The following is a 57,671-nucleotide window of genomic DNA, read 5'->3' on the forward strand; positions in this document are numbered from 1 at the left end:
GCGAAGCTTTGAAACACGATTGAAACATTGACCTCGGCGGTTGCAATTGGCTTTTCATGCCAGTACACTTCGCCGGCAGAGGGGGCGGACAAACCGGTCAACATCCGCAGCAGGGTAGACTTTCCCGAGCCGGATGGCCCAAGTAGCGCAACAATCTCTCCGGCCGTAATCGACAGGTCGGTGGGCGAAATTACCTGGATGCGGTTTTCGCTTGGTTGCGCGTAGTATTTTTCAACACGTTCGGCACGAATGATGGCTGGCTGCATAGGAAAATTGAGTGGTACTGGATGCGGCGATTGAATTTGTGGCGGTTTGTTGGTCAACCACCTCTGCGCTCAGCGTATCATTACTAGGTGGGCGAAATATAAATCCGCCGCCTGCGTACGTCACATTTAAAACTGAAATTTGAACCTTCTACTTTTGGGGAAACTTAGCATGGCAGATTTAACCTCTACCGCAACACCCAAGCCCAAGGTGCTGGTCGCTGACGACGAGCAGGTGATTGCGAATACTCTGGCGATAATTCTCAACCAGGCAGGCTTTGAGGCGCGTGCCGTGTTCAGCGGCGAGAAGGCCGTCGAGTTGCTCGATAGCTTTCAGCCCGATATGCTCATCAGCGACGTCATCATGACCGGAATGACCGGCATCGAAGCGGCCATCATCACGCGCAGCAAGCTGCCGAAGTGCAAGATCCTTCTCTTTTCAGGCCAGGCCGCTACTGCGGATCTGCTCGAAAAGTCTCGTGCGCAAGGTCACGAGTTCGAGATCCTCGCCAAACCCGTTCATCCGACCGATCTTCTCGCAAAACTACGCGGATAGCTCTCAGGCCGCCTCAGCACGAACGATGAAAACAGCGGGACTTCGGTCCTGCTTTTCTCTGCCTCCTGCTTTTCTTTGCTACCTGCTTTTCTCAGCTACAAGGAGCAGCAACTGCATCAGGCATGGTTGGAAGAGGGGATGGGGAACTGACGCCGCTCCTTTACTTTGACCGCAGGCACTCCAGCGTACACTGTCCAGGCCTCGAGGCTTCGCGTGGCAACCGACCCCAGCCCAAGCACCGCTCCCTCTCCAATGTTGACTCCCGGCGCGACCGAGGCCCGGGCGCAGACCCAGGCGTACGCTCCAATATTCATCGCATAAGCGATCAACGGAAAAGCCGGATCGTCGTAGTCGTGGGTCGCCCCGCAGACGTACGCTTCCTGAGAAAGAATGGCGTGCGACCCCAGAGTGACCGGAGCCGGGTTGTAGATCTCAACGCCATCTCCCGCGGTCACTTGATCGGCACAGATCAAATTCCACGGAGCCCACACCTTGGAGCGCGGATAAAAGTGGCAGTTCGGCCCCATCTTCGCTCCAAAAAGACGAAGCAAAAACACTCTCCAGGAATGTAACGGTCTTGGTGACGTTCTATAAAAAATAGCCCAGCAGAGGTTCCAATTCAACCGCCTCAGACGATCTCGCAGTGAAAATGCCGGACGCAGGTAGGGGTCCGCGGCCGTCTCCGCCGGGATATGGTCTGCCGCGTTGTAATGAATCTGCTTGGGCATCGGCGCCTTCCTACTCCGAATCCACGGCAGTGGGAGTAAGAACCGTAGCTGTTCCAAATAGTCGGATGATCGCCTTTGCGTTCTCACGCATATCGTAGCGGCGATGGAAACATTGATACGCCAACTCCGCCATACGCTGCCGCTCTGCGACGGTCATACCGATCCACCCCCTCAGCAACTTCAAGGTGCCGTCGGGAGTGTCCAGCTCCATCAACCCCGCGCCGTCCTCCGCAATCTCTTCCGCGATGTTCACCTTGTCGGCCAGCAGAACGGGCTTTCCGCAAGCCAGCGCCTCGGCCACTGCAATGCCGAAGTTCTCCTGGTGCGAGGGCAGAATGAAGGCCTCCGAACCGTAGAACGCGCCCCACTTCGCATCGCCAGTCACCATCCCCGGCCAAAAGACGCGGTCCTTAATTCCCAAATTCGCCGCCGTCGCCTTCAACTTGGCGCTCCACTGCTGCTGGTCGGGTCCCGCCATCACCAGATACAGATCCGGATCGTCAGCCGCAACCTTCGCGAATGCGTCGATCAGCATATCGCAGCCCTTCTTGCGATGAATTCGCCCGAGAAAAACAAGATATCGCTTCCCCTTCGCTTCGGGGCACTTCGCAAAAAAGGCACGCTTCTGGACCTCGGGATCACCGTTCGGGCCGCTTGCACCATAGGGCACCACATAGGCATTCCAACGGTGCAGCCAGAAGCTCTGCTCAGCCAACCGCTTCTCAGCCTTCGAGGTAAAGAGCACGCGGTATGCTCCACGCAGTATCCAGTACTCGGCGGGAATCCAGTACAGCCACTTCTTGATGTGCTTCAACGGAAAGGCGTGCTTGAAGTAAGGGTCCAGCATGCCGTGCGTGAAGACGACATAAGGGGTATTGCCTGCCAGTGTTCGCCACGCCGCGTAGCCGCAGTACTGCCAAAGGCCATTCACCACCACACCGTCGAAGCGATGACGATTATCTCTCAACCAGGGCAGCAGCTTGGAGTTGAACCCATAGGTAGTATTGGTAGGACCTAACGCATGGACTGGAAATCCGACATCGTTGAGGTATGGCGCTGACGGATCGTCGAGCGTGACTACCTCGCCGGTATAGCCGATGGGTCCGTAACTGAGCAGTACCCGCACCGACTCTGTAGGGCCGCCAGCCTCAGGGTTCAGTGTTCCAATGATGTGCAGAATCCGCATAATTCTTCGACTATCAACTGTTAAGCATAGCAGCAGAGGTTGTCCTCAATAAACGCTCGCACTTAAGTTGTAGTCACGTTGACAACCTCCTGGTCACGGCCGCGATCGCTCGTCGAAGACCGATCATATCCTTCTCATAACTCCACGCAGAGATCCTGTTCAGACCACGCTGTCCCATGATCCTCGCTGTCTCGGGGCTTTCGAGAACTCGGTGCAGCGCCTCCGTCAGAGCGTTCACATCGCCCACAGGAAACACACAACCTTCGACGCCATCGGTCACCAGATCGGGTTGGCAACCCACGTCATCGGAGAGGATCACGGCGCGTCCCGAGTTCATGACTTCGTTCACAATCAGTCCCCAGGGTTCGTCCTGCGAGGGCAAGACAAAGACCGTGGCGAGACTAAAAAAACCTGGCAGCTCCGATTGATTGCGAAAGCCGCAAAACCGAACTCCACCAGCGCCGCTCTCGGAGACTCGCCTCTCCAGCGCCGCCCGTTCCTCGCCATCCCCCACGATCACGAGGTAGGGAACCGGAGCGCTTCCAGCTTCAGAGCAAAGACTCAGATATGCCTCAAGCAGATCTTCGCACCGCTTCCGTCTCTGCAGCTTTGAGGCAAACAGAATGACAGGGCGGGAGGCGTCAAGGCCAAGCTCCCGCAGCAGATCGCCTCGTCGCAGATCGGCCTCTCGGCTGCGACTCTGAAAGTAGTCGTTGTCCACCGCATACGGCATCGAGAACTGCGGAAGCTCCTCGCCCAGAGCGTGACGCCAGTACGCCGCATTCAAACTCCCAATCGGCAGCACTCCGTCGACGAGTAGCTTCAATCCGCTGAAGAAAAGGCGCTTCGCCATCTGCTTGAGAGCACCGGCCTGTCTTCTTCCAAGGCGCGACTCCGCACGAAGCAACACCGGGATACCCAGTGCCTTGGCCATCAGCATTGCCTGCAGCGTGTTCAGCGTCGAGTAGCCATGAACCCAAAGCACGTCGAATCCACGCCTCTCTTTGCCTCCTCGAAGCCGGCTAAAGATGCCGTAGTTCAACTGGGCCGTCGGCCCGGTTCTCCTCTTGTCCCATATCGCCGGGAGAAACTCGTAACGATAGCCGTCAAGCAGAGGCACATCCCACTTCACGTCCACGCCAAATCCCTTGTCGACATACTCCTGCACCGAGAAGTTCGAGGCAAAGAAAACAGTCAGTTCAATATCGGGCTCCTGTGCGATTCGCCGCAGCAACGGGGCCTGGTACTGGATGGGATGGCTCACCAGGTAGGCGACCTTTACCTTCTTTGTGTTGCCCTCTCGGCTTTGGTCAGGAGATCTCATGGAGTCGGCCTGTGTTAGGCGATGATCTTTCGTGTCAGTTGCGCGATAGCCCGGCGCAGCGCCTGAATGTCCTCTTCAAAGCTCCAGGCGTTGATTCGGTCGAGGGCGCGCTGACCCATCTGCGCCGCGGCCTCCGGCGTCGCCAGCACGCGTCGCAGCGCCTCGGCGAGCGCGGTCACATCCCGCACGGGGAACACATATCCCTCCACCCCATCCGTCACCAGATCGGGTTGACACCCGATATCGTCGGACAGAATCACCGCGCGCCCAGCGTTCATCACCTCATTCACCACCAACCCCCAGGGCTCATGGCGGGCGGGCAGGACAAATACGCTTGCGAGATCAAAGAACCTCGGCAGCTCCGACTGATTGCGAAACCCGCAGAAGCGAACGTCCGTCAACCCGTGTGAGCTGGCCTGTTCTTCGAGCGCAACTCGCTCCTCTCCGTCGCCAACGATGAGCAGATAGGGGCGTGGCTTGTCGCTCTCGTCGTTGATCAAGCTCCCATACGCGTCGATCAGATCGGAGCAGTGTTTGCGCTGCTGTAGTTTGGAGGCGAACAGGATGACTGGTCTTCCGGCATCAAGGCCAAGCTCTCTGCGGAAGGCGTCGCGCGTCGCAGCCGCCTCCAGGCTTCGTCGCTGGAAGTAATCATTGTCCACCGCATAGGGCATCACAAATAACGGCACATCGTCGCCCAGATAGTGCCGCCAGTACTCGGTATTCAACGTGCCGACAGGCAGTACTCCATCCACTATGTTCTTCAGAAACTGAAAGAAGAGCGTCTTCAGAAGAAGCTTCGGGCCACTCCGTGCGCGGTCTCGCAGCCACATGTCGGCGCGCACCAGCACGGGGATTCCCAGCGCCTTCGCGGCCACCATTCCGTGCAGCGCATTCACCATGTTGTAGCCATGGGTCCATAGCAAATCGAAGCCGGGCTCTCCATCGCGGCCGCGAAGCTCGCTGAAGATGCCGTAGTTCAGTGGGGTGGTCACTGTCTGCGTGCCGTCGTCACGGATCACCGGCAGAAATTTATGGCGGTATCCCTCGAGCAGCGGCACGTCCCACTTCACATCCACGCCGAAGCCTTCATCCTGGTAGCTGCGAACCGAAAAATCCGAGCCGAAGAAGACGGTCAGGTCGATGTCCGGCTCCTGCGCGATGCGGCGCAACAGCGGAGCCTGATACTGGATAGGATGGCTCACCAGATAGGCCAGTCTTACTCTCTTCTTCAAGCCTTTGCCAACGTCCGACGAGGGTAAAACCATATCTTGTAGGTTCTCAGGCGAAGCCCGGTCGATGCGTCCGCCACTACTGTTGAACGGCAACAATCAGAATCGAGATAATACCTAACAGTGTAGCGATTCCGCCGTTCTTAATAACTGCTTTCATCGGACTGGTCGGCATGAATACGATGTCTTCGGCCTGCAGGACAGGATCCGGAACCTTACCGTTGATCACCTTCATGATGTCGACGCGAACCACCTGCCGGGTGGTGCCGGTCGTACGGATAATTCTGAGGTCGCTATATTTGCCTTCAAAGCCCGGGCCGCCCGCAAGAGCTGCCACCTTCATCAGAGTGATAGGAGAGTTTTGTTGTAGCGGGATCGCTCCCTGAACCTTGAAGGCGCCCAGCAAATAGACCACGCCAACCCGGGGAACGATAATCGTATCGCGCGGAAAGATCGGGATGTTGATCAGCGCACTCTTCGCGGGATCGGTGCCAAGGTCGATGACGATCGGCTCCGCTGCGCCATAACGATTGATCGTGAGGACGTGGCTTGCGGTCGACGGCAGTCCTCCACCTCCACCCACAACGGTTGTTGCTCCTCCACCAGTCCCGCCTCCGCCGCCCGCAGCCGCCAGTACATCAAACAGGCGGCGCTGACCAACTACCGGCACGATCCCTTTCACTTCGCCCATAAGTGTAACGACCTGATTCGGAGATTCCGAAATCTGAATCGACACCTGAGGATCACGATACATGCCGGCCGATATGAGCTTCTGCGCGATCAGATTCTGGGCCTGATGAACGGTAAGGTCGTTCACCATCACACTCCCAATCAGAGGCAGTTGAACGGTGCCGTCAACGCCGATCCGCGCGACCGGGGTGTAATCCTGGTTTCCGTATATCCGTATGGAGAGCACGTCCCCAATTCCAAGATAGGCGTCGCGGCCCGCTGGGAACAGAATTGCAGGATCGGTTGTGATCGTGATCGGGGGATTCACCTCGGCCGTGATCCCGAGCGCCGGTCCGCTGAACTGCGCCTCCGCGAAGCGGCCGCAGAGCGCCATCAGAAGAAAAACAGCGGAAGCAAGCCAGACCTTGCGACAGTCAATTTGATTCACGTGCTTCTCGGCTCCTGTCCGGAGACCTTCCCGTCTCTGTCTCATCGCTTTGTCTCTCCGGCGTTGGTGTGCTCCCCTTCTGCAGTCTGCGACTCCCAACTATCGGAGTCCACACTGGAGTAGGAGTAACCCGAGTAGCCGTAGTAGCCGTAGTACTCCGGCGAGTTCAGGTCTACTGCATTCAGCACAATTCCGGTGATCGCGGCGCCCGCGCGCAACAGCAGATCCCTCGCCCGTCGCACCACATGCTTGCTCGATTTGCCATGACGCACTACCAGCACCACAGCGTCAGCCTGTCGCGCCAGAATCACGCCATCGGTCACCGACAGGATCGGCGGCGAATCGATCACTATGTAGTCGTACAGCTCTCCGCAGCGCTTGAGGATCGTCTCCATCGCCGCCGAACTCAGCATCTCCGTAGGGAAGGGCGGAACCGGGCCACTCGGCAAAATGTCCAGATTTGGAATCTCGGGCACGCTCTGTACCGTCTCCTCCAGCTTGGTGGCTCCGGTCAAGACCGAAGTTAGACCGATCTTTCCGTTCAACCCGAACCGGTGATGAATATTGGGCCGTCGAAGGTCTCCGTCGATCAGCAGAACCCGCGTATCCCGTTGCGCCAGGATCGCAGCCAAATTGCTCGCGGCCGTGGTCTTTCCTTCCGACGGCGTTGCGCTGGTCAACACAATGAACTTCGGCGGTTGCCCGGTATTGGAAAGCAGCAGCGACGTACGCAAGGAACGGAACGCCTCCGCAAACTGCGACTTCGGCTGTGTCAGGATTCCGACGTTGCGTTGTGCAGTGCTCAGGGTCGCGGCCTGATCGACCGACGATCTGCGTGCTCGCGGAATGATTGCCAGCGACGGCAACTCCGTAATGCTTTCGATCTCCGCAATGCTGCGCAACCCGGTATCCAGGCTCTCCATCAGGAAGGCCACCACGATACCCGCCAGAAGGGCAAAGATCAAAGCCGTTAGGATCACCGTCGATTGAGGCCGCAGCACAGGCTGCGCCGGAGGCAATGCCTGATCTACAACATCGACATCCAGAGACTCAAGTCCCGACTGAACGCTGGCCGTTCGCAAGCGGGATTTCAGGCTGTCATACAGAGTTCGGTTGGCTTCGTACTCCCGTTGGCGCAGGGTGTACTCTACCAGCTGGTCCCGCAGCTTGTAGGCGTCTGTCTTCTGAGCCTCAAGCGCTGCGGTCGTCTGATCTTCATTCGCCTTTGCGACCACGAAATTCTGCTTCGCCTGCACAATCAGGCGGTTCTGCTCTTCATCGATCTCTTTAGCGAGCTCGTCGATCTGAGCCTTCGATGCCTTGGATTGCGGATGATTCGGGCCGAGCGAAGACTCCAGCGTGGCGTAGCTCGCTTTAGCCCCAGCCAACTGGGCGCGTAGTTGCGTCAGCTCTCCAGGTGCCGTTCCCGGAGTCAGCTCGATGGTGCCTTCGATCGTGTTCGGATCCATTCCGCTTACGACGCGGTAGCGTGCTTCGGCGATGATGCGGGCCAGCTTCGCCGCACCGGCCGCTCTGGAGAGGTCATCGAGCGATTCGTTGATCTGATTGTGGTTCGGATCAAATCCAAGGATGCCAAGGCGACGCTGCATGTCCAACATCTGTTCCTGCGACGCCTCTACCTCCTGCCTCAGACCGTCGAGCGTGCCCGAGAGCCAGACCGAGGCACGCTGCGAAGATTCGTATCGGGTCTGATAGCTTCGCTGAACGTAGTCCGAGATGACCTTGTTGACGATATCGGACGACAGTTTCGCGTTCAGGCTGCTATAGCTGATGCGGATAATATCGGTCTTCGCAACGATCGTGACGTGCAGGTTGCTCTGCAGGCGATGGACCGTATCCTGCCTGGTCTCGCCATCCGATAGGTTCGCCCGCGGCTGCGGAGCCGTCGGTTTTTCCAGAAAATCCGCGTTGTTGGCCAGGTCCATCTCGCGGCACACGGTCAACATCAGCGAATCGCTCTTGATAATCTCAATCTCGCTCAGCAGCTTTGTGCTGGCATCGCCCCCGTAGGCCTGCACCGCGCTAACCCGATATTCGTTCGACGAGCCCGAACGCACCTGAATCCGTCCATAAGCCTCATACAGCTTCGGCTGCGACTCGGCTTTGTAGATTCCGTATGCCAGGCCCAGCAGAACAGCAATAATCAGGACCAGCTTGCGTTTCCGCAGCACAATCAGAGCTTCAGAGAGCGTAGTATCTGTAACCGTTGTACTGAACCCTGCCTGGTTCGTCTCCGGAACACCCACATGCGGCGGCTGCGTATTTTTAGAACCCATTCCCCCTAGTCTACCCGAGCAGCCCTGCCGGAAGCAGGATTAGATGAGCGGCAGGCTCCTAATGGTCCAAAAGTGTTACTTCATCCTGCAACGCCCTGTAACTAGGCAAACTCGGATATCCTCGACCAGGAGCCATAACACCAGCAACGGATAGGCGATCCGTCGAAAATTGAGCCGCTGAGACATCCTCGACCCTGCAAATCTTATGCAGGCAGGTCTTCCATCCCATGAAAGGGACTACCTCATGTCTCGAAAGATTCTCGTCACAGGAGCCGCCGGCTTTCTTGGGTCTCATCTCTGTGACGCTTTGCTCTCCAACGGAGACACCGTCGTCGGGGTCGACAACCTCAGCACCGGCAACCTGGCCAACCTCAGCCATCTCTCGCACGAAAGCTGCTTCCGCCTCATCGAGCTCGACATCTGCAAGCCCTTCGACACCGGCAAAGTAGATTACATCTTCAACTTCGCCTCCCCCGCCAGTCCAATCGACTACTCCCGCCTCGGTGTCGAAACCCTGCTGGTCGGCTCTGCCGGCACCATCAACACCCTCGATCTCGCCCGCAAGTATGGCGCCGGCTATCTCCACGCCTCCACCTCCGAGTGCTACGGCGACCCCGAGGTCCATCCCCAGGTCGAGACCTACTGGGGCAACGTCAACCCCGTCGGTCCGCGCTCGGTCTACGACGAGGCCAAGCGCTTCTCCGAGGCCGCCGTCACCGCTTACCATCGCTACTATGGCGTCGACACGCACCTGGTCCGCATCTTCAACACCTACGGCCCGCGCCTTCAGGCCAGCGACGGCCGCGTCATCTCAAACCTCATGGTGCAGGCCCTGCGCGGCGAACCTCTCACCATCTACGGCGACGGCTCCCAGACCCGCAGCTTCTGCTACGTCTCCGATCTCATCGAAGGAATCCTTCTGCTCTCACGCTCCGGGGAGCATCTTCCCGTCAACATCGGCAATCCGGTGGAGTGGACCATCCTCGAATGCGCCCAGGAGATCCTCGCCGTCACAGGTTCCAGGGCCGAGATCCTCTTTCGCGACCTGCCGCAGGACGATCCCACCCGCCGCCGCCCGGACATCACCCGCGCCAGAACGCTCCTCAACTGGGAGCCGAAGGTCACCCTCCGGCAGGGCCTCGAACGCTCTCTCGAATACTTCAAAGCCTGTGTCGCTTAGCGAGAGCCCAGACCAAAATGACCTATACGGGAGGTACGCCCTGCGCGGGCGGCGGTCACTTCGTGACGCGTACACCGGTCTTGGTGGAACGAACGCCGTGGTCCTCCCGTTGGTCGGAGAGAAAGATGGCTCGCGACCAACGGGAGCGCCAACCGAAGGGGTATACAGGTCACGAAGTGACCGCCGCCCGCGCAGGGCGCCCGTCCGGCAGGACACAGCTTCGATCTAATGAAAGGACGGGCCAGTCCGTAACTTCGGATACCAGGTCAGCTGTACCGCAGTCGAAGTATCCTGCTGCAGTCCCGGCTTGTAGACCGGCGCCTTCCAGCCCTCATACTGCACCCATGCGTTCAGCTCCACATCTTTTCCCAGCCGCTTCACAATGCTCGCCTTGAACTGGTTCTGCGTCGTCCCGCCGGGGATAAAGTTCGCGGGCGTCTTCTTGTTCAGATACTCCAGCTGAATCCACTCATTGCCCGAGAAGTGATAGGTCAACCACGCCTGCCCGCCCTTGGCCTCGCGCCCGATCCAGTCCCCCATGATGAACCCGTTATTCGTATAGCCCTGCTTCTGGATCGTCTCCCAATAAGCAAGCTGTCCTGAGTGGGCCACCGAGACGCCCGGGTCCGTGGATACCGCCTCCACCCTGAAATCCAGACCTTTGACTCCCGGAATCTGCGAGAGATACAGCCCCGTCCTATACGACGCACGGCGAGGCGCGCTGATCGGTGTCACATCGTCATGCGAGATCGAGTCCACAACGAAGGTGACATATTTGCGAAGCAAAGGAAGACGGTATGAGGCTTCAAAGTCGCTGAACCTTGCCCCGGGATCGTCTCGTCCTGCCTTCTCTGCCGCGGTCGTATCGTTCGGGTCGAAGAAGCCTTTCAGAAACGTGTGCAGCGTCACCGGCGAATGCCCCTTTCCTCCAAAGATGATCGTTCGCTCAAATCCGAACTCAAAGTTCTCCGTAGGCCGGAATGCGAACTTCTCCGCATGGACCCAGGGGTCTCGCGGAACGTTGTGACCCTTCAGGTCGCCGTAGAAAAAGTCATAACGCAGCGGACCTAATAGCTTTGACACGAAGGGAATATACAGCGGTTCCACCCGGTTGATGCGAAACGAGTAGATATTCTCTGCGTTGTTGGACCATGCCAGCGAGCCGCCTGCCCCCGGTCCCAGCCATGCATCGCTCTTGCCGCCGGAGACCTCGTGGCCCAGCACGTGCACCGAGGCGTATGCCTCAACCAGCCGAAACGGATTCTGGTCCGGGATCGGCCCCAGCGGAATCGTGGCCTGAGGCCCCGGATACGGAATGATCAGGTCGACCGTAGACAAAAGCTGCGCCAGATCGAGAGAGTACCCATCAGCCGAGGGGGCATGCTGATACTCACCGCGGATATACAGCGAAAACGGCCCCCACTCTCCCAGCCCCGAAGCCCCCACAATGCTGTTGAAGCCGCTCTGGTAGGGACGTCCATAGTCGTTACTGATCGTCTGGCCAAGATGGTAGCTGTCCCGCAGAATCGGTCCGCTGATCCCCAGCAGGCGCGTATAGGAGGAGTCCAACCCATAGACAACGCCGCGCTCAATCAGCCCGCCGTCAGGATCCTCCTCGCTGATCTCGTTCTCCAGCTTTGCGAGAATGGACTGCGCCTCTTCGTTGCCGCTGTTGACGATGTCCCCCTGGGAGTCCTGCAGCATATGCAGGATGCTGCGGCGCGTATAAGGCCGCATCCCGAGAAACATCGTGTTGACGAAGCCCATCGAGTAGAGCCGCGTGATCGCCGGATAGACCCAGCTATCGTCCGGAATGTAGGTCGATCCCAGCCGGTCCGGCGGTGGCTTCAGATCGTCAGGAGCATAGCCGGGATAACCGATAAACGGTCTCTCCTTGCTCGTCTGCTCTGGCGGGACGACCGGCTGGGCGGTCTGCGTAGGAGGAGGCAGCGAGGGGTTTGCCACAGGAGGAGTTGCAGAGGGTGTCGGCTGCGAAGGAACTGGCGCAGGCGCTGGCGATTGTTGCGGCGCCGCATAAGGCGCAATGCCATTCGTGGTTCCGTCTGGAGCTGGAACTGGAGCTGGAGCCGGAGCAGAGCCCGAGGCTGGTGGGGGAGCGGGAGGGGGCGTTGGCGTCTGCGCGATCGCTGTCGATGCGGCACATAAACTCAGTGCCGCAAAACAAAGAGAAACTTTGGTCCGCACTTACACCTCAATCTGGAGCTTTGAAACGCCGATACCAGTGTAACTGCCGACAGCGTCCAGTCCGAAGTTACCAACTGATAACGGGGGGAAGTCCCTGTTCAGTAGATGAAATACAGTTCAGCAGAGGAAATACAGTGGCAACAATATATCTGGCTCACCCTTGTTTACTTGGAATTTGCGATAACCCAGCCGTAGATCGTCTCGAGATCTGTTGTTCGTTGGCGTGTTAGTTCTTCAAGGCAAGCTGAATAGGCCGGGCCTGACGCAGTTCCACCGTTGTAGAGATTACTCTCTGCCGTACAGGTCGCGTCTCGAAACTGTATCCAAAGACGTTGCGCCACTTTTAGCCGTTGCAGGTCATCCGCTTGCAGCACCTTCGATATCTGACTGTATCTCTGATTCAGTCCGACATCAGCGGCTTTGTACGCTTTATCGAAGCAGTTTTCCATGGCTACGGTCACCACAACGTTCCGGCAGGGTGCGCTTGCGGAGTTCATGTGCTGGGCTCTGGCGATGGTGCCGGAACAAATGAAGGTTGCGAGCAAGAGCAGCCAACAACGGACAGGAGGGATCATGGCCCACAATAACAGAACCCTCAGTGTGCCTCTTCGGTACTGAGCGTGAAAATAACGTGGTGAGTGAAGTATGTTGCTGCCGATTCAGTTCAGTAGAGGAAGTGCCGTTCAGTGCATGAAATACGCCTTGCGAAGCCGCTCTCCGGCCCTCTTCAGCCACGCCCAAGTGCAGACCTTGCGCCCCAGCAGAAACCCCTGCATCTGCATCAGCGGGTCCTGCGCAGCTTCTCCCCGCACGCCCTCCACCCGATATCCTTTGCATTCAATCAGAACCGGACCCCCGCCGCCCCGGATCCTGCCCAGCGACTCCTGGGTCACGCGATACAAAGCCACCGCATCGTTCACGTCCACCGGCATCCCCGGCATCCCCCACCTGCGAACCTTCGCGCTCAGTTGGGGCACACCAGGTTTATCTTTGCCCTTGCATGGTAAGACCACAAAGATCATCGGCAGATCCAACTTCGCAGCGGACTCGATAATCTCCCGCCACACCTTCTTGTCCAGCTCCGAGTGGCCAACATAGGCGGCCACCACGCTCCCCCGCTTCAGCGTCTTGAACGAAAGCGCCGCACCCATCGCCATTCGCAGCCGGTCGCCCACATCGTCCACCCAAGGCAAAACCCGCGCCAGAGCACCCTCCCGGGCCAGCTTCGCTCCGTCGATCTTTCCTTCGTGAAACCCCGCCACTCGCCCCAACAGGGAGTCGATCTGCGTCTTCGACTGTGCGCCCGTGATCAGATCCATCACCACGCCAGGCTGCGAGTCGCTCACCAGATCGCCCGGCAGCAGCTCCAGCGCCGTGCTCACCCGGCAAGCCTCCTCCCCGCGCGTAGAACCCAGCCGTCGCCGCGCCTTCATGCCCCTCTGCAACCCGGAAATGTGCTCGTCCAAAGCTCTCGCGTCGGCCATCACGCTATACATCTGCAGCAACTTCTTATTCGGCACCAGTGGATTTTCGTACAGCCCCGCGTCGCTCAACCAACCCTCCGTAACACTTCAAGTTACAAAACGAGAGGGTTCCCACAAGGAACCCTCATCGCCATCAAAGCCCGTCAAAAATTACTAGGCACGCGCCGGATCAACCGCTTCCACATCCAGCCCAAGCTCAACCAACGCCTTCTGCGCCGCCTTCGGTTTAAACTTGCCATCGCGAGCCAGCTTGGACAGCGTAGCGCCAACGATCGCCTCGGCGCTCACTTCAAAGTGCCTCCGCAGATGCTCGCGGTTGTCGCTCCGTCCGAAGCCGTCGGTTCCCAGCGTCACCAGACGCGAAGGCAGCCACGGTGAAAGCAGATCCGGCACCGACTTCATATAGTCGCTTGTAGCAATAATCGGCCCAGCCGAGCTGCCAAGCGCCTCGAGCACATACGGAACCCTCTCCTTCTCCGCCGGATGCAGCCTGTTCCACCGCTCCACCGCCAACGCATCCCGCCGAAGCTCCGTATAGCTGGTCACGCTCCAGACATCGGCATGCACGTTGTACTTCGAAGCCAGAATCTCCTGCGCCCGCAGCACCTCGTTCAAAATCGGCCCGCTGCCAAACAACTGCACCGTCGCCTCGCCGCTCGCAGGCTTCAGCTTGTACATCCCGCGCAGAATGCCCTCGGCCGAACCCTCCGGCATCGCAGGCATCGCATAGTCCTCGTTGTACATCGTGATGTAGTAGAAGCAGTCCTCGCCCTTCTCATACATCCGCCGAATCCCATCCTGAATCACCACTGCCAGCTCATACACAAATGCCGGATCATAGGTAACGCAAGTCGGCACAGTGCTCGCCAGCACGATGCTGTGGCCATCCTGATGCTGCAATCCTTCACCCAGCATCGTCGTGCGCCCAGCCGTGCCGCCCATCAAAAAGCCCTTGCCGCGCGAGTCCGCAAACGCCCACACCATATCCCCGATGCGCTGGAATCCAAACATCGAGTAGTACATATAGAAGGGAATCGCCGGCACCTTGTAGTTCACATAAGCCGTGCCCGCCGCGGTAAACGAGGCCATCGACCCCGCCTCCGTAATCCCTTCCTCGAGAATCTGTCCATCCTTATCCTCGCGGTAGTACAGCAGCATATCCGCATCATGCGGGCTGTACTTCTGGCCCTCCGGCGCATAGATCCCTACCTGTCGAATCGCCGATTCCAGCCCAAACGTCCTGCCTTCATCCGGCACAATAGGCACAATCAACTTCCCAATCGCCGGGTCCTTCATCAGGTGCCGCAGTATGCTCACAAACCCCATCGTCGTCGACACAGCGCGTTTATTCGACCCCGCCGTCCACTCGCCGAAGTACTCCAGCCCCGGAGCCTTGAACTCAGTCTTCGGCACCTCACGCGTCGGCAGATATCCGCCCAGCTCCCTGCGCCGCTCCTGCATGTAAACAATCTCGGGAGAGTCCTGCGCCGGCCGATACGGTGTACCCGACTTCGCCGCCTCCTCCGGAATCGGAATCTCAAACCGCTTCACAAACGCCGCCAGCCCCTCATCGGCCAGCTTCTTCTCGGAGTGTGTCGCATTCCGGGCCTGCGCCGAACCCAGCCCATAACCCTTCACCGTCTTCGCCAGAATTACCGTCGGGCCGCCCTTGTGCTCCACCGCCCGCTTATACGCGTTATAGATCTTGGTCCGGTCATGCCCCCCGCGATGCAGCATCGCAAGCTGGTGATCGGTCATATCCTTCACCAGCTCCAGCAGCTCCGGATACTTCCCAAAGAAGTGCTCCCGCAGATAAGCCCCATCCTTCGCCTTGAACCTCTGGAAGTCCCCATCCACGCACTCTTCCATCCGTCGCAGAAGCAGCCCGGTATGGTCGCGCTCAAACAGCGCATCCCAGTCCGAACCCCAGATCACCTTGATCACATTCCATCCAGCCCCGCGGAAGACACCCTCCAGCTCGTCGATGATCCGCTTGTTCCCGCGCACCGGGCCGTCAAGCCTTTGTAAGTTGCAGTTGACGACGAAGATCAAATTATCCAGCTTCTCCCGCGCCGCCACCGAGATCGCCCCCAGGCTATCGACCTCATCCGTCTCGCCATCGCCCACAAACGCCCACACCTTGCGCTCAGTCGGCTCAATCAGCTTGCGGTTCTCCAGATACCGCATAAACCGCGCCTGGTAGATCGCATTCAGCGGCCCAATCCCCATCGACACCGTCGGGAAATTCCAGAAGTTCGGCATCAGCCACGGATGCGGATACGAGCTCAGCCCCGGTGTCTCTCTCAGCTCATGCCGAAAGTTCTTCAGCCGATCGTCGTCCAGGCGCCCTTCGAGATAAGCCCGCGCATACACCCCCGGCGAAGCATGCCCCTGGAAGTAGACAAAGTCTCCCGGCTGCTCCTGCCCACTGGCCGTGTACTTCGCATGGAAGAAGTGATTGAAGCCAACCTCAAGCAGCGTAGCCAGCGACGAGTAGGTCGAGATATGCCCACCGATCCCTGCGTCTTTCTTGTTCTGGCCATGCACCATCGCCATCGCGTTCCAGCGAATCAGGCTCTCGACCCGGCGCTCCAGCGCTCTGTCGCCCGGATACGCAATCTCGTCATGCTTCGGAATAGTGTTGCGATAGGGAGTTGTCAGCTCGCTCGGCGTTGGAACTCCGGCCTCGTGGGCGCGCTTTCGGAGAGCCTCAAGCAGCTCGGATCCCTGCTCCCAGTCTGCGGCGACGACGTCGTCAAACGCCTCGATCCACTCGGAGACTTCTGCGGTAAAGTCCTGCTTGGCGGCTTCTTGCAGTTTCGTTGTCATAGGTCTTCCATGCTCCCACGCTTATAACGATATAAGGCTTGGGCTAAAACGTAAAACCTGTGTTCTGCCGGGCGGGCCTCCTGCGCGGAGGGCGGGCGTTCGCACGCCTTTTTAAAGCTTCGCGCGGTCCTCCCGTTGGTCGGAATCATCTTCCCTCGCGACCAACGGGAGCGCCAACCGAAGGGGTATACAAATCACGAAGTGACCGCCCTCGCGCAGGAGGCCCGTCCGGCAGGACAGCATCTCTAAGTCGAGTAATCCGCATTAATCCGCACATACTCTTCCGTCAGATCACAAGTCAGAAACCGGCACTCCGCCTCACCCAATCCCAGATCCATCGTGATCGTGTAATCCCGAGCCTGCATCTCCGCATGCGCCGCCGACTCCTGGAACGCAGCCGACCGCACTCCAAGCTCAAACACCGGCTGGCTCCCAATCGTGATATTCACCAGAGCCGGATCAAACACCACTCCACTGTATCCAGCCGCAGCCAGCAGCCGCCCCCAGTTCGGGTCCGCACTCGACCACGCCGTCTTGCACAACGGCGAATGAGCAATCGCCTTCGCCACCTGCTTCGCCTCAGCCTCAGTCCGCGCACCGGTAATGTGCAGCGTGACGACATGACCTACGCCCTCGCCGTCATCCACAATCTGGTACGCCAGCGACCCACACACCAGCTTCAGCGCATTCGCAAACGGCTCCTGCGTCCGTGCATCCAGCTTTACTCCACTCGCTCCGCTGGCCAGCAGCAACACCGTATCGTTAGTCGAAGTATCGCCATCGATCGAGATCGAATTGAAGCTCCGCTCAACCGCCGGCTCCAGCACCCCGCGCAGTTGTTCACTCTCCGCCGCAATATCGGTAAACAGATAAACCAGCATCGTCGCATGTGCCGGCCCCACCGGTGCACCCAGCTGCGGATGAATCATCCCCGCACCCTTCGCCACGCCAAAGATCCGTACCTCGACGCCATCGACATCGACCAAAGCTCGCGCCACCTTCATCTTCGTATCGGTCGTCATAATGGCACGCGCAAATGAGTCCGCATGCTCCGGCGTCGCACCCATCTCCTGCTCCAACTCAGGCAGCGCGGCCACTACCTTCTCGGAAGGGAACGGCACGCCAATAATCCCAGTTGAAGAAGGGAAGACCTCGTCGAAGATGCAGTGAAACCTCTCCGCCGCCGCGACACAGGTCTGCACGCAGGCGTCGACTCCAGGCTGCCCGGTCGCGCAGTTCGCATTCCCAGCATTCACCAGCACCACGCCCACGCGCCCGCCGGTCGAGGCCATATGCCGCCGCCCCACCGTCACCGGCGCCGCCACCACCTGGTTCTTCGTAAACATCGCCGCGCCGTTCGCACCTTTAGCCGCGACCGCAATCGCAACATCCGCGTTGCCGCTCGCCTTGATTCCCGCCTTCACCGCGCCCCAAACAAATCCCTGCGGCAACCCCTGCGACTTCACGATCTCGTCACTCTGCATACCCTTTACTCTACAATCTCCCTGCACCTGAACCTGTCATAACAACTACAGGGGGACCTTCAGAAGGAGATAGGCAGCGTGCGACCCTCCAGAGAACTCTGCCGCGCCATCTCGAGCAGCTTGATCGTCCGATAGCCGTCCTCCGGCTTCACGGCCAGCTCAGCCGTACCGTTGATCGCATCGCGAACATTGGCGTAGTAGAAGCGGTAGTCTCCCAGCTCGGTCCTCACCTTAGTCCGGGTCAGGGTGCCAGGATCATTCGGGTCGGGAGCGACCGTCAGCGTGCCCCAGTGCTCCTCGGCGTCGGCCAGCCACTCCCCCTCGCCCATGCGTGGCAGCTTCGCTCCACCCAGCAGCGCCGGCTCCTGCGGATCAAGACCAAACTTCTTGAAGCTCCCCCTAGTTCCATGCAGCAGGAACCTCGGCGCAGCGTCGCAGGCCAACATGCTCGACCGGCAGTGCGCCCGCATCTTCGGATACTCCAGCGTAATGTCGAACGCATCTTCGATATCGGTCGAGTCCCGATCCATCCGAACGCTCGCCGTGATCCCCTCCGGCGCGCCAAACAGCGTCAGCACCTGGTCCACAAGGTGAGGAGCAAGGTCGAACAGCAGACCATTACAGCCGCTCGCTCCCTCCTTCCACGTATTCTCGCGAGGCACCGGCCGGAACCGGTCGAAGTGCGACTCGTACGTCACCAGCCGCCCCACCGACTCGTTCTGCAAGATCTTCTTCACCGTCAAAAAGTCGCCATCCCAGCGCCGATTATGAAACGGAGCCAGCACTCGCCGCTGCTTCTGCCCAAGCTCCTTCAGCTCCAGCGTCTCTTCGCTGGTCGCAGCAAAGGGCTTGTCGACGACCACATGCTTGCCCGCCAGCAAAGCCTGCTTCGCCAGGTCGAAGTGAGTCTCGTTCGGTGTTCCCACCACCACAAGCTGCACCGCGGGATCGCTCAACGCCTCCTCAAACGACCGCAGAATCCGCGCCGAAGGGTAGGCCTTCGCAGCCTCGTCGCCCCTGCGCTGGACAATCGCCTCCAGCTTCAGCCCAGGAACAGCACTCACAAAAGGTGCGTGAAACACCTGCCCTGCCAACCCAAACCCGATTACCGCAACGCCAATCTCAGCAGCCATTCCCAACTCCTCGCAATCTCGCGCAACGCCGGATTGATCCGGGCGTTACGGTTCATAAACCTCATCCACTACAGCTCTGTTCTTTGTCACCAACTAAAGCAAAAAAGCAACAAAAATCTCTTCGCGCAAGCTGAAATCCCGAAACAAAGTTGATGAGAGTGTACCGAATGCATCTTTTGAAGATTTTCCGCAATCGAGTGCATCATTAACTCATACAAGTAGTTTGTGACAAAGCCAATAAGCTCCTGCCGTTATGGCGGCCTTGCCATAAACTAGTCCGTGAATCTAACAAGATGCAGGTTACGATTAACCGTATGAGCAAAAGCAAAACAGTGGGCGCTGCTCAGGCGTCAGTTCGTTATCTCGGGTTCTGCCTCTTTCTAGCCTGCAGTCTGCCGCATGCACAAGGGCAGGGCAGTCAGGCGGCGCAGACCCCAGCCAGCGGCCCCGGCACAGCCACCAATAGCTCTGCCGTAGCGAACGCACAGCAAAATCTGTACACCGCCTCCGGCCAGAACGGCGCCCAGCCAACACAGGACTCCTTCAAGGGCAGCGTGGTCACCGGCAAGGCGACCGAGGGGGTTCTCGACCTCTCGCTCGATGACGCCATCCAGCGCGGTCTGCGCCAGAACCTCGGCCTCATCCTGCAAACCTCATCCGTCAAGAACGCCGCCGGCCAGCGCCTCGAGGAGCTGCAGCCGCTCCTGCCCACCGTCACCGCATCGGCAAGCGTCGAGGTCGAGCAGGTCAACCTCGCCGCCTTCGGCCTGAAGTTTCCTGGCCTCCAGCCCATCATCGGCCCTTTTCAGGTGGTCGACTTCCGCGCCTACCTCACCCAGAACCTGGTCAACGTCTCAGCGCTCAAGAACTACCTCGCCGCGAAGCATAACTTCCAGGGCGCACGCCTCACCGCGGAGGATGCACGCGACCTCGTAGCCCTGACCGTAGGCAACGCCTATCTGCTGTGCATTGCAGACACCGCCCGCATCGAAGCGGTCACCGCGGAGTTGGCCACATCAAAGGTCTCGCTCGATCAGGCCGTAGCCGCACACGATGCCGGCACCAGCCCCAAGCTCGACGTCCTCCGCGCCCAGGTGGACTACCAGAACGAGGAGCAGACCCTGATCTCGGCGAAGAACAGCCTCGAAAAGGACAAGCTGGCCCTGGCGCGAACCATCGGGCTGCCCCTCGACCAGGTCTTCCGCCTCACCGACCTCGTCCCCTTTCAGGCGCTCGACAACGTCGATCCGCAGGCCGCATTTGTGCAGGCTCTCAAGACGCGGAAAGACCTGAAGGCCTACGCCGAACAGGTGAAGTCTGCCAGCGATGAAAAGACCTCGGCCTGGGCCTACCAGCTTCCCGTCGCCAGCTTCTCGGGAGACTACGGCGACATCGGCACCACGCCCGGCCACTCCCATGGAACCTTCACCGCAACCGGCTTGGTCAGCGCCCCCGTCCTTCAGATCGCCAAGACCAGGGGACAGGAGCAGGTCGCCGACGCCCAGTATGAACAGGCGCGTGCGAAGCTCTCCGACCAGGTCCAGCAGGTCAATCAGGATGTGCGCGACAGTCTGCTCGATATTCAGTCCGCGGCAAAGCTGGTCGAATCCACGCACTCGAATGTGGATCTCGCCAACGAGGCCCTCAGCGAGGCGCAGCAGCGCTTCCACGCCGGGGTTTCGGACAACCTGCCCGTCTCGCAGGCGCAGTCCCAGACCGAGCAGGCGAACGACCAATACATCAGTGCGCTCTACCAGCACAACGTCGCCAAGCTTGCCCTGGCCCGTGCCCTCGGCATAGCGCAGACCAACTACAAAGATTATCTCGGAGGAAAGTAAACTTGCCAGACCAAATAGATCAGCAGCAAGAAGGCCAGACCGCGCAGATCAGCGGCGCCAAGCAGAACCCAGGCGCGGATTCCCAGAAGCAGGAAGACGATGACGCTCCGGAGAAGAAATCCGGCCGTAAGTTCATCGTCATCGCGGTCATCATTCTTCTTGTCATTGGAGCCGGAATCTTCTATTGGCGCTCCACCTTCAGCGAGGACACTGACGACGCCCAGGTAGACGGCGATCTCTACCAGGTAAGCTCCCGCGTCACCGGTCAGGTCATCAAGGTCTACGTGGAAGACAATCAGCAGATCAAAGTAGGCGATCCTATCGCCGAGATCGACCCACGTGACTATCAGGTAGCCCTCGAGCAGGCACAGGCGAACCTCGCCAGCTCGCAGGCCGCTGCCATCCAGGCTACGGTTAACGTGCCCATCATAGGCGTCAATGTAAACACCAGCGTAAGCACCACCGGCTCCGATGTCACTGGCAGTACCGCGGCGGTCGAGCAGGCCCGTAAGCAGGCTCAGGCCGCAGAGGCCCGTGTCGTCGCAGCCAAGGCTACCGCGGTCAAATCGCACCTCGACGTAGAGCGCTACACGCCGCTGGTAGAAAAAGACGTCATCTCCAAGCAGCAGTATGATGCTGCCGTAGCTACCGATGCCGCCAACCAGGCCTCTGTCCTCGAGGCCGAAGCGACCGTCATTGGCCAGCAGGCTGCGGTCAATCAGGCGATCCAGAAGCTGGCCCAGTCGCGTTTTTCGGCCGCGCAATCGGTAAAAACGGGCCCCGATCAGGTGCGGGTCCAGCAAGCCAAGGCTAACTCCGCCCTCGCTGACGTCAAGCAGGCCCAGGCCAGGGTCGATCAGGCCCTGCTGAACCTCGGCTACACCCACATCACCGCTCCCACCACCGGTATCGTCAATAAAAAGAACGTTCAGGTGGGCGCAAATCTCAGCATCGGGCAAGACGTCCTGACCATCATCCCCCTGACCAACCTCTGGGTCACGGCGAACTTCAAAGAGACACAGCTCTCCAAGATGAAGCCCGGGCAGTCGGTCACCCTCAAGGTGGACGCTCTCGGAGGACGCAAGTTCCACGGCAAGGTGACGCAGATCGGCGGCGCTACCGGTTCCAGGCTCTCCCTCTTTCCCCCTGAAAACGCGACTGGAAACTACGTCAAGGTCGTCCAGCGAATTCCCGTCCGTGTCGATTTCACCAATCTGCAACAGGAAAACGGCGACTACGCCCTGCGTCCGGGCATGTCGGTTACGCCGGATGTAGAGGTCAAATAATCGAGGGGAAACCGACGCCGTCGCCACGGCATCTGAGAACTGACAGCAGGTTCTTGCGAGGTGGAAGATGGCAGTTGTAATCAAGAAGGCAAGTTCGAGCGCCGCGAAGGTAGCGCCGCACTGGCATGCACAGGCGAAGGAGATCCAGAAGTACGGCTCGGTGGTCGAGGACATGCCTCACCCATTGAGCGCGAAGGTCCGGGCCGACATGGTCGCCCAGCTTAACCAGCTCCTGGCTGACTCCATCACACTGCGCGATATGTACAAGAAGCACCACTGGCAGGTAGCAGGACCGACCTTCTACCAGCTTCATCTTCTCTTCGACAAGCACTTCGACGAACAGATCGAGATGGTCGACACCATTGGGGAGCGCATTCAGCTTCTGGGCGGCGTCACCATTGCCATGGGCAGCGACGTGGCGGAGATCACCCGTATCCAGCCGCCGCCTCGCGGCAGGGAAGAGGTGCCCGTCCAGATCTCCCGCCTCCTCGACGCCCACAAGATCATCATCCAAAGCTGCCTCGACATCTCCGAGGCAGCCGATAAGGCGGGCGACCAGGGCACCAACGATCTGGTCGTCAGCGATATTCTTCGTCCCAATGAACTGCAATCCTGGTTCATCGGCCAGCATCTGGTAGAGATGCCTTTGGTCCTGGAAAAGTAGAACTTCGAATAGTAGGCCTCCTCGAATAAATAGGACGAGGAAAAAATAGACGAGGAGCGCCGGGAAGTCATGGAATCCTGGCTTTACGCTTCACGAAACAGCCCGGTCGCGCGAAGCGTCCGGGCTGTGTATGTTAAAGGGCAAGGGCTCGCATCCAACTGTCGGGTCCAATCATCTGTAATAAGTACACTCCTATGCCGATCGCACTCGCATTCTTCGTCCACTACGCCTACCTGATCGTATTCCTTTGGGTACTGGTGGAGCAGGTCGGCATCCCGATCCCAAGCATCCCGATCCTGCTCACCGCAGGAACCCTCAGCGCGACCCACACCATCAGCCATCTCTATGTCGTGATTGCGGTTCTGTTCGCCTGCCTCATAGCGGACACCATCTGGTTCGCTCTTGGCCGGCGCTTCGGAAACAGTGTCCTAAAGCTGCTCTGCCGCCTGTCGTTTGAAGCCTCCACCTGCGTCAGCAAGACCGAGGGCTACTTCACCCGCCGCGGCCCAGTCACTCTGCTCTTCGCGAAGTTCGTTCCCGGCCTCAGCACCGTCGCAGCCCCCATCGCCGGCCAGACCGGGATGCCCTACGCCAAGTTCCTCATGTGGGATCTCGCCGGCTCTCTCCTCTGGGGAGAGACCTTCATCCTCGCCGGCCGATTCTTCGGCGATGTCGCCAAAAAGAGCGCGCCCTTCCTGCACTGGCTCGGCCACTTTGCCTTCTTCATCTTCGCTCTGATGGTCCTGGGCTTCCTTGCTCACCGTATCTGGAAGCAGCGCAAGTTCCTCCAGCAGGTTCGCGAGCTGCGTCTGGAGCCAACTGAGTTGAAGGCGATGCTTGATGCAGCCGAAGCCAGTGGCAATACGCCTCCCTTCATCGTCGACCTGCGCCATCCCCTCGATTACCTCCCCGACCCGCGCGTGCTTCCCGGAGCGCTCCGCATCGGCCCGAACGAACTCAAGGCTCACAGCGAGATCATCCCCCGCGATCGCGATGTCATCCTCTACTGCACCTGCCCCAGCGAAGAGACCAGCGCCAAGCTTGCCCTGCAGCTGCACAAGATGGGCGTCTACCGCGTCCGTCCCCTCCGCGGTGGCTTCGATGGCTGGAAGGAAGCAGGCTTCCCGTTGGTCGATTACGTCACCGAGGCGCCAAGCGCCGATGTCGTCCAGGAGATTCTTCCGGCTGACTCCAAATCCGCCGTCCCCTCCATGTAAGTCGAGGGCAGTATCTGAGAGATTCCCGACCAACGGGAGGCCTATGTCGCTCCTGGCTGCAGGACAAGGTACACAAGTCACGAAGTGACCGCCGAATCGGGTCCCCGCAAATAGGTCTTCGTTTGCGGGGTGACTGAGCGCAGGAGGCCCTTCCGGCAGGACCAGGGTTATTCTGTTGCTTCAACCTCCCATCCGAAAATTAACCGTGATCGTCGTCTGAACATCCACAGCCTCCCCGTTCAACCGGTAAGGCCGGTATCGCGCCACTCGTATGGCATCCATTGCCGCGCTTTGCAGCATCACCGGCCCGCTCAGTACGTGCAGACTCTCGATGGTTCCGCCTCGCGAGATCACCGCCTCCACGACCACCGTCCCCTCCACATGAGCAGCCCTGGCAATCGCCGGATACACCGGACGAATCGGCGCAATCAACAATCCCTGCGAGACCCCTGTCGAGACGTTAATCGTCTTATGCAGAGCTCCCCCCGAACCCACTCCCGGCCCAACCGACACACCAGGATGCGGCCCACACTCTCTCACGCTAAGCCCAATCGGCAACCCATAGGGCATCCCCATGCTGCCGGGATCGAGGAGCGAAGGCTCTTCCTCCGCCGCAACCCCTCTGCCCGGTAGCCGCGCCGGGAGGATCGCCGGCTGAGGCGGAGCCGCCGCCGCAAAACTCGAAGCAGCCTCCGTAACCCGCTCCACCCGCAACGGAGGCGCAGGCGGCTTCGGCAACAACGGCAGCAGCATCTTCGGCGCTTCCACAGAAAACGGCAGCACCTCCGGATGCAGCAAGGGCAAAGCGATCACAAGGCCGGCAAAGGCAAACTGCAAGCCGATCGACGCCACGGTCGTCCAACGTTTGCTCGACGACACTACACCAACACGCGACTCAACAAGACTCTCCTCAAACATGGAAGCACCTCCAACGTTCGGATCTGGTTCGGATCTAGGGTGCGCATCCAGCGAGGAATACGGCTGTACCTCGTTAGACACCCATGACGTATGCATATGTTCCCGAAGCGGGCGCCTGCCCGCACCAGCCTGGAATGCGGCCATTCGCGCCTCAACCCTTCCCAAAACAGGCAAGGACGATCGCTCTCTCAAACACAAGCCGCGGTACTTGACACAACCAGCGGCTCCCAGCAGCTAAACTGAAAAGAGCAAGTCTCTAAGTCCACTTGCAAATACACTAAGTCCACCCTTAAGATGTTTCGTTCGAAGACTTTGCACACTTTTCAAGGGGGGAGGGGGATACACCCGCCCGCCGTACCAGCATCAGCCAGGAGAGGGAATTGGCCTACAACGATCTACGCGAATGGATTAAGCAGCTTGAGAAGGCCGGAGAACTGAAGCGCATCACCATCGAGGTCTCGCCCGATCTCGAGATGGCGGAGATCGCCGACCGCACCGCCAAACTCGGCCGAGGCACAGGCAGGGCAGGCGGCCCCGCGCTCCTCTTCGAGAACGTAGAAGGCTATCCCGGCGCTCGTGTCCTGATGAATCAGTTCGGCAGCGAACGCCGCATGAGGCTTGCGCTCGAGACTGACTCGCTCGACGCCATCGCCGACCGCATCCGCACCCTCATCAAACCGCAGACTCCAACCAGCTTCATGGACAAGCTCAAGCTCCTGCCGATGCTGTCCGAGGTAGGCAACTTCTTCCCGAAGGTCGTCTCCGCCAAAGACGCCCCCTGCAAACAAGTCATCCATCGTGGCGAAGAGGTCAATCTCCTCGAACTACCCATCCTCAAAACCTGGCCACAGGATGGCGGCCCTTTCATCACCCTCCCCTGTGTCATCACGCGCGACCCAAAGTCCGGCAAGCGCAACGTAGGTATGTACCGCATGCAGGTCTACGACGGCAAGACCACCGGCATGCACTGGCAGCGCCAGAAGGTCGCCGCAGAACACATGCGCGAGCGCCTCCGCGAAGCCTCTCCTGACTCTGCCGCCCGCGTCGACCTGATGGCCATCACCGCCGGCGGCACCGCTGCCGCATCCTCCCTCGACACCCTCACCGCCACCACCGTCACCAGGATCCGCGAAGACCGCATGGAGGTCGCCGTAGCCATCGGCACCGACCCCGCCACCACCTTCAGCGCCATCGTGCCCGCCCCCCCCGACGTCGAGGAGTACCTCATCGCCGGCTTCCTCCGCCAGAAGCCGCTCGAAATCGTCAAAGCCGAGACCGTAGACCTTGAAGTTCCGGCCAACGCCGAGTACATCCTCGAAGGCTACGTCGAGCTGGGCGAACTCCGCACCGAAGGCCCCTTCGGCGACCACACCGGCTTCTACACCATGCAGGACGAGTACCCCGTCTTCCACATCACCTGCATCACTCATCGCAAAGACCCCATCTATGCGGCCACCATCGTCGGCAAGCCGCCCATGGAGGACGCCTGGATGGGCAAGGCCGTCGAACGCATCTTCCTCCCGCTCATGCAGCTCACCCTGCCGGAGATCGTCGACGTCAATCTTCCCGCCGAAGGCGTCTTCCACAACCTCATGATCGTCTCGATCAAAAAATCCTACGCGGGTCACGCACGCAAGATCATGAACGGAATCTGGGCCATGGGCCAGGCGATGTTCACCAAGTGCATCATCGTCGTCGACGAAGACTGCGACGTGCAGGACCTCGCCGAAGTCACCCTCCGCACCGCCAACAACATCGACCCCGAGCGCGACATCCAGTTCACCCTTGGCCCCGTCGACTCACTCGACCACGCCAGCCGCCTGCCCAACTTCGGCAGCAAGATGGGCATCGACGCCACGCGCAAGTGGGCCGCCGAAGGCTTCGATCGCCCCTGGCCGCCCATGCTCACCATGGATGCCGAAGTAAAGACCAAAGTCGATGCCCTCTGGAAGAAGCTTGGCATCGAGTAAAACCAGACAACTCTCCCGCCGGACGATTCAGCTTACCGTGTAGGTGGCGAGCGCAATCGTCACTACATCTTTAGGCGTCTTGGTGGTGGCCCCGTCGCTCTCCGGATGATATTCGACCGTCATCGTCGTCGCATTCACGATCACACGAAGATACCCGTAGTCGGTTGCATCGTAGCTCTCCAGCGTCAGCGTGTTGTCGATCTTGTATGGTGTTCGGAATGTGCCCCGCATCGGCGAAAGCGGATTATGCCCTCCGCAACCCGCGACGATAAACGGTATCTGGAGTTTGTTGACCGTGCGCGTGTATCGCTGGTAGTTATGCGCATGGCCGGAGAAGACCGCATGGGGCCACACTCCCGCCGCTTTACAGGCTACATCAATATCCGCAAGCATCAGCGGACTGCCTCCATGCTCCACACCTCCTGTGAACGGAGGATGATGCACTGCGATGATCACCGCCCCCGCAAATTTATCGCTCTTCACCCGCTTCAGAGCAGCCGTTAGAAACGCAATCTGCCGACTATCCAGCACAGTGTTCTGCCCGTTCTCACCTGAGATTACGCCGGGATCTTCCAGCACATTGCTATACAGGCCGAGGATGCGCACAAACGGAGCCTCCAGCGTGAAGTACACGCCCGGCTGAATCATCGTCGTACGAAGAAGATTCCCCGAGTCCGGCGATTGGGCCGCTGTAGCCGAGCAGAAGTTGCGCAGGAATGCATCCAGCGTAGGCGCGGGATCGTTCGGGTAGACCACCCCATCATGGTTGCCCGCGATCGCGAAGATCGGTGCGGGATAGTCGCGGTAGGGCTCGAAGAACTGGTCGTAGTAGTAAGTGCTTTCGCCAAAGTAATAGACCACGTCGCCCAGGTGGAAGAAGAACGACGGAACATCGGCCGCGTTCGCTTCGCTGAAGTCTGAGACCATCTTGTCGGCCACCAGCGACTGAGTGTCAGGCCCGGTTACGCTGCCGGTGTCGCCGACCGAGTGAAACACAATCTGCTTCGCCTGTTGAATCGCCTTGATGACTCCAGCGCCTGCCTGCCCGTAAGCCTGCTCCAGGGTGACGATCGGCTCGACCGCGCCACCGGCAGGTTGCGGCACGGGCTCAACCTTGGCGATTCCTTGATACTTCTGGTCCGTAACCGGATCTTTGAAACCAATCGGATCGGGAGAAGGTTTAGGCTGCGAAAAGATCGGCTGATCGTTCGCCGTGCCCGGTTGCAGTGGCTTGGCATTGGCACCGAAGTTCTTGGTGGCGTAGTGCAGAGTCTGACGAGGTGTTTTTTTTCGCATCGGGACCTCTCCGGCGGTCAGAGAATGCAACCCAGAATACGCGCCCCTGGGACGAAGAATTGTGAAACTTGGAATATTTGGATGACATGCAAAGCCTGTCACATACAAGACACGAGAGCCACGCCTTACTCCGCGCTCTTCACCGTAATCGCACTCAGATTCCGCACCCAACGCTGCGGCTTCTTGTCTTCACTATCGACAAGCTTGAACTGTCCATCTTCCCCCAGCGGCTTGCCTCCCATACCGGTCGCAACGATCACAGTGCCGTTATGCTCTGACCCCTCTATCTCCGTAACCGAATACAGCACCCAATACTTATCCGTCCCCTCCGCGACGAGGTAGCTTCGCAACATCTTCTGGTGGGTCGTCTTATCGACCGGCAATCCATACTTCGCCAGCAGCGCCCCCAGCAACACACCGGAGTACATCTCATCCGCCTTGGTGTGCTCGTTGTGAACAGTGATCGTCGTCTGCGGCATCGCCGACAGATCCGCAACGGACAGCGTCGTCGCCTTGCCATCCACCGTCAGCACCAGGCTCGTCGAAGGCTGCGCCGGAGCGTGCTGATGCTCCGCCATCACCCCCATCGGAACCGTCTGTGCGGGCGCCTCGACGGCGATCACTCCAGCAAAGCAAAGACTTACCAGCATCGAGAGGGTCAGGGAGGCGGTTTTCATGGCTTTCAGCCTACCGCGCCCCCGTCGTATACTCAAGGCATGTCTATCGTCCGCGACGCCGCAGCCATTGCCAAGGGAATGAGCATCACGATGAAGCAGGTCTTCCAGCCGACTGAAGTCGAGAACTATCCCGACGGCAAAGGTCCCATGCGCGGAGCCAAATTTGAGGAGCGCTTCCGCGGCAAGCACCAGCTCCAGCGCGACGAGAATGGCCTTGAAAAGTGTGTCGCCTGCTTCCTCTGCGCCGCCGCCTGCCCCTCGAACTGCATCTACATCGAGGCCGCCGAGAACACCGAGGAGACTCGCATCTCCTCCGCCGAGCGCTACGCCAAGGTCTACAACATCGACTACAACCGCTGCATCTTCTGCGGCTACTGTGTCGAGGCCTGCCCCACCGACGCCATCACCCACGGTCACGGCTTCGAGCTCGCCAGCCTCAACGCCACCACCCTCGTCATGCGCAAGGAAGACCTGCTCATTCCCACACCAGCGCTTCCCGATGCCGTGCGGTCCCAGAAAGACCAGGCAGAGATCCTCGCCTAAAAGATCCACGTTGATGTTTACAGAACCTGACGGAGAGCTTCCGCGGCTCTCCGCACTACGACCGGCGCGACAACGCACCGCGCAACCAGTGAAGGACATCAAATGAAGATGACGACAGCTAACCAACATCCCCTTGAAAAGATCTTCGAGAGCCGAATTGCCATAATCGACGGCGCGATGGGCACGACGATCCGCACCTACGGCATGAAGGAAGCTGACATCCGCGGCGAGCGATTCAAGGACTCGACCAAGGACCTGCTCAACAACGGTGACCTCTTCTCGTTGACGCAGCCGAAGATGATCTCCGACATTCATCGCAGGTTCCTGGAAGCCGGAGCGGACATCATCGAGACTAATACCTTCGGCGCGACCAGCATCACCCAGAGCGAATTCTTCGTAGACGATCCCCGCGAGCACGGCGGCCGCAAAGACCCAGAGTTCTACCAGAAGATCATCGACGATCCGATGCTCAACAATCTCGCATGGGAGATCAACGAGCAGTCGTCACGGCAGTGCCGCGAATGGGCCGACCGTGTCGCGAATGAAACCGGACGCCCGCGCTTTGTGGCGGGAGCAATCGGCCCGCTGACCGTCTCTCTCTCGAACTCCCCCGACGCCGACGACGCCGGCTTCCGTGTCGTCACGTTCGATCAGGTGAAAAACGCCTACATGCAGCAGGTGCGTGCGCTCATCGCAGGCGGCTCTGATCTCTTGCTGGTCGAGACAATCTTCGACTCTCTGAACGCCAAGGCCGCACTCGTCGCTATCCGCGAGGTCTTCGATCAGGACGGCCTCACTGCGAGCAACAAGGAACTGCCAGTGATGATCTCCGCAGCAGTCGGACGCGGCGGCGAGACGCTCATCTCCGCGCAGACCACGGAAGCCTTCTGGAACGCAGTCCAGCACGTGAAGCCCCTGTCCGTCGGGCTCAACTGCTCTCTCGGCCCCGATCTGATGTATCCGTTCCTGGACGAGCTCGCAACGAAGGCGGACGTGGCGATCTCGTGCTACCCGAATGCAGGCCTGCCGAATCCTCTCTCCGAGACCGGGTTCGATCTAGGGCCGCAGGACATGGCCCGTTATCTCGGTGACTTTGCGCGGGCAGGCTTGATCAACATCGCCGGCGGCTGCTGCGGCAACACGCCCGAGCACATCGCAGCGATCGCCAAGGCACTCGAAGGCCAGCCGCCGCGACAATTGACCCGCCAGATCGAGCGTGCCGCGTGAGTGTAAGCGCAGCCGAGCCCATCAACCCCAAGCCGCTCCGCCTCTCTGGATCACAGCCCTTCACCCAGCAGGCTGGCGTCTTCATCATGATCGGCGAACGGACCAACGTTGCAGGCTCGCCGAAGTTCGCGAAGCTGGTCAAAGAGGGCAAGTACGAAGAAGCAGTCAGGATTGCCCGGCAGCAGGTTGAGAACGGCGCCAACGTCCTCGACATCTGCATGGACGAAGGTATGATCGACGGCGTTGCCGCCATGACGCGCTACCTGCAGTTGCTGGCGAGCGAGCCCGAAGTCGCCAAGGTCCCCTTCATGATCGACTCCTCAAAGTGGGAGGTCATCGAAGCCGGACTCAAATGCCTGCAGGGCAAGGGCATCGTGAACTCGATCTCGCTCAAAGAGGGCGAAGAGAAGTTTAGCCAGAACGCTGCGACTGTGCTGAAGTACGGCGCAGCCGTCGTCGTGATGGCCTTCGACGAGCAGGGCCAGGCTGCAACGTACGAGGAGAAGATCCGTATCTGCCAACGCGCTCACCGGATCCTCGTTGACGAGGTAGGCTTCCCGCCCGAAGACATCATCTTCGATCCAAACATCCTTACCGTCGCCACCGGCATGGAGGAGCACAACAACTATGCCGTCGACTTCATCAATGCCACGCGCTGGATCAAGGCCAACCTGCCTCACGCGAAGGTGAGTGGCGGCGTCTCGAACATCTCCTTCAGCTTCCGCGGCAACAACAAGGTTCGCGAGGCCATGCACTCGGCGTTTCTCTATCACGCCATCGCCGCCGGCCTGGACATGGGAATCGTGAACGCCGGAATCCTCGAGGTCTACGAGGAGATCGACCCCGAGCTGAAAGTCTTAGTCGAAGACGTTCTACTCAACCGCCGTCCCGACGCGACCGAGCGTCTGGTGGAGCACGGCGAATCGCTGAAGCACGTTGGTTCGGTGGTAAGCGAAAAGAAGGCCGAAGAGTGGCGCAACGGCACGGTCGAGGAGCGTCTCTCCCACGCCCTCGTCAAAGGGATCGACACCTTCATCGAGCTCGACGCCGAAGAAGCTCGCGTCAAGCTTGGCCGTCCTCTGTTGGTCATCGAAGGTCCGCTGATGGACGGAATGGGCGTAGTAGGCGATCTCTTCGGAGCCGGAAAGATGTTCCTCCCCCAGGTCGTCAAGTCCGCCCGTGTCATGAAGAAGGCCGTCGCGCATCTGACCCCGTTCATGGAGGCCGAAAAAGCCGAGATGGCCGCCTCGGGCCAGGTCGTCAAGGCCCAGGGAAAGATCCTTCTCGCAACCGTCAAGGGTGACGTTCACGACATCGGCAAGAACATCGTCGGCGTCGTCCTGGCCTGCAATAACTACGAGGTCATCGACATGGGCGTGATGGTCTCCTCCGAGAAGATCCTCGAACGCGCCAAAGCGGAGAAGGTAGATCTCATCGGCCTCAGCGGTCTCATCACGCCCTCTCTCGATGAGATGGTCCATGTGGCCCGCGAGATGGAACGCCAGGGCTTCAAACTGCCGTTGCTCATCGGCGGCGCAACCACCAGCCGCAGACACACAGCCATCAAGATCGCGCCGCACTACAGCGAGCCGGTGGTCCACATCCTCGACGCCAGCCGCGCAGTACCCGTCACGACCAGCCTTCTCAGCGACGAAGGCAAGCCCGCGTTCGTCGCGCAGCACCGCACCGAATACGAGGCCCTCCGCGCCGCCCACTCCGCGCCACGCCAGACGGTAATTTCCCTTGAGGCCGCTCGCACCAGACGGACTCCGATTGAGTGGCGCGCCGAAGACGTACCCGCACCCGCGTTCACCGGTGTACGTGTGCTCGACAACTTTCCTCTGGCCACGCTGCGCGAGTACATCGACTGGTCGCCGCTCTTTCACGCCTGGGGCCTGAAGGGCGTCTACCCTCGCATCCTCGAACACGAGCAGCAGGGCGAGCAGGCCCGTCAGATCTTCGCCGACGCCAATACTCTGCTTGATCGCATCATCGAGAAGAACCTGATCAATGCGCGCGGCGTCTACGGCTTCTTTCCCGCCAGCGCAGTTGGCGACGATGTGGCGCTCTACTCAGACGACACACGCAAGACAGAGCTCGACCGCTTTCACTTCCTACGCCAGCAGGCAAACAAGGAAGGGAGCGAGCCATGTCGATCTCTCGCCGACTTCATTGCTCCCAAAGAAACGGAGTTGCCCGATCACATCGGCGCCTTCGCTGTGACCACCGGCATCGGCCTGAAGGAGCTCTGCGATCGCTTCCGGGCCGACAATGACGACTACAACGCCATCATGGCCGAGGCTGTCGCTGATCGCCTCGCAGAAGCCTTCGCTGAGTGCCTGCACAAGCGCGTCCGGGATGAGTGGGGTTACGGGCTTGAAGAAGGTCTCACTCCCGCCGATCTCATTCAGGAGAAGTATCGCGGTATCCGGCCTGCCGCGGGTTATCCGGCCTGCCCCGACCACACCGAGAAGGGCATCCTCTGGCGTCTGCTCGACGTGCAAGCCAACACCGGCATGTTGATTACGGAGTCGTTTGCGATGTGGCCCGGCTCGAGCGTAAGTGGACTCTACTTCGCGCACCCGGAATCGCGTTACTTCAGCCTTGGCAAGATCGACCGCGATCAGGTGGCCGACTATCATGAGCGCAAGGGGATGAGCGTGGCTGAGGTCGAACGGTGGCTAGGCCAGAACCTGAACTACGATCCCGAGTAAGAAATCTATCGAGATCGAGGAAGCTGCGTAGCGCGTTCGCTCCCCAAGGTGACCCACAGCAATGTCTCCGGTAAAATAAAGACGACCCCTTTTCAAGCGCGGTCGGTCTGGGAGAGTCCCTTCAACCCGCCGACCAGCGTTGCTTCGATTCGAAGACGGGGCGTACGGCCTCAGTGAAAGTTGTTAGAGAACCAATGGAAATCCCCATCAGCAGCACCCGGTCCATCCTGCACATCTGCACCCGCGAAACCATCCGGCCACTCCGCGACCAGGTTCTCCGCCTCTCAGGATTTCATGTTGACTCCACCCTCGACCATACCGAAGGCCTGTCCATGTTTTGGTCGCGTCACTACGATCTCGTGCTGATCGACGTGGAAGGCGAAGAGGGAATCCCGCGCGCCGAACATATGTGCTCCGAGATCAAGACCGCCCAGCATCATCAGCTCGTCGCCTTCGTCTGCAACTGGCGCGTCGCCATCCTCACCGACTGCCCCGACGAGATCGTTCGGACGGAGTTTGACCCCGCCGCTTTCGCCAAGGGAGTCAAGGACATCATCCCGCCGCCGAATACCACTTCAAATTAAATCTGTGGAACCGGAATCGTCCGCTTATCCGCGCTGACCATCGTCTTAGGCTTAGTTGTTGTCGTTGCGGTCGTTGCGGTCGTCGCGGTCGTCGCGGTCGTTGCGGCGGCGCCGTTAGCCTGCCCACTGGCAGCTGGAGCCACCTGCACATTCGCAGCCGGGACCCCGCTCTGAGCAGTGGTGCTCGTAGTCGCGGCTATTGTTGTAGCCGCAGACTTCTTCGCCTTCGCCGTCGTAGCACTCTGCGCCACCGCGAACGAACCAGCCAGCAGCAGCACGCTCATCGCAAAACTCCCAGCAAACTCGATCTCTCTTTTCATCGGCGATTCTCTCCTCAACCAGATTCGTGCACTTACCACCTGCCCAGTACACTCACCCACCCGCATCCCGTCGATACAACTTCCGCGTCAAAAATCTCCACAAGGTTGCCACCCTGTCCGGCCTGTGGTACAAACGATATATTCCAGTCTGCTTCGGCAGATTTGAATTTCATGCAGAGTGGTTGAGGGACGAGCCCTTTGACGCCACGACAACCGGACAGAACAAAGGCGTACCGGTGTCAACTCTCTCCTGGGGGCTTTTGGGCTGCTACAGGGAACATGAGATTCGGAGCACGCAAGCCCGAAATCCAGGTTTGCACCCCGCATTTCATCTTCCTAGCCTATCCGGCGCCCCCCAAAAAGAGAGTAAGCGCAAAAAGTTCACCCTTTCCCCTCGGAAAGAGCACGATGAACTACTCCTGTAGCCGGTACGAGCTGAAGTGCAACGAGTGCGGCAAGCGGTTCGGCAACCAACCCCTCTCCGCCTGCCCCGATTGCCTCGCCCCCCTTGAAATCGCCTATGACCTCGAGGCCGCCCGAGGCATCTTCACCAAGGAAAACATCGCAGCCGGCCCGGCCAGCATCTGGCGTTACACCGCTCTCCTCCCCATCCCCGAAGGCTTCGAGCCCGATCTTCCGGTAGGCTTCACCCCGCTCGTTCGCGCAAAGAATCTCGGCAAGCGCATCGGCGCCTCCAATCTCTACATCAAGAACGACGCCGTCTGCTTCCCGACTCTCAGCTTCAAAGATCGTGTCGTCTCCGTCGCGCTCGCCAATGCGCAGAAGTTCGGCTTCGAGATCGTCGGCTGCTCCTCGACCGGCAACCTCGCTAACTCCGTCGCCGCGCAGGCCGCCCGTCTCGGCCTCAAGGCCACCATCCTCGTCCCCGCCGACCTCGAACCCGCCAAGATTCTCAACACCCTGGTCTACGGCGCGCGCCTCATCCGCATCGACGGCAACTACGACCACGTCAACCGCCTCTGCACCCAGATCGCCGACGAGTACGCCTGGGGTCTCGTCAACGTAAACCTCCGTCCCTACTACGCCGAAGGCTCGAAGACCGTAGGCTACGAGATCGCCGAGCAACTCGGGTGGCGTCTCCCCGACAACGTCGTCGTCCCCATGGCCGGCGGTTCACTCATCCGCAAAATTCGCAAGGCCTTTCAGGAGTTGATCGATCTGGGGTTGGTTGACGCCAAGCCCGTCCGCTTCTTCGGTGCCCAGGCCTCCGGCTGCTCGCCCATCTCGGTCGCCGTCAAAGAGGGAACCGACTACATCGAGCCGCAGCGCCCCAACACTATCGCCCGCTCACTAGCCATCGGCAACCCAGCTGACGGCCCCGCTGCGGCGAAGATGATCCGCAGCACAGGCGGCTGGGCAGAGGATGTCTCCGACGTCGAAATCGTCTCAGGCATCCAGGAACTCGCCGAAACCGAAGGCATCTTCACCGAAACCGCCGGCGGCGTCACCACCGCCGTCACCGCGCGCCTCTACGCCGACGGCCGCATCTCCCCCGACGAAATCACGGTCACCTGCATCACCGGCAACGGGCTCAAAACCACCGACGCACTCGCCCACAGCTACTCGCATCTCAACGCCCGTGCCGTCCGCCCGCGACTCGCAGACTTCGACGCCTACCTTCGCGAACTCGATGGAATCACAGAGCCAGAACTGGCCACAGCAGGAGCCCTCTAATGTCTATCAAAGTCACCCTCCCCACTGCCTTCGTCCGCCACACCGATGGCCGCAAGCACTTCAACTCCGCAGCCTCCAATCTCCCCGGCCTCATCGCCGACATCGACCAGACGTTCCCCGCGCTCTCGACCCAGATCAAGGATGAAGAAGGCAAGCTCCGCCGCTTCATCAACATCTACGTCAACGACGAAGACATCCGCTTCCTCGGTGGCGAAACCTACGCTTTCCAGGATGGCGACGAGATAATGCTCATCCCCTCCATCGCCGGTGGCTGCATCTAGCCGCATAAATCATCACTGTGCCGGGAGCAGTCCAAAGACCGCGACACCACTCTGCGTCCCAACATAGACCTTGCCGTTGACGATCAGCGGCGTAATAAATTTGTTGCCGTTTCCGAAGCTGTCCCGCCCTTTGGGTGCCTGGTTGCTGTTATAAAACTCACGTGTCAGGTTCGACGGGTCATACGCATGCAGCACGCCTGCCGCGGACAAACCCGACTCGAGCGCCCACACAATACCGTTTTGAGTCCTGTTCGCGGAGATTGACGGCGTCGGGCCGGGATGCGAAAACTTTACCGTCGTCTGGCTCGATGGACTCGTGGCCAGCACCGCATTCGTCAAAGGAAACGCCTTAAGTGTGTCCCCGTCGGAGGAGTAGTACAGCGTCCCGTTGAAGTACGCAGGAGTCGAATAGACCATGCCGGTCATAGCTCCAGGAATCTCCTGGTAGATGTTACTGTCCATCGGTGCGCTCGCCGGATTGAACTTGCCAAGATTGTCTCTGTCCGCGAGATAGATATTCTTATCCTTGCCTGCACCCACAATCAAATGATGCACGTGTCCGCTGGCATCCGTCTGGTCGGGCAGAAGCATCTCACCACCTGAACCAAGATCCAAATCTTCACTCGACTCCGTGGTCCCGTTATAGGTCTCAAAATAATCTGCCACCGCCAGCCTTCCAGTGGTCGAAAGCTTCACCATGGCATTGCCGTAGTCTCCCGACGCAGGAAATCCATTCGAGTTCAGCGTCGTATCGAAGGTTCCATTCGCCTGCAGCAGATAGAGGAACCCACTGCTATCGGCCGCCAAACCATCGCCGCTCATCCAGATCGAGCCCTCGTTGCCGTTCGGCGTAAGGTTCAACACCTGCGTCTGTGCCAGCGTCGACTCGCTGTAGCCAATCACCCACCCCGTATAAGGTCCGGAGTCGCAGTGAGACGTCCACCCCGTGTAGATGTTGCCGTTTAGAAGCAGCAGGGCCGCGCGTTCCGCATATTGCACAGGGTCGAACACCACATTGCCATTCTGGCTATTGTCTCCATTGCCAGGATAGGTCGCGGCGATGTCGGTCGGGCTGCCGGTATCCAGGCCCGTTGTGAGGTCAAGGGCATGCAGTCGCTGATGGTATCCCCCGTTCGCATCTTTACTCATTCCAATGGTAAACAGGCTCCCATTCGTACCCTGCCTGCGATCGATCACCGGGGTGGAGGTGATGCCGATCTCCGGCGTAATCTGTGAACAGCCGCGATCGTCGCTCGTCGTCTCTCCGCTTCCAAGGATCGACGTCTTCCAAATCTGCGTTCCGTTATCTGCATCGAACGCGTAGACACTGTTGTGTTCGGTCGCCACATACAGCACATTATGAAGCTGCCCTCCGACAAACACATTGGCAAGAAAAAGAGGCTGCGCGTCTACTTTGCCGTCGACAGCATCGAAGCCGATCTTGCCGAACTGTGTCGAGTTCACATTACTCTGCGTCAGGATCGTCTCCTGCGCATTCAGTCCATCTCGTGCAACATCATAGTGAAACGTCGTCACGTCCGGTGCATTGGTCATCGCAATGGTCTGCACAGTCAAAGCAAGCGTTGACGAATGGGTAAGGCTGCCGGATGTTCCCGTGAAGGTAACGGTCGCCGTGGCCGCAGCTGCAGTTGGCGCTGCCGTAATCACCACGCTTTGCGCCGCTCCCGGTGTCAGGCTCAGAGTCGCCGGATTTGCCGTCACCCCAGAAGGAAGATCCGTGATCGCAACCGCAACCGTGCCCGTAAGCGAGTTGACCGCAGCAGCGGCCACACTCACCGGCAAGCCAGTCGAGCCGCCAACAACCGTCAAGGAAGCCGGCGTCAGCGTCAGAGCGAAGTCTGGAGGTGGCGCAGAGACGTTGGCCGCAACGGTAGAGCTATGAGTCAGCGATCCCGAAGTTCCAGTAACGGTCAACGTGGCGCTTCCAGCAACAGCCCCCGACGATGCCGTAACAGTTATGCTCTGCGCGATCCCCGGAGTCAGCGTAAAGGTGGATGGCTGTGTGGATACGCCTCCAGGTAGCCCGGAGAGGATGATCGTCACCACCCCCGTAAAGCCATTGGCTGCGGTCGCATTCACGCTCAGCTGTTGGCCCGGTCCACCCGGAACAAGCGTAATTGCCGTCGGCGCAGCTGACAAAGAAAAGTCTGCCGCAGGTGTAGGTAAAGGAGCGGGTGCAGGTGTAGATCTTCCCCCACAAGACATCAAACCCACACAAAGAAGCAACCCGAAACCAGCGTCCGCGATCTTCAGAACAGAACCACCCATCGCAAACCTCCAAAACCAGCAAACACCTACACCCCGCTACGTGGTTCACCTGCAGGATCAGATCGAACTTACACCGATCGCCCCGCAAATTTGTCACGCAGATGTCACTTGTTTTTTACCTGAGGGAAGCGGCCGCACTTCTTTCGACCCTGATCCCAATGCCTTCCATTACCTGTGCTTGGCCAATATCTTTGAACCGAAGCAACGGATAGGGAGCATTTTAGCTCTTATGGCCTGTAGACATTCGCGCATTGGCGCAACTCTGTTCTGAGAAAGCAGGTCAACGATGTTCCTCATTCTTGCCGTCGTACTAGTATTGCTTTGGCTGGGTGGCTTTTTCGTTCTTCATGTCAGCAGCTTCCTAATTCATCTACTGCTGATCTTTGCCTTGATCTCAATCATCATGAACTTCGTCAGTGGCAGGCGCGCTGTCTGAGCGTCTGCGAACCCTTACAAGGAAAAGGCCGAACCTGAGAACAGGTTCGGCCTTTTGCGTTACGAGAGCTGATCTACTGATGCGCCACCGGCTGAGGAATCTCGATCCCCGCCGCAGGTATTACGCTCGCCAGCGCCTCAGGTGTCTCTTCCTGTAGCTCAGGCAGATTGCCCTCAAGCGCCAGCTTCAGCACCTGATCCATCTCCTCGACAAAGTGCAGCTTCATGCTCGTCTTCAGCAACTCCGGCAGATCCGCCATATCCTTGCGGTTCTCTTCCGGCAGAATCGCCTCGAATATCCCCGCACGATGCGCCGCCAGCAACTTCTCCTTCAGCCCGCCAATCGGAAGCACCTTACCCCGCAGCGTAATCTCACCAGTCATCGCAATATCGCGCCGCACCTTGATCTTGGTTAGCGCACTCGCAAGCCCGGTAGCCAGCGTAATGCCTGCCGACGGACCATCCTTCGGAATCGCTCCCTCCGGCACGTGGACATGGATATCGACGTTCTTATAAAAGTCCTTGGCCAACCCAAGATGATGCGAGCGCGAACGAATATAAGTCAGTGCCGCCTGGGCGGACTCCTGCATCACATCGCCAAGCTGCCCGGTCGCCGTCATCTTGCCCTTGCCGTCGAGCACCTGCACCTCGGTCTGCAGAATTGTACCGCCCATCTCGGTCCAAGCGAGGCCCGTGACCAGGCCAACCTCACTCTTCTCGTGCACCTGCGAGTCGCGGAACTTCGCCACGCCGAGAATATCCCCAATGTTCTGTCCGGTGATCGTCTCCCTGTGCTCGGCGCCGTTCTTCACCACGCGGCGCGCAACCTTGCGGCACACATTCCCAATCTCGCGCTCCAGGTTCCTGACACCGGCCTCGCGCGTATAACCGCGAATGATCTGCCTCAGCGCATCGTCCTCGAAGACGATCTGCTCTTCCGTCAGCCCGGTGCCTTCCCTCTGCTTCTTCACCAGGTACTGCTTGGCAATCTCCAGCTTCTCGATCTCGGTATACCCATGCAGCCGCAGAATCTCCATACGGTCCTGCAGCGGCCCCGGAATCGTATGCAGGACATTCGCCGTAGCGACAAACAATACCTGCGACAGATCGTACTCAACATCCAGGTAGTGGTCCTGGAACGAAGTATTCTGCTCCGGATCCAGCACCTCAAGCAAAGCACTAGCTGGGTCGCCGCGGAAGTCCGAAGCCATCTTGTCGATCTCATCGAGCATGAACACCGGGTTCTTCGTCCCAGCCTTCTTCATCGACTGAATGATCTGTCCCGGCAGCGCGCCAATGTACGTCCGCCGATGACCACGAATCTCCGCCTCGTCCCGAACGCCGCCCAGCGACATCCTCACGAACTTGCGACCCGTAGCCTTGGCAATCGACATTCCCAGCGAAGTCTTACCCACACCCGGAGGCCCAACAAAGCAGAGAATAGATCCCTTCGGATTCTTCACCAGCTGCCGAACCGCAAGGAACTCCAGAATTCGCTCCTTGATCTTCTCCAACCCATAGTGATCTTCGTTCAGAATCTGTTCCGCATGCTCGATCGAGCGAATCTCCTTCGACCGCTTCTTCCACGGCACCGCCAGCAGCCAGTCCAGGTAGTTCCGCGACACCGTCGACTCGGCCGACATCGGCGGCATCGCCTCAAGCTTCTTCAGCTCCTGCAACGACTTCTCAAGAACATCCTTCGGCATTCCAGCCGCTTCAATCTTCTTCTTCAGCTCATCGAACTCGGACTTCTCTCCGCGACCAAGCTCCTTCTGGATAGCCTTGATCTTCTCGTTGAGGTAGTACTCCTTCTGAGCCTTCTCCATCTGCCGCTTCACGCGGGACTGAATGGTGCGATCCATATTCAGTTTCTCGATCGCCACATCCAGCACGTCCGCAACCTTGGTCAGCCTGTTCTCCGGATCGAAGACCTCAAGCAGTTGCTGCTTCTCTTCAATCGAGAGCTGCAGGTTTGCTGCAATCGTGTCCGCCAGCTTGGCAGGCTCATCCGCACGCACACTCGCCGCCATCGTCTCGTAATTCAACGACTGCTGCAGCTTCACATACTGCTCAAAGAGCGAGTGAACCCGCTGCATCAGCTGCTCCACCTGCGGCGTCATCTCCAGCTGCGTCTGGCCCGTACGTACCGTCGCGACAAAGAAACCATCGACGTCGTTGATCTCGGTAGCGTGGGCCCGCTCCACACCTTCAACCAGCACTTTAATGTTTCCGTCCGGCATCTTCACGCTTTGGACGATATTGCCAATCGTGCCCGTCTCATAGATATCATCAGCGTTCGGCTCGTCCACGGAAGCATCGTGCTGGGTCGCGAGAAAAATCTTACGGTCACCCGACAGAGCCTCTTCCAAAGCCCGAACACTGGACTCACGTCCAACAACGAAGGGCGTCATCATATGAGGAAAGATGACCATGTCACGAATGGGCATCATCGGAAGCTTGCGAACATCGCCGCTTAGCGCTTTTTTTGGTTGATTTGTCATCTCTCTCCAATTAGACGTTAAAACGCCGGAAATGATGCAACGGCGTTGCGGCTTCAGGTGATTGTAATTCCTCACGCCTCATAAAGGTATTCCACAAATACAACTGGAAGGGAATTGAAAAATATACTCGGCTGTTAAAGCAGCAATCGCAACGACAAGCGATATCGTTGCGACCCACTGAACATCAAAGCTAATCTCTCCTGTCAGGCAATCTATGCGCCAGACCGATGATCTAGCCTAGCCTGCTTTTTCCAGCAGCATCGGCAGCGTCAGGCTGTGCTTCTTCACCATCTCCGCCGTGATCGAAAGTTCCTTGACCTTCTTGTTTCCTGGAACGTAGTACATCAGATCCAGCATCAGCTCTTCGAGAATCATCCGCAGACCACGCGCCCCGACCTTCCGTTGCAGCGCCTCGCGAGCGATCTCTCGCGCAGCCTCGTCCGTAAAGATCACCTTCACGCCTTCGAAGTCAAACAGCTTCGTATACTGCTTCAAGATCGCATTGCGCGGCTTGGTCAGAATCTCAACCAGGGCCACCTCATCCAGCTCGTCGAGGATTCCCAGCACGGGCAGCCGCCCAACAAACTCCGGAATCAACCCATACTTCAGCAGATCCTGAGGCTCCGCCTGACGCAGCAACTCCGCATCTCGCTGTGCCCGGATCGGCGTCACATCGCCGTCCTTTGCATCCGGATCGGCAATCGCCTTGAACCCAAGCGCCTTCTTGCCAATCCGTCGCCCGATCACCTTCTCCAGCCCGACAAAGGCCCCGCCGCAGATGAAGAGGATGTTCGTCGTATCAACAGCAGTAAACTCCTGGTGCGGATGCTTCCGTCCACCCTGTGGCGGCACATTGGCGACCGTTCCTTCCAGCAGCTTCAACAGCGCCTGCTGGACCCCCTCACCCGAAACATCACGCGTAATCGAGGGGTTCTCATCCTTCCGGCCAATCTTGTCGATCTCGTCGATGTAGATGATCCCGCTCTGTGCCCGCTGTACGTCGCCATCTGCAGCCTGCAGCAGCTTCAGGATGATGTTCTCAACGTCCTCGCCCACATACCCGGCCTCGGTCAGCGTCGTGGCATCGACAATCGCAAACGGCACGTCGAGCATCTTCGCCATCGTCTGTGCCAGCAGCGTCTTACCCGACCCGGTCGGTCCCACCAGCAGAATGTTCGACTTCGCCAACTCCACATCGTTGCCGCGTGTCTTGTTCATCTGAATCCGCTTGTAGTGGTTATAAACCGCCACCGCGAGCTTCTTCTTCGTCTGGTCCTGCCCGATCACATACTCATCCAGAAAGGCCTTTACCTCCTGCGGCTTAGGCAGATGCGCCGGCGCAGCGCCCGGCTGGGTCTCGGTGCGGTCGTCTTCCAGAATCGAGTTGCAAACCGCCACGCACTCATCGCAGATATACGCCCGCGGATAGTCCGAAGGCGACGAGATCAGCTTGGCAACGGCGTCCTGCGATTTATGGCAGAAAGAACAACGAAGAGATTCGTCTGAGCCCCGTGAAGTTTTCATAGATGCGACTACTCCTGAGTCCTGCGCGCAACAAAGTCTTACTGTAAGTTTACACCCGATTCAACTTACAAAGCATGGTCCGAAAGGCACCGCAGTACCCCAAAATGGTCATATGCGAAAGAGCCCGAACCAGTGGCCCGGGCTCTCCCAATAGCACTGCGGTAACTAGGTGCGGGGCCGATCGATGATGTCGTCGATGATCCCGTACTCCTTCGACTGCGCGGCTGTCATGATGAAGTCGCGCTCCACATCCCGCTCGATCCGCTCCAGCGTCTGGCCCGTGCTGGCGCTCATCAGCTTGTTCGTGATCTCGCGAATCCGCAGAATCTCCCGCGCATGGATGTCGATATCGGTAGCCTGTCCGCTCAACCCGCCCATCGACGGCTGGTGGATCAGAATCCGCGAGTTCGGCAGAGCAAACCGCTTGCCCTTCTTGCCCGCCATCAGCAGAAACGCCCCCATGCTGGCAGCCTGCCCGATGCAGAACGTCACGACATCGTTCTTGATGTACTGCATCGTGTCGTAGATCGCCAGACCGGCCGTGATCGATCCGCCCGGCGAGTTGATGTAAAGCTGAATGTCCTTCTCCGGATCCTCGCCGCTCAGAAACAGCATCTGCGCAATGATCACATTGGCGATGTTGTCATCGATCGGCGTGCCCAGAAAAATGATGTTGTCCCGCAGCAGACGGCTGTAAATGTCGTAGGCGCGTTCGCCCCGGCTCGTCTGCTCGATCACCATCGGTACTAGTCCCATAACGCTCTCTTTCTAAAAGATCTTTAAACAGAATCCTCTGTTTTGTTTTTTATATCTACGAAGCCAGCTTCTCGTAGAGCACGCTTCCAGTCTTCTCGCGCCGCATCTGCTCGCGAATCCGGTCCAGCCCGCCATCGTTCGACAGCCTGTCACGAAGCGTCTCCAGCGGCTCACGCGACTGAATCGAGAGCAGCAGCAACTCGCGCTCCAGATCCTCTTCGCTCAACGTGACGCCCTCCACCTCGGCGATGCGATCGAGGATCATCGAAACCTTCACCTCGTTCACCGCCAGGTCGCGCTGCGAGGCACGCAGCTGCTGAAAGTCCAGCTTGCGCATATCCTCCACCTTCATGCCCTGTTGCGCCAGAGCCCGCAGCCCGCGATCCAGCCGCGCCTCGATCTGCTGCTGTACAAACGCCTCGGGAACAGGGAACTGGAACTTCTCAATGAACTCGCCGAGCATCTTGTCCTTGGCGGCGCTCTCGAGCGCGCTCTTCTTGCGATCCGAAGCATGCTCGCGCAGCTTGTTCTCGAACTCCTCCCAGCTCTCGTAGTTACCCAGCTGCTTGGCGAACTCCGCATCGCGCTCCGGGAAGCTCTTGTATTTGATCCCCTTCACGGTCACGTCATAGCTCACCGTCTGGCCCGCAAGCCGCCGCTCGCCGAAGTCCGCCGGATATTCCACTTCGAACTTCAGCTCCTGCGCAGGCTTCGCTCCACGCAACGCTTCGTTGAAGGCAGCCAGTGTATTCTTTCCGCCAATCTCGATCAGCACATTCTCGCCCGTAATCGGCTCGGTGTTCGAGACGCTCTGCACGCCATCTGCGGTCACCGTCTGCGCCAGGTCTTTCACCTCGCCGCGAAACTGAATCTCCGCCCAGTCGCCGTCCACCAGAGGCCGATCCTCCTCCACCGGCTCGACCGTTGCATGGCCATCCAGCACGCGCGCCAACTCGGCACTGTACTCCTCATCGGTCAGCGCAGCCTCAGGCTTCGTCACCGAAACGTTGTCATAGCCGGCAACGTCGATCTCCGGCGCAACCTCAAACGCAGCCTTGAACTTCAACGGCTGTCCGTCGAACAGCTGCAGGTCCAGCAGCTGCGGCTCCGACACCGGGCGCAGCTGCTGCTCATCAATCGCCTTGCGGAAGCGCTCCGACACCAGGCTCTCCAGAACCTCCTGCCGAATCTCCTTCGCAAACTTCGAGCGCACCAGCGTCTCCGGCACCTTCCCGGCACGGAAGCCAGGAATCCTCGCCAGCTTCTGATACTTCTTCACCACGCTCTTGAAGCTCTTCGATACTTCATCAGCGCCAACCTCAACGTCGATCTCCCGGGTCAGCTCCGGGTTCAGCGCGGGTGCATGCTGATGGGTGTGCTCGTGATCGTGGTGGTCATGAGCGTGGTCATGATGCTCATGGTCATGCGTCGTCGTTACTTCTGGCTGCAGCTCTGCAGTCTCATTGGTCTCTGTCATCTCAGTCGGGGTCAAATCCATGCCTTCTAAAGTGCGCCTGTGTATGCCGCGCCGTCGCCGTTATCCTGACGAGCGCGAACCACGCCTCTTATCTACTGTACGAGTCCCGGTACGAGGGGGTCAAACCAGCGTCGCCCTTCGCGCCGTTCCGGATCTCCGCAAAGTCTCCGCAAACTCCGCCCCAAAACTCCAGACCCCGAAAATCCAACCCTAAAAGCGTTCCGGCTGGGCCGAATCTAAGGAAAATATCTCCAGCCTCACCCTCCACTGCGTGGACTCGCCCGGCTGCAGCATGACCATCCCGGTATCTTCCCCCCTGGCCCACTCATGCCCGAAGGGATCGTCGTAGTTGAACTGTGGCTCTATCGAAATATAGGATCCGTCCAGCGGGGCATACACTCGCAAAGCCTTGATGGTAGCCGAGGTCGCAGTAATTCGCAGCCCGTAGCCGCTCTCAGGATCGCGCAACTCCGCCACCGGACCATCGGCCATCATTCCGCGCTTCAGTTCCACAAAGCTGTCGTCGAGATTCAGCGCACCCAACTGCGCCCCCTGCCCGGTAAAGTCATACTCGGTCCCCGCCACCGGCAGCAGTCTTCCACTCAACTCACCTGTGCGGCGATCCTTCACCTCCGCGCGAAGGCCCTCCGGCAACCGCAGCATCATCTGCCCGCGATGTCCGCTCAAAATCGCAAACCGAGGATGCCAGCCAATCCCGATCGGCTCCGCGGTATCGCCGATATTGTGGGCGACGATCTTCATCTCAATCACCCTGCCGCTCAACACCACGGTCGTATTGATCTCAGTCTGCGAGAGCCAGTGGCCGTCGAAGTCCCCCGGACGAAACGTCGCCCTTGCCTCTCCTCCATCCGGCATAATGTTGGTGCTCGTCGTAGTCGACGGCTCCTTCAGCAGCAAGCCGCCGGCAGCAACCGCACTGTCCAGCCCATAGCTATCCTTCACCCCCGTCGGCAGGTTCAGATGAACTCCGCGCCACATGGACATCAGTCCACCATCCGGCGTCCGCGCCCCATAGATCCGGCCCGCCCACGGAGCCTCAATCGCCGCGCCCATCGCAAGGCTCTTTGTCCCCGTAGCGTCCGCCCCACTGCCGCTCAACTGCTCCGCCGCACTCTCCAGCGGCGGCGAAGCCAGCAGATTCACCTCGCCCTTGTCTGGAAGATAGGCCGAGATCTGCAGCATATTCATCCCGCGCCCCGGCATCAACGTCGTTGACAGAAACTCAGGGCCGCTCCCACCCACCAGCTGGGTGCGCTGCAGCGTGATCACATCCTGCCCACCCGGTCGAAAGACAATATCCTGCTTCGGCTTGGCCCGCAGCTGCTTCTTCAGCAGCGCAAACTGTCCCAGCCTGTGGGTCCGCCAGCCAAACGCCAGACCCGCAATCAGCAGTCCCAGAACCAGCACCGTCAGCAGGCCGGAGCGCATCACCGCGGCATGCCAGATACTTCTACGCCGTCGGACCGCCCACTGCTTCAGAAGCGCCCAGTACATCCTGCTCAATCTTGGATCTTCCAACTTTCCGCCTATTCCCGTCGTGATATACGAACATCATTCTACCGAGTTGTTTGACGCACCAATCTCCCATCCCGTCTCCCACCAACTATCATTGGAAGCAGTGACCCCGGCCAACCCACAAAGTACGTCTCCCCTCCTGCAACAGATTCGCGAAACCATCATCACCTGCGAACGTTGCCCTCGACTTCGTGACTACTGCCGCGGCATCGGCGCGACCAAACGCCGCGCCTACCTCGACCAGACCTACTGGTCCCGCCCCGTTCCCGGCTTCGGCGACTCGCGCGCCCGTATCCTCATCCTCGGCCTCGCCCCAGGCGCCCACGGAGCCAACCGCACCGGCCGCCCCTTCACCGGCGACGGCTCCGGCGACTTCATGTACCCCGTCCTCCACGAGCTTGGCCTCGCCAGCAAACCCCGCGCCATCACCCGCGACGACGGCCTCAGGCTTCGTCACGCCTGGATCGCCTCCGTCGTCCGCTGCGCCCCGCCCGGCGACAAGCCGCTCCCTCAAGAGATTCGCAACTGCAGCACCCACCTCGCCCAGGAGATTCAGGCTCTGCCCCGAGTGCGCGTCGTCGTCTGTCTCGGAAAGATAGCCTTCGACGGATACATGGCCTTCCTCCTCGAAACCGGCGTCATCGCTCGCAAATCGGACTACCGCTTCTCCCACGGGGCAGAGTACCTCCTCCCCAGCGGCCTACATCTGCTCGCCAGCTACCACCCATCCCTGCGCAACACCAACACCGGCCGCCTCAACCGAGTCATGTTCACACGCATCTTCCTGCGGGCAAGGGAACTGGCCGGACTCGTCGTCTAAAGTTCGTTCTTTTCTCCAAACACATCCAAGGCAAAAAACGCCGGCCCCACGATCATTGCAAGAAAAACCAGCCCGATCACCACGTCTTTCATCGTTCACCTCTACCTCACTCTAGCCCGCGCCTCCCCTCCGCTGCGCAGCATGGGAAAGCGGGGCAACCGCGTCGCCATTACCTCGAAAGATTCCCTCTAACTGCTTCAAAACCTTCACCATGTCAAATAAAAAGCCAACCAATTGGCGCTTCGGCGAATCATACTTTTCAGGAAAGCGAAATCTCGCACGAGGTACTTCGAATGAGTGCAAAGAACTACTGGTTTGCGTTTGGCATCGGCGTCAGCGCAGGAGCCGCAATCGCTCTCCTCTACGCTCCGCAAACAGGAATCAAGACGCGCAAGCAACTCCGCAAACGTGCGGAGGATGCAGGCGACTATCTCGAAGATGCAGGCAACTATCTCAAAGCCCAGGCCGAGCGTCTCAGCGACGAGGCCCAGAAGGCCATCAAACGCAGCAAAGGCCAAGTGGATTACGCCATCGACAAAGCAGGCGACGCCGTAAACAGTGCCGTCAAGACCGCTCAATCGCTAGTCTAGCTCTCACGATCTAGCTCTGCTGGTCTGATTCTCTTCCTCCCAACAGGTCTGGATTTTCTGCACCAATCTGCCTTCTCTGGAACGCGAACATCCCGGGCCCCTCCGGGTTGTTCGCGTTAACTTCATTCCCCGAAACAGCCGTAATTTTGACCCTGAGCGTAGTCGAAGGGGAAGAATCCCTGTATTTTGTATTTGCATTTGTTGTTGTCTGTTCTTTCACTCACCCTCAAAAAAACATCGTCATTTCGACCGAAGCTGTTCACGGCCTCATCATGAACAGCGCAGTGGAGAAACCTCCGTATTTCGTCTTTGTGTTGTCTGTTCTTCACCTCACACCACTTCAAGTATCTGAAGCTTCGGCACACTCCAAAAAATCAAACGCCCCGGCGGTCAGCCGAGGCGTTTGAAGTCGAATCCGTACTAACAGCACTAAACAGTAGTCAGTTCAAGCCCAGCCATCTTCTCTTCACCATCGGCAGAGATCGGACGGTAGTACAGCTTGTTGTTCTCCATGTACACCTCAAGGAACGCAGGCCGCTCGACGATCCCCCCGCCGATCAGCGCCTCCGACAAAGGATCCTCGACAAACCGCTGCAGCGCCCGACGCAACGGCCGTGCCCCATAGCTGCGATCCGAAGCCGTCTTCTCGATGATCCACTTCTTCGCATCATCGGCCACAGAGATCGTGATCGCCTTGTGCACCAGGTTCACGTTCAACTGCTGCACCAGCAGCTCGAGAATCTGCATCAGGTCCGCATCCGACAGCGACGTGAAGATGATGATCTCGTCCAGACGGTTCAGGAACTCTGGGTTGAAGGTCCGCTTCACCTCGCCCCGCACCAGTTCCTCCATCTTGTCGAGAACCATATCCTCCTTCTCGCTCTGGAAGCCCAGCCCCTGCCGCTTCTGCAGATGCTTCGCTCCAATGTTCGACGTCATGATGACGATGCAGTTCTTGTAGTCGACTGTGTTTCCAAGTCCATCGGTCAGCTGCCCATCTTCAAACACCTGCAGCAGCAGGTTGAACACATCCGGATGCGCCTTCTCGATCTCATCGAGCAGCACCACGCAGTACGGATTCCGCTTCACGCGCTCCGTCAGCTGGCCGCCCTCCTCATAACCCACGTAGCCCGGAGGCGAACCGATCAGCTTGCTCACAGAGTGCTTCTCCATGAACTCAGACATATCGAAGCGAATCAGCGCCTTCTCGCTGCCAAACAGGAACTGTGCCAGCGTTCGTGCCATCTCCGTCTTACCCACGCCAGTAGGTCCAAGGAACAGGAAGCTTCCAATCGGCCGAGCAGGATTCTTCAACCCCGCACGCGACCGTCGAATCGCCCGCGCCAACGCAGAGATCGCCTTATCCTGCGAGATCACGCGCTTGTGCAGCTCTTCCTCCACCCGCAGCAACCGCTGCGTCTCCTCTTCCTTCAGAGACGTGATGGGCACGCCAGTCCAGCGGCTGACGACATCCTCAATATCCCCGCGCGTCACAATGCCCGCCGAAGAGTCATCCAGGTGATACTTGTCCCGCAGCGCCCGCAGATTCTCCCGCTCCTTGCGCTCCTCATCCGAGTAGAACCGAGCCTTCTCGAACTCATGATTCGCAATCGCGTTCTCCATCCGGTGCACGATGAACTTGATCCGCTTCTGTACCTCGGTCAACTCTTCAGGCATCGAGGTCTGCCGCAGCTTCACGCGCGCACCAGCCTCATCGATCAAGTCGATCGCCTTATCCGGCAGGAACCGATCAGGAATATACCGGCTCGAGTGCGACACCGAGAACGTAATCGCGTCGTCGGTATAGCTCACCGCATGGAACTTCTCGTACTTCTCCTTGATCCCCATGATGATCTTGATCGCATCTTCTTCGTTCGGCGGAGGCACCTTCACTGCCTGGAAACGCCGCTCCAAAGACCGATCCTTCTCAATCGACTTCCTATACTCCGCAGGAGTGGTCGCGCCGATGCACTGAATCTCTCCGCGAGACAGAGCAGGCTTGAGGATATTGGCAGCATCCAAAGACCCCTCCGCCGACCCAGCGCCCACCAGCGTATGCAACTCGTCGATGAACACGATCGAGTTCTGATTCTCCATCAGCTCCTTCATGATCGTCTTCAGTCGCTCTTCAAACTGTCCGCGATACTTCGTTCCCGCAACGATCAGCGAAAGATCCAGCGCCAGCACCCGCTTGTCCGCGAGAAAACTAGGCACCTCGCCATCAGCGATCTTCTGCGCCAGCCCTTCAACAATGGCAGTCTTACCCACACCAGGCTCACCAATCAGCACCGGATTATTTTTCGTGCGCCTGCACAGAATCTGGATCACCCGATCCACTTCGCTGTCTCTGCCAACCAGCGGATCCAGCTGCTGATCCATCGCCGACTGCGTCAGGTCCCGAGAAAACTCCGCCAGCATACTCTGCTCGCCGCGCTGTCCCTTGCTTCCGCTCGAAGACGGCGTCTTCTCCTGCGTCGTCCGCTGCAGCTCCTCGCGAATCGCCGGCAGCCGCAACCCACGCTCCTGCAGAATCTCTGCCGCAAAGCACTTCTCCTCACGCAGCAGTCCCAGCAGCAGATGCTCGGTCCCAATATGTTTGTGCGAAAGCCGCTCTGCCTCCTCCGCCGCATACGCCAGCACCCGCTTGCACTCGTTCGAGAGCGGCAGATCAACCGAAGTCGATACCTTCTCCCGAATCGTCGTATGCCCTTCAATCTGTTTGCGTATCGACTCCACCGACGCGTGCGACCGCAAAAAGCGGTTCGTCAATGCCTTGTCCTCACGCAACAAACCGAGCAGCAGGTGCTCCGTCTCGATGTAAGGCGACCCAAACTGACTGGCCTCATAGCGGGCAAAAAAGATCACCCGCCGCGCCTTCTCCGTATAGCGTTCGAACATATATCCCCTTCAAGCCGGCCACCACTTAGCCCGAAGGCCGCATAGCGCCGTTGGTCCCTACAACCATCTCCGTGCCGCTCACTCCCGGAGACAAATCAGGCTACTTCAACCTGCGAAGCATCCATCCCACTACTTCCTAGTGTAGTCGTCCCCGCAAAATATTCGAAATCCCTCGAAAGTTATGCATAACTTAGCACTCTTTTAGACGAAGCCTGTGCAAAACCAGCACCAAATTAGGTGCACTTCTAGGAACTGTGCTTCCTTCTCTTGATTAGATGATTTGCCAAACAGGGAAGAAGCAGGATTGCAACTCGCTGAGGGATCGTAAGATCGCGAACCGAAGCCGGGCCGAAAGCTATCTCAGCCGAACCGTCCTTCCCGAAAAAGAACACGAAGTCGAATCAATCGCTGCGGCAAAATCTGCGAATCAACTCTTACGTACGTGAAGTTTCAAACCGTGGACGCCCAAAACAGTCCGTGAGAGCCCAAGCACAGTCGCGTTCAATCCCGCGCACTCTCTTCCGTTCGCGCTCGACCGTCCCCCGCTCGCCCATCCACCAGCCGCCCCTCCCGCAGCTTCAGCACCCGATCGCACCTCTCCGCAAACTCCAGATTATGCGTCACCAGCACGCTCGTCAGCCCATGCGCCTCATGCAGCCGCTGAATCAAGCTGAACACCGCCTCCGCCGTCTTCCCATCCAGATCGCCCGTCGGCTCATCGGCCAGCAGCAGCCTCGGTTCCGTCACCAGCGCCCGCGCCAGGCTCACCCTCTGCTGCTCCCCCCCACTCAACTCCCCCGAGCGATGCTCCGCCCGATCCCCCAGCCCCACCTCCGCCAGCCAGAACTGCGCCTTCTCCAGCGCCTCCGCCCGCCTCATCCCGCGAGCCAGCAGAGGCATGGCAGCATTCTCCAGCGCAGAAAACTCCGGCAACAAATAATGAAACTGCCACACATACCCCACATCCCGATTGCGAAACTCCGCCGCCTGCTTCGGCGTAAACGAGCTCAACCGGCTCTCCCCGCACCAAACCTCACCTGCCGTCGGCGTATCCAGCGCCGCCAGCAGATGCAGCAGCGAGCTCTTCCCCGCGCCGCTCTCCCCCACAATTGCAACCATCTCGCCCGCATGAACCTTCAGATCCAGCCCTCGAAACAACTCCAGCGCCGGCCGCGCCGCACTTGTGCTTGAAGACCCTTGGCTCGCCGAACCTGTGCGTGAAGACCCACCACTCGAAGCAACCGCCGCATAGATCTTCGTCAGCCCAACCGCCCGCATCACCACCGTCCGCTCCCGCACCACCGGCAGCGGCTCCAGCGTCCCCTCATTCTCAAACCGAACATCGCCATCCAGCGAATCGCTCAACCCTTCACCTCATCCATCTCCAAAGAAACCGTTATCTCCGAGGAAACATCCTCTCAACCCCAAGAAAGCATCCTCTCAACCCAAAGAAGCGTCGTCTCGACCGGAGGCGGCGCTTTTTGCCGCCGTAGTGGAGAGACCCTCGCATTTCTTCTTCTCCGCCACTTACCTCTCCATTGACGATTGTTCGACACTCGTCCCCCCGCCGTCGCCATGTCCCAAGTGCGTCCCCAGCGCAATCGAGATCCGGTTCCAAGCATTGATCGTCGTAATCACCAGCGTCAAATTCACCGTCTCCACCTCGGTGAACTCCGCCCTCACTGCCTCATACAAAACATCCGGAGCATGACCCTCCTGAATATTCGTCACCGCCTCCGCCCACGCCAGCGCCGCCCGCTCCCGCTTCGTATAAATCTCCGAGTTCCGCCAATCCTCCACACCCGCAATCCGCTCCGCCGTCTCATTCATCTTCCGCAGCTCCGACGTATGCAGACGAATGCAGTACTCACACCCATTCATCAACGAAGCCCTTAGCCTCACCAACTCCCGCAACGAAGCCTCAAGCCCCGTCTCCGTATTCAGGTAATGCTCCAACGCCGACATCTTCGCCAAACCCTCAGGCGCCAACTGCCCATACTTCAATCTCGGATTACTCATACCGTAAAGCCTCCGCTGGCAACACCTTCGCCGCACTCCCACTCGGATAAATCGTAGCAATCAAACTCACGCCCAAACTCACCGCCGCAACAATCACCGCATCCAAAACCCGCGGCGCGAACGGCAGATAATCAATCGAATAAACCGCCGCATCCAGCCGAATAAATCGGTAATGCCCACCCAGCCAACTCAATCCATAGCCAAGAATCAACCCAAGCACCGTCCCAATCACCGAGATCAACAACCCCTGCATCAGAAAAATCCGCCGCACCTGGGTCCCACTCACCCCAAAGCTCATCAGCACCGCAATATCGCGCGTCTTCTCCATCACCATCATGGTCAGCGCAATCAGAATATTCAACGCAGCCACACAAACAATCAGCGCCAGCACAATAAACGTCACCACCTGCTCCAGCTTCAGCGCACGAAACAGCTCACGATTCTGCTCCATCCAGTTTGTCGTCTGAAACCCCTTGCCAGCCGCATCTTCAATCGCCCTTCCCACGCGATCCGCATGATAAAGATCATCCACCTTGAAGCTGATCACTGAGATCAGATCCGGTTCACTGAACAACCTCTGCGCATCCGCCAACCGAAGAAACGCATAGCTCGAGTCATACTGATAAAACCCCGACTTGAAGATTCCCGCCACCTGAAACCGCTCATACTTCGGCACCAGCCCCAGCGGCGTCAACTCCCCCTGCGGACTCGTCACCAGCACCCCATCCCCCACCTTCGCCCCCAGCGACTCCGCCATATCCTGCCCAATCACAATCGGCGGAATCTCCCGCGACACACCTCCTCCGCAATCATTCCGCGCACTCGTCCCACCCCCACAAGGAGCAGCCGCAGCAACCGGCTCCAACGCCGCAGCCGACCCCTGCACCACACTCTGCAGCAGATCCCCCACCGTCTTCTCATCCTTCGGAATCACGCCCTTCACCAACCCGCCCCCACTCCGCGCACCCTTCGAGATCAGCACCTGCCCATACAACCCCGGAGCCGCCGCCACCACATGCGGCACGCCACGAAGCCGCGCCAGCAGCGGCCGCCAGTCCCGTATCCCATCCCCCGCAACCCGCATCAGGTCCACGTGCGAGGTCGACCCCACCAGCCGCTCCTGCAGATCCCGTCTCATCCCATTCGTAATCGCCAGCGCAATAATCAGCGAAGCCACACCAGCAGCCACGCCGATCACCGAGATAGCCGTGATCACTCCCACCACAGCCTGCCGCCGCTTCGCCCGCAGATAACGCGCCGCAATAAAAAATTCAAATCGCATCGAGTTCCAGCTTACTATCCGCCCCAGCCGAGCAACGCGAGGCCCCAAGCCTCTAACCCACCAAGACAAGGTATACAAGTCACGAAGTGACCGCCCCACGCGAAGTGGGCCCGTCCGGCAGGACAACCAGTCTCAGTGCGCCACCACCTTCGGCAGATTCCAATGCCGCGCCACCGCCACCATCCGCAGCACAAAGCAACAAACCCCACCCACCGTCATCGCAATCGTCCTCGGCACCTTCAGCCACAGCCCGATCACCATCACCACCGCACCCGCCAGCGCCGCCGATGCATAAATATCCGTATTCAAAATCCCCGGCACCCGCGTCATCAGCACATCCCGAATCGTTCCGCCGCCCACACCAGTCAGCACACCCATCAGCACCGCGATCATCGGATTGATCCCAAACTCCAGCGCCTTCGCTGCACCCGCCATCGCAAACAGCGCCAACCCCGCCGCATCCAGCGTAATCAACAACTGCTGAGGCACATGCTGAAACGACTGATAAAAACAGAACACCGCACCACCACCCGCAAACGCTGTAGCTCCATACCGCCAGTCGCGAATGCTATTCGGAGGCACCGCACCAATCAGCAGATCCCTCACTGTCCCACCACCCAGCGCCGTCACAAACGACACCACCAGCAGCCCCAGCAGATCCAGCTCGCCACGAATCCCCGCCAGCGCCCCCTCCACCGCGAACACAAACGTCCCCACCAGGTCCACCGCCAGCAGCACCACATCCTGCCTGTACTTCGGGAACCAGTCCCGCACCGCCATTACCGCACCACCGCCTTCACCGCGACGACATTCTCATACCGGTCATACACCCTCACCGCCAACACATGCTCCTTCGCATCATTCACCGGAGCAGTCGCCGCAGGCACAGCCACGGTAAAGTCATATCGCTCCGCCAACGAATCCGAAACCTTCCCCACCGGCTCAAGATACTGCCAAGGTCCCGCATCAATCGAGTACTCCGCGTGCGCGATCGGCGAAGTAGCATCCCGCACCTCCAACGTCGCATGAATAAAAGTCGAGGCAGCTTTGTTCGGACCGCTTTGTTCAAATAAAGTCTGTTTCGTGGCCGTTAACACCCCAGGCACCGGCGGCGTCGTATCCACCACAAACACCTCGCTCGCCCGCTCTCCCGTCAGCGCCTCCGCATCCGTATGCACCGGAGCATCGCTCGCCACCACCTTCACCTCATAGCTCCCATCAGGCAGCAGCGCCGAATCGAAGCTATAGACCCTCTCCGAGATCTTGTCCTTCAGCAACCGCCAGTTCGCCTCACTCACCCCGCGATACCACACCGCGAACATCAGTTCATCGCCGTTATCGTCATGCGCCATCCACCGCACCGTCACCGCGGTCTTATCCTTCTGCGCCATCAGCGGAGCAGCGTTAGCATCCGTAGAAAAACTCACCGCAGGCGTAGCCCCCGCAGCAGCAGGGAAGGCCACCTGCACCGTAGCATTCGCCGCAACCGGAGCCACCGGCGTCACCCGCGCCCCCGGCTGCACCACCACCTCATCCACCACCGGAGCCAGGTTTCGCTGCAGATAGTTCAACCCCACCGCATCCACCGATCCACCACTGCGCAGCACTGCCTTCCACTGCACAAATCGTCCCGGCGGAACCGCAAAGCTCCCATCCGCGCTCACGCGAGCCCACTCGCTCCACCCCATCACCGGGCTCTCCACATTTCCGCTCCGCACAAACAGATCGAACCCCGCAGCCCCACCAGATCGGACCTCCGCGCGCCCCCACCGCGAAAAGCTCTGCGCATCGAACACATCACTCGTATAAGTCGCCGCCTGCGCAACCCCATCTCCCAGCCGAAACACCTTGCCGCTATTACTCGTCGCCACCAACAGCCCATCCTTCACCGCAGCAAACGCCATCCCCTGCGAAGCCTCCAGATGCGCCACATCACTAAACCGCCCACTACCATTGGTATCGACCCGATACACACGCCCACGATTCCCCGTAGCCGCCAGCAAGCTCCCACCCCGGACCGCCAGCGCATACACCACATCATCCTTCAGCGTCAGCAGCTTCTGCGGAGCACCATCCGCCCCAATCCTGTAAATCTCCGACCCATCCGGCACCAGCGTATTCGTCCCCGCCGCCGTCGACGACCCCGGCTGCACAAACGTAATCGTCACCCCCACGCCCCCCGTCACCGGCAGCTGCGGCAGCGCCGAGTGTCCCTTCGTCCCCACTCCCGCCGCATACACATCGCCCGCTGCATCCATCGCCAGCGCCGTGATCTCCCGCCGCCCCGCAGCGTAGGCCGCAAACGGCTTCGCCCCCGCCGTCCCCGTCGCAAACCGATACACCACACCCGCGCCATCCGACCCAGCCCACAACGTCCCATCCGCCGCCAGCAACAGGCAACGAATATGCTGATCCGCCGTCCTGAACAAAACCTCCGCCTTACCGCCGCCCGCCGCCACCCGGTACACCACCGCCGGAGCCCCCGCCGCCACATAAACCTCGCCGCCTTTACCCACCGCCAGATCCCAGAGATACTTCGGCCTCTCCTCCGTAGTCGAAGGATCGAACACCACCGCCGCCGCCCCACCACCCGCAGGAATCCGATACACCTTCCCATCCGGCGAGGTCGCCGCCAGCACACTTCCATCCGCCGCCACGCGGACCGCCTGCACCGCCAGCTCCTTCCCCGCAAAGATCTCCGTCGCCTTCCCCTCAGGCGTCACCTTCATCACCACGGCCGACCCCGCCGCCGTTCCACCCAGCCCCACATAGCCGTTCCCCGCAGCATCGCTCACCAGCGCCCACGCATAGCTCTTTCCCGTCTCATATACCAGCGAAGCAGCCGGCCCCGCCTCCAGTCGTCCATCGCTGCGGATCGTCACCCCCTCCGCATTGCCTTTCTCCATCTCGTCGTAGCGTTCCACGCTCCACAGCTTCGTACCCTGCGCGCTCGCCCACCCAGACAGCAGGGAAGACACCACTAATCCCGTAACCAACACTCGTCGCATCATCACCCTGAGTCTAAAGTATCTACGCGGTCCCCAACGCGATCCCCGACGCAATCTCAGACGCGATCTCCGAACGACGAGGTCGACGCACTCCCAACCTCAGCCTAAAATCGATCACGTGACGAAACCCGCCACCATCCAGGCAGTCTTCACCGGCCAGCCCAAATCCATCACCGACAAGCGCGGCACCTGGACCTCCTCCATCTTTCGCGATCGTGTCGATGGCCCCGTACGGGTCTCCCTCCGCGGACTAGCCGGAGACAAGGTCGCCCAGCCCTATCATGGAGG

47 protein-coding genes and 1 riboswitch (2 of these 48 cut by a window edge) are annotated in these 57,671 nt (G+C 59.3%); of the genes, 17 read left to right on the forward strand and 30 right to left on the reverse strand.

Annotated elements, in window-relative coordinates:
- Window positions 1-266 carry the 5' end (the start) of an ABC transporter ATP-binding protein gene (locus HDF09_RS00720; RefSeq protein WP_183760309.1) on the reverse strand. It extends 1,087 nt beyond the left edge of the window, so only the first 266 of its 1,353 coding nucleotides appear in the window; it begins with the start codon at window positions 264-266; its stop codon lies off the left edge, out of view.
- A gap of 169 nt (window positions 267-435) precedes the next feature.
- Here HDF09_RS00720 and HDF09_RS00725 point away from each other — a divergent pair, with 169 nt between their 5' ends.
- Entirely contained in the window at window positions 436-819 is a 384-nt protein-coding gene (locus HDF09_RS00725; protein WP_179638311.1) for a response regulator, read from the forward strand.
- Between the two features lie 116 nt (window positions 820-935).
- On the opposite strand, the gene HDF09_RS00730 is transcribed toward HDF09_RS00725, so the two are convergent.
- The 6 genes from HDF09_RS00730 to HDF09_RS00755 all read right to left on the reverse strand — a co-directional run bounded on the left by HDF09_RS00730 (window position 936) and on the right by HDF09_RS00755 (window position 8,703).
- A complete protein-coding gene (locus HDF09_RS00730; protein ID WP_260180842.1) occupies window positions 936-1,370 on the reverse strand; it encodes an LbetaH domain-containing protein in 435 nt (144 codons plus the stop codon).
- 187 nt (window positions 1,371-1,557) lie between these two features.
- Entirely contained in the window at window positions 1,558-2,733 is a 1,176-nt protein-coding gene (locus HDF09_RS00735) for a glycosyltransferase (RefSeq protein ID WP_260180843.1), read from the reverse strand.
- A gap of 73 nt (window positions 2,734-2,806) precedes the next feature.
- Window positions 2,807-4,057, reverse strand: a complete 1,251-nt coding sequence (locus tag HDF09_RS00740; RefSeq protein ID WP_183760313.1) for a glycosyltransferase family 4 protein — start codon at window positions 4,055-4,057, stop codon at window positions 2,807-2,809.
- A gap of 14 nt (window positions 4,058-4,071) precedes the next feature.
- Window positions 4,072-5,325: a glycosyltransferase family 4 protein gene (locus tag HDF09_RS00745; RefSeq protein ID WP_183760315.1), complete on the reverse strand. Its 1,254-nt coding sequence runs from the start codon at window positions 5,323-5,325 to the stop codon at window positions 4,072-4,074.
- Window positions 5,326-5,368: 43 nt separating this feature from the next.
- Window positions 5,369-6,406, reverse strand: coding sequence for a polysaccharide biosynthesis/export family protein (locus HDF09_RS00750; RefSeq protein ID WP_311718280.1), 1,038 nt, complete (start codon window positions 6,404-6,406; stop codon window positions 5,369-5,371).
- 41 nt (window positions 6,407-6,447) lie between these two features.
- The gene (locus HDF09_RS00755) at window positions 6,448-8,703 is read right to left on the reverse strand and encodes a GumC family protein (RefSeq protein WP_183760320.1); all 2,256 of its coding nucleotides are present in this window, start codon (window positions 8,701-8,703) and stop codon (window positions 6,448-6,450) included.
- 244 nt (window positions 8,704-8,947) lie between these two features.
- Here HDF09_RS00755 and HDF09_RS00760 point away from each other — a divergent pair, with 244 nt between their 5' ends.
- On the forward strand, window positions 8,948-9,883 hold the full coding sequence (locus tag HDF09_RS00760) for a UDP-glucuronic acid decarboxylase family protein (RefSeq protein WP_183760322.1): 936 nt from the start codon (window positions 8,948-8,950) through the stop codon (window positions 9,881-9,883).
- Window positions 9,884-10,108: 225 nt separating this feature from the next.
- Here HDF09_RS00760 and HDF09_RS00765 read toward each other — a convergent pair whose 3' ends face one another.
- The 6 genes from HDF09_RS00765 to HDF09_RS00790 all read right to left on the reverse strand — a co-directional run bounded on the left by HDF09_RS00765 (window position 10,109) and on the right by HDF09_RS00790 (window position 19,018).
- Window positions 10,109-12,088, reverse strand: coding sequence for a capsule assembly Wzi family protein (locus tag HDF09_RS00765; protein ID WP_311718282.1), 1,980 nt, complete (start codon window positions 12,086-12,088; stop codon window positions 10,109-10,111).
- 164 nt (window positions 12,089-12,252) lie between these two features.
- Window positions 12,253-12,663 (reverse strand): lysozyme inhibitor LprI family protein, encoded by a 411-nt coding sequence (locus HDF09_RS21215; RefSeq protein WP_406704242.1) that lies wholly within the window; start codon window positions 12,661-12,663, stop codon window positions 12,253-12,255.
- Between the two features lie 108 nt (window positions 12,664-12,771).
- Window positions 12,772-13,641, reverse strand: coding sequence for a thiamine pyrophosphate-dependent enzyme (locus HDF09_RS00775; RefSeq protein ID WP_183760326.1), 870 nt, complete (start codon window positions 13,639-13,641; stop codon window positions 12,772-12,774).
- Window positions 13,642-13,725: 84 nt separating this feature from the next.
- Window positions 13,726-16,401 carry a pyruvate dehydrogenase (acetyl-transferring), homodimeric type gene (gene aceE / locus HDF09_RS00780; protein ID WP_183760328.1) on the reverse strand — a complete coding sequence of 892 codons (2,676 nt, stop codon included), beginning with the start codon at window positions 16,399-16,401 and terminating at the stop codon, window positions 13,726-13,728.
- 245 nt (window positions 16,402-16,646) lie between these two features.
- Window positions 16,647-17,885, reverse strand: coding sequence for a bifunctional glutamate N-acetyltransferase/amino-acid acetyltransferase ArgJ (argJ, locus tag HDF09_RS00785; protein ID WP_183760331.1), 1,239 nt, complete (start codon window positions 17,883-17,885; stop codon window positions 16,647-16,649).
- 59 nt (window positions 17,886-17,944) lie between these two features.
- Window positions 17,945-19,018, reverse strand: coding sequence for a Gfo/Idh/MocA family oxidoreductase (locus HDF09_RS00790; RefSeq protein WP_183760333.1), 1,074 nt, complete (start codon window positions 19,016-19,018; stop codon window positions 17,945-17,947).
- A gap of 314 nt (window positions 19,019-19,332) precedes the next feature.
- Between HDF09_RS00790 and HDF09_RS00795 the strand changes: the two genes are divergently transcribed.
- From HDF09_RS00795 to HDF09_RS00810, 4 genes are all read left to right on the forward strand, one after another.
- Window positions 19,333-20,856: a TolC family protein gene (locus HDF09_RS00795; protein ID WP_183760335.1), complete on the forward strand. Its 1,524-nt coding sequence runs from the start codon at window positions 19,333-19,335 to the stop codon at window positions 20,854-20,856.
- Between the two features lie 2 nt (window positions 20,857-20,858).
- Window positions 20,859-22,142, forward strand: a complete 1,284-nt coding sequence (locus tag HDF09_RS00800; protein WP_183760337.1) for an HlyD family secretion protein — start codon at window positions 20,859-20,861, stop codon at window positions 22,140-22,142.
- Window positions 22,143-22,209: 67 nt separating this feature from the next.
- Window positions 22,210-22,806, forward strand: coding sequence for a Dps family protein (locus HDF09_RS00805; RefSeq protein WP_183760339.1), 597 nt, complete (start codon window positions 22,210-22,212; stop codon window positions 22,804-22,806).
- Window positions 22,807-23,000: 194 nt separating this feature from the next.
- Window positions 23,001-24,023, forward strand: a complete 1,023-nt coding sequence (locus HDF09_RS00810) for a VTT domain-containing protein (RefSeq protein WP_183760341.1) — start codon at window positions 23,001-23,003, stop codon at window positions 24,021-24,023.
- A 180-nt stretch (window positions 24,024-24,203) separates the two neighbouring features.
- Here HDF09_RS00810 and HDF09_RS00815 read toward each other — a convergent pair whose 3' ends face one another.
- A complete protein-coding gene (locus tag HDF09_RS00815) occupies window positions 24,204-24,941 on the reverse strand; it encodes an energy transducer TonB (RefSeq protein ID WP_183760343.1) in 738 nt (245 codons plus the stop codon).
- Window positions 24,942-25,321: 380 nt separating this feature from the next.
- On the opposite strand from HDF09_RS00815, the gene HDF09_RS00820 reads away from it, so the two are divergent.
- Window positions 25,322-26,911: a UbiD family decarboxylase gene (locus HDF09_RS00820; RefSeq protein WP_183760345.1), complete on the forward strand. Its 1,590-nt coding sequence runs from the start codon at window positions 25,322-25,324 to the stop codon at window positions 26,909-26,911.
- A gap of 27 nt (window positions 26,912-26,938) precedes the next feature.
- Here HDF09_RS00820 and HDF09_RS00825 read toward each other — a convergent pair whose 3' ends face one another.
- Entirely contained in the window at window positions 26,939-28,207 is a 1,269-nt protein-coding gene (locus HDF09_RS00825) for a metallophosphoesterase family protein (protein WP_183760347.1), read from the reverse strand.
- Window positions 28,208-28,332: 125 nt separating this feature from the next.
- Window positions 28,333-28,884, reverse strand: coding sequence for a molybdopterin-binding protein (locus HDF09_RS00830; RefSeq protein WP_183760349.1), 552 nt, complete (start codon window positions 28,882-28,884; stop codon window positions 28,333-28,335).
- A gap of 39 nt (window positions 28,885-28,923) precedes the next feature.
- Between HDF09_RS00830 and nuoI the strand changes: the two genes are divergently transcribed.
- From nuoI to HDF09_RS00850, 4 genes are all read left to right on the forward strand, one after another.
- Complete coding sequence (nuoI, locus tag HDF09_RS00835) at window positions 28,924-29,427, forward strand: NADH-quinone oxidoreductase subunit NuoI (RefSeq protein WP_179638293.1); 504 nt, start codon at window positions 28,924-28,926, stop codon at window positions 29,425-29,427.
- Window positions 29,428-29,535: 108 nt separating this feature from the next.
- Window positions 29,536-30,654 carry a homocysteine S-methyltransferase family protein gene (locus HDF09_RS00840; RefSeq protein WP_183763025.1) on the forward strand — a complete coding sequence of 373 codons (1,119 nt, stop codon included), beginning with the start codon at window positions 29,536-29,538 and terminating at the stop codon, window positions 30,652-30,654.
- Window positions 30,651-33,368, forward strand: a complete 2,718-nt coding sequence (metH, locus tag HDF09_RS00845) for a methionine synthase (RefSeq protein ID WP_183760351.1) — start codon at window positions 30,651-30,653, stop codon at window positions 33,366-33,368. The genes HDF09_RS00840 and metH overlap by 4 nt, the downstream gene beginning before the upstream one ends.
- A 194-nt stretch (window positions 33,369-33,562) precedes the next feature.
- Window positions 33,563-33,952, forward strand: a complete 390-nt coding sequence (locus HDF09_RS00850; protein ID WP_183760353.1) for a response regulator — start codon at window positions 33,563-33,565, stop codon at window positions 33,950-33,952.
- Here the strand turns inward: HDF09_RS00850 and HDF09_RS00855 are convergent.
- Window positions 33,949-34,272 carry a hypothetical protein gene (locus HDF09_RS00855; RefSeq protein WP_183760355.1) on the reverse strand — a complete coding sequence of 108 codons (324 nt, stop codon included), beginning with the start codon at window positions 34,270-34,272 and terminating at the stop codon, window positions 33,949-33,951. The genes HDF09_RS00850 and HDF09_RS00855 overlap by 4 nt on opposite strands.
- Before the next feature lie 166 nt (window positions 34,273-34,438).
- Window positions 34,439-34,558, forward strand: a riboswitch (SAM riboswitch).
- A gap of 122 nt (window positions 34,559-34,680) precedes the next feature.
- On the opposite strand from HDF09_RS00855, the gene thrC reads away from it, so the two are divergent.
- Together thrC and HDF09_RS00865 are read left to right on the forward strand one after the other, a co-directional pair.
- Window positions 34,681-35,967 (forward strand): threonine synthase, encoded by a 1,287-nt coding sequence (thrC, locus tag HDF09_RS00860; RefSeq protein WP_183760357.1) that lies wholly within the window; start codon window positions 34,681-34,683, stop codon window positions 35,965-35,967.
- On the forward strand, window positions 35,967-36,248 hold the full coding sequence (locus tag HDF09_RS00865; protein WP_183760359.1) for a MoaD/ThiS family protein: 282 nt from the start codon (window positions 35,967-35,969) through the stop codon (window positions 36,246-36,248). The genes thrC and HDF09_RS00865 overlap by 1 nt, the downstream gene beginning before the upstream one ends.
- Window positions 36,249-36,260: 12 nt before the next feature.
- On the opposite strand, the gene HDF09_RS00870 is transcribed toward HDF09_RS00865, so the two are convergent.
- Window positions 36,261-38,408, reverse strand: a complete 2,148-nt coding sequence (locus HDF09_RS00870) for a hypothetical protein (RefSeq protein ID WP_260180844.1) — start codon at window positions 38,406-38,408, stop codon at window positions 36,261-36,263.
- 415 nt (window positions 38,409-38,823) lie between these two features.
- Here HDF09_RS00870 and HDF09_RS00875 point away from each other — a divergent pair, with 415 nt between their 5' ends.
- Window positions 38,824-38,973: a lmo0937 family membrane protein gene (locus HDF09_RS00875; RefSeq protein WP_158941405.1), complete on the forward strand. Its 150-nt coding sequence runs from the start codon at window positions 38,824-38,826 to the stop codon at window positions 38,971-38,973.
- Between the two features lie 73 nt (window positions 38,974-39,046).
- On the opposite strand, the gene lon is transcribed toward HDF09_RS00875, so the two are convergent.
- From lon to HDF09_RS00900, 5 genes are all read right to left on the reverse strand, one after another.
- Window positions 39,047-41,473 carry an endopeptidase La gene (lon, locus tag HDF09_RS00880; protein WP_183760361.1) on the reverse strand — a complete coding sequence of 809 codons (2,427 nt, stop codon included), beginning with the start codon at window positions 41,471-41,473 and terminating at the stop codon, window positions 39,047-39,049.
- Between the two features lie 237 nt (window positions 41,474-41,710).
- The gene (gene clpX / locus HDF09_RS00885) at window positions 41,711-42,997 is read right to left on the reverse strand and encodes an ATP-dependent Clp protease ATP-binding subunit ClpX (protein ID WP_183760363.1); all 1,287 of its coding nucleotides are present in this window, start codon (window positions 42,995-42,997) and stop codon (window positions 41,711-41,713) included.
- Between the two features lie 165 nt (window positions 42,998-43,162).
- Window positions 43,163-43,753, reverse strand: a complete 591-nt coding sequence (gene clpP / locus HDF09_RS00890) for an ATP-dependent Clp endopeptidase proteolytic subunit ClpP (RefSeq protein ID WP_026336315.1) — start codon at window positions 43,751-43,753, stop codon at window positions 43,163-43,165.
- 55 nt (window positions 43,754-43,808) lie between these two features.
- Window positions 43,809-45,230: a trigger factor gene (gene tig, locus HDF09_RS00895; RefSeq protein WP_183760365.1), complete on the reverse strand. Its 1,422-nt coding sequence runs from the start codon at window positions 45,228-45,230 to the stop codon at window positions 43,809-43,811.
- 210 nt (window positions 45,231-45,440) lie between these two features.
- A complete protein-coding gene (locus tag HDF09_RS00900; protein WP_183760366.1) occupies window positions 45,441-46,769 on the reverse strand; it encodes an aldose epimerase family protein in 1,329 nt (442 codons plus the stop codon).
- 100 nt (window positions 46,770-46,869) lie between these two features.
- Between HDF09_RS00900 and HDF09_RS00905 the strand changes: the two genes are divergently transcribed.
- Entirely contained in the window at window positions 46,870-47,586 is a 717-nt protein-coding gene (locus tag HDF09_RS00905) for a uracil-DNA glycosylase (protein ID WP_183760368.1), read from the forward strand.
- A 293-nt stretch (window positions 47,587-47,879) separates the two neighbouring features.
- Window positions 47,880-48,176, forward strand: a complete 297-nt coding sequence (locus tag HDF09_RS00910; protein WP_183760370.1) for a YtxH domain-containing protein — start codon at window positions 47,880-47,882, stop codon at window positions 48,174-48,176.
- A gap of 10 nt (window positions 48,177-48,186) precedes the next feature.
- Here HDF09_RS00910 and HDF09_RS00915 read toward each other — a convergent pair whose 3' ends face one another.
- The 7 genes from HDF09_RS00915 to HDF09_RS00945 all read right to left on the reverse strand — a co-directional run bounded on the left by HDF09_RS00915 (window position 48,187) and on the right by HDF09_RS00945 (window position 57,386).
- Window positions 48,187-48,396, reverse strand: a complete 210-nt coding sequence (locus HDF09_RS00915) for a hypothetical protein (protein WP_183760372.1) — start codon at window positions 48,394-48,396, stop codon at window positions 48,187-48,189.
- 209 nt (window positions 48,397-48,605) lie between these two features.
- Window positions 48,606-51,074 carry an ATP-dependent Clp protease ATP-binding subunit gene (locus tag HDF09_RS00920; protein WP_183760374.1) on the reverse strand — a complete coding sequence of 823 codons (2,469 nt, stop codon included), beginning with the start codon at window positions 51,072-51,074 and terminating at the stop codon, window positions 48,606-48,608.
- 501 nt (window positions 51,075-51,575) lie between these two features.
- Entirely contained in the window at window positions 51,576-52,439 is an 864-nt protein-coding gene (locus HDF09_RS00925) for an ABC transporter ATP-binding protein (RefSeq protein ID WP_260180845.1), read from the reverse strand.
- A 162-nt stretch (window positions 52,440-52,601) separates the two neighbouring features.
- Window positions 52,602-53,093, reverse strand: a complete 492-nt coding sequence (locus HDF09_RS00930) for a carboxymuconolactone decarboxylase family protein (protein WP_183760376.1) — start codon at window positions 53,091-53,093, stop codon at window positions 52,602-52,604.
- On the reverse strand, window positions 53,086-54,375 hold the full coding sequence (locus tag HDF09_RS00935) for an FtsX-like permease family protein (RefSeq protein WP_183760378.1): 1,290 nt from the start codon (window positions 54,373-54,375) through the stop codon (window positions 53,086-53,088). The genes HDF09_RS00930 and HDF09_RS00935 overlap by 8 nt, the downstream gene beginning before the upstream one ends.
- 132 nt (window positions 54,376-54,507) lie before the next feature.
- Complete coding sequence (locus HDF09_RS00940; protein WP_183760380.1) at window positions 54,508-55,155, reverse strand: trimeric intracellular cation channel family protein; 648 nt, start codon at window positions 55,153-55,155, stop codon at window positions 54,508-54,510.
- Window positions 55,155-57,386: a hypothetical protein gene (locus HDF09_RS00945; protein ID WP_260180846.1), complete on the reverse strand. Its 2,232-nt coding sequence runs from the start codon at window positions 57,384-57,386 to the stop codon at window positions 55,155-55,157. Before HDF09_RS00945 ends, HDF09_RS00940 begins: the two co-directional genes overlap by 1 nt.
- A 115-nt stretch (window positions 57,387-57,501) precedes the next feature.
- Here HDF09_RS00945 and HDF09_RS00950 point away from each other — a divergent pair, with 115 nt between their 5' ends.
- Window positions 57,502-57,671, forward strand: partial view of an MOSC domain-containing protein gene (locus HDF09_RS00950; protein WP_183760383.1) — the 5' portion only. 514 nt of this gene lie beyond the right edge of the window; the window shows 170 of its 684 coding nt (coding positions 1-170); its start codon is at window positions 57,502-57,504; its stop codon lies off the right edge, out of view.

The organism is Edaphobacter lichenicola, assembly GCF_014201315.1.
GTDB classification, from domain to species: Bacteria; Acidobacteriota; Terriglobia; order Terriglobales; family Acidobacteriaceae; genus Edaphobacter; species Edaphobacter lichenicola_B.

What these genes read in the sequence shown, in the direction of transcription:
- HDF09_RS00725 (WP_179638311.1), top strand. Translation starts at nt 436, where the DNA reads ATGGCAGATTTAACCTCTACCGCAACACCCAAGCCCAAGGTGCTGGTC.
- HDF09_RS00735 (WP_260180843.1), bottom strand. Translation starts at nt 2,733, where the DNA reads ATGCGGATTCTGCACATCATTGGAACACTGAACCCTGAGGCTGGCGGC.
- HDF09_RS00740 (WP_183760313.1), bottom strand. Translation starts at nt 4,057, where the DNA reads ATGAGATCTCCTGACCAAAGCCGAGAGGGCAACACAAAGAAGGTAAAG.
- HDF09_RS00745 (WP_183760315.1), bottom strand. Translation starts at nt 5,325, where the DNA reads ATGGTTTTACCCTCGTCGGACGTTGGCAAAGGCTTGAAGAAGAGAGTA.
- HDF09_RS00755 (WP_183760320.1), bottom strand. Translation starts at nt 8,703, where the DNA reads ATGGGTTCTAAAAATACGCAGCCGCCGCATGTGGGTGTTCCGGAGACG.
- HDF09_RS00760 (WP_183760322.1), top strand. Translation starts at nt 8,948, where the DNA reads ATGTCTCGAAAGATTCTCGTCACAGGAGCCGCCGGCTTTCTTGGGTCT.
- HDF09_RS21215 (WP_406704242.1), bottom strand. Translation starts at nt 12,663, where the DNA reads ATGATCCCTCCTGTCCGTTGTTGGCTGCTCTTGCTCGCAACCTTCATT.
- aceE (WP_183760328.1), bottom strand. Translation starts at nt 16,401, where the DNA reads ATGACAACGAAACTGCAAGAAGCCGCCAAGCAGGACTTTACCGCAGAA.
- argJ (WP_183760331.1), bottom strand. Translation starts at nt 17,885, where the DNA reads ATGCAGAGTGACGAGATCGTGAAGTCGCAGGGGTTGCCGCAGGGATTT.
- HDF09_RS00790 (WP_183760333.1), bottom strand. Translation starts at nt 19,018, where the DNA reads ATGGCTGCTGAGATTGGCGTTGCGGTAATCGGGTTTGGGTTGGCAGGG.
- HDF09_RS00795 (WP_183760335.1), top strand. Translation starts at nt 19,333, where the DNA reads ATGAGCAAAAGCAAAACAGTGGGCGCTGCTCAGGCGTCAGTTCGTTAT.
- HDF09_RS00805 (WP_183760339.1), top strand. Translation starts at nt 22,210, where the DNA reads ATGGCAGTTGTAATCAAGAAGGCAAGTTCGAGCGCCGCGAAGGTAGCG.
- HDF09_RS00810 (WP_183760341.1), top strand. Translation starts at nt 23,001, where the DNA reads ATGCCGATCGCACTCGCATTCTTCGTCCACTACGCCTACCTGATCGTA.
- HDF09_RS00815 (WP_183760343.1), bottom strand. Translation starts at nt 24,941, where the DNA reads ATGTTTGAGGAGAGTCTTGTTGAGTCGCGTGTTGGTGTAGTGTCGTCG.
- HDF09_RS00825 (WP_183760347.1), bottom strand. Translation starts at nt 28,207, where the DNA reads ATGCGAAAAAAAACACCTCGTCAGACTCTGCACTACGCCACCAAGAAC.
- HDF09_RS00830 (WP_183760349.1), bottom strand. Translation starts at nt 28,884, where the DNA reads ATGAAAACCGCCTCCCTGACCCTCTCGATGCTGGTAAGTCTTTGCTTT.
- nuoI (WP_179638293.1), top strand. Translation starts at nt 28,924, where the DNA reads ATGTCTATCGTCCGCGACGCCGCAGCCATTGCCAAGGGAATGAGCATC.
- HDF09_RS00840 (WP_183763025.1), top strand. Translation starts at nt 29,536, where the DNA reads ATGACGACAGCTAACCAACATCCCCTTGAAAAGATCTTCGAGAGCCGA.
- HDF09_RS00850 (WP_183760353.1), top strand. Translation starts at nt 33,563, where the DNA reads ATGGAAATCCCCATCAGCAGCACCCGGTCCATCCTGCACATCTGCACC.
- HDF09_RS00855 (WP_183760355.1), bottom strand. Translation starts at nt 34,272, where the DNA reads ATGAAAAGAGAGATCGAGTTTGCTGGGAGTTTTGCGATGAGCGTGCTG.
- thrC (WP_183760357.1), top strand. Translation starts at nt 34,681, where the DNA reads ATGAACTACTCCTGTAGCCGGTACGAGCTGAAGTGCAACGAGTGCGGC.
- HDF09_RS00865 (WP_183760359.1), top strand. Translation starts at nt 35,967, where the DNA reads ATGTCTATCAAAGTCACCCTCCCCACTGCCTTCGTCCGCCACACCGAT.
- HDF09_RS00875 (WP_158941405.1), top strand. Translation starts at nt 38,824, where the DNA reads ATGTTCCTCATTCTTGCCGTCGTACTAGTATTGCTTTGGCTGGGTGGC.
- lon (WP_183760361.1), bottom strand. Translation starts at nt 41,473, where the DNA reads ATGACAAATCAACCAAAAAAAGCGCTAAGCGGCGATGTTCGCAAGCTT.
- clpX (WP_183760363.1), bottom strand. Translation starts at nt 42,997, where the DNA reads ATGAAAACTTCACGGGGCTCAGACGAATCTCTTCGTTGTTCTTTCTGC.
- clpP (WP_026336315.1), bottom strand. Translation starts at nt 43,753, where the DNA reads ATGGGACTAGTACCGATGGTGATCGAGCAGACGAGCCGGGGCGAACGC.
- tig (WP_183760365.1), bottom strand. Translation starts at nt 45,230, where the DNA reads ATGACAGAGACCAATGAGACTGCAGAGCTGCAGCCAGAAGTAACGACG.
- HDF09_RS00910 (WP_183760370.1), top strand. Translation starts at nt 47,880, where the DNA reads ATGAGTGCAAAGAACTACTGGTTTGCGTTTGGCATCGGCGTCAGCGCA.
- HDF09_RS00920 (WP_183760374.1), bottom strand. Translation starts at nt 51,074, where the DNA reads ATGTTCGAACGCTATACGGAGAAGGCGCGGCGGGTGATCTTTTTTGCC.
- HDF09_RS00930 (WP_183760376.1), bottom strand. Translation starts at nt 53,093, where the DNA reads ATGAGTAATCCGAGATTGAAGTATGGGCAGTTGGCGCCTGAGGGTTTG.
- HDF09_RS00935 (WP_183760378.1), bottom strand. Translation starts at nt 54,375, where the DNA reads ATGCGATTTGAATTTTTTATTGCGGCGCGTTATCTGCGGGCGAAGCGG.
- HDF09_RS00940 (WP_183760380.1), bottom strand. Translation starts at nt 55,155, where the DNA reads ATGGCGGTGCGGGACTGGTTCCCGAAGTACAGGCAGGATGTGGTGCTG.
- HDF09_RS00945 (WP_260180846.1), bottom strand. Translation starts at nt 57,386, where the DNA reads ATGATGCGACGAGTGTTGGTTACGGGATTAGTGGTGTCTTCCCTGCTG.